The organism is Lachnoanaerobaculum sp. Marseille-Q4761 (genome assembly GCF_017565785.1).
Taxonomy (GTDB): domain Bacteria; phylum Bacillota; class Clostridia; order Lachnospirales; family Lachnospiraceae; genus Lachnoanaerobaculum.
This window is the reverse complement of record NZ_JAGEKB010000001.1, coordinates 1-57,671: the sequence shown is the minus strand read 5'-3', so window position 1 is coordinate 57,671 and position 57,671 is coordinate 1. Positions and strand designations below refer to the sequence as shown.

Annotated in this window: 56 protein-coding genes and 2 pseudogenes (1 of these 58 running past the window's edge); 45 read left to right on the top strand and 13 right to left on the bottom strand. The window is 34.7% G+C overall.

Features of this window, described 5'->3' with window-relative positions:
- The 16 genes from J4O15_RS00290 to J4O15_RS00215 all read left to right on the top strand — a co-directional run.
- On the top strand, positions 1 to 667 hold the 3' portion of the coding sequence (locus J4O15_RS00290) for a YdcF family protein (protein WP_009219542.1). The gene continues 140 nt to the left of window position 1, outside the view; only the last 667 of its 807 coding nucleotides appear in the window; its start codon lies off the left edge, out of view; it ends in the stop codon at positions 665 to 667.
- Positions 668 to 735: 68 nt separating this feature from the next.
- Positions 736 to 3,711 carry an insulinase family protein gene (locus tag J4O15_RS00285; RefSeq protein WP_208099283.1) on the top strand — a complete coding sequence of 992 codons (2,976 nt, stop codon included), beginning with the start codon at positions 736 to 738 and terminating at the stop codon, positions 3,709 to 3,711.
- Between the two features lie 11 nt (positions 3,712 to 3,722).
- Positions 3,723 to 4,619, top strand: coding sequence for a GTPase Era (gene era / locus J4O15_RS00280; protein ID WP_208099282.1), 897 nt, complete (start codon positions 3,723 to 3,725; stop codon positions 4,617 to 4,619).
- 1 nt (position 4,620) lies between these two features.
- Positions 4,621 to 5,265 carry a DNA repair protein RecO gene (recO, locus tag J4O15_RS00275; protein ID WP_208099281.1) on the top strand — a complete coding sequence of 215 codons (645 nt, stop codon included), beginning with the start codon at positions 4,621 to 4,623 and terminating at the stop codon, positions 5,263 to 5,265.
- A gap of 194 nt (positions 5,266 to 5,459) precedes the next feature.
- On the top strand, positions 5,460 to 6,794 hold the full coding sequence (gdhA, locus tag J4O15_RS00270) for an NADP-specific glutamate dehydrogenase (protein WP_208099280.1): 1,335 nt from the start codon (positions 5,460 to 5,462) through the stop codon (positions 6,792 to 6,794).
- 181 nt (positions 6,795 to 6,975) lie between these two features.
- A complete protein-coding gene (gene sufC, locus J4O15_RS00265; protein WP_208099279.1) occupies positions 6,976 to 7,734 on the top strand; it encodes a Fe-S cluster assembly ATPase SufC in 759 nt (252 codons plus the stop codon).
- Positions 7,734 to 9,140 carry a Fe-S cluster assembly protein SufB gene (gene sufB / locus J4O15_RS00260; RefSeq protein ID WP_009219548.1) on the top strand — a complete coding sequence of 469 codons (1,407 nt, stop codon included), beginning with the start codon at positions 7,734 to 7,736 and terminating at the stop codon, positions 9,138 to 9,140. Before sufC ends, sufB begins: the two co-directional genes overlap by 1 nt.
- The gene (locus tag J4O15_RS00255) at positions 9,140 to 10,195 is read left to right on the top strand and encodes a SufB/SufD family protein (RefSeq protein WP_208099278.1); all 1,056 of its coding nucleotides are present in this window, start codon (positions 9,140 to 9,142) and stop codon (positions 10,193 to 10,195) included. Before sufB ends, J4O15_RS00255 begins: the two co-directional genes overlap by 1 nt.
- The gene (locus J4O15_RS00250; RefSeq protein ID WP_208099277.1) at positions 10,188 to 11,405 is read left to right on the top strand and encodes an aminotransferase class V-fold PLP-dependent enzyme; all 1,218 of its coding nucleotides are present in this window, start codon (positions 10,188 to 10,190) and stop codon (positions 11,403 to 11,405) included. Before J4O15_RS00255 ends, J4O15_RS00250 begins: the two co-directional genes overlap by 8 nt.
- A complete protein-coding gene (gene sufU, locus J4O15_RS00245) occupies positions 11,398 to 11,820 on the top strand; it encodes a Fe-S cluster assembly sulfur transfer protein SufU (protein ID WP_208099276.1) in 423 nt (140 codons plus the stop codon). Before J4O15_RS00250 ends, sufU begins: the two co-directional genes overlap by 8 nt.
- Before the next feature lie 342 nt (positions 11,821 to 12,162).
- Positions 12,163 to 12,720, top strand: coding sequence for a hypothetical protein (locus J4O15_RS00240; protein WP_208099275.1), 558 nt, complete (start codon positions 12,163 to 12,165; stop codon positions 12,718 to 12,720).
- 12 nt (positions 12,721 to 12,732) lie between these two features.
- Positions 12,733 to 14,121, top strand: a complete 1,389-nt coding sequence (locus J4O15_RS00235) for a glycine--tRNA ligase (RefSeq protein WP_208099274.1) — start codon at positions 12,733 to 12,735, stop codon at positions 14,119 to 14,121.
- Positions 14,122 to 14,217: 96 nt separating this feature from the next.
- Positions 14,218 to 16,632, top strand: a complete 2,415-nt coding sequence (gene leuS / locus J4O15_RS00230) for a leucine--tRNA ligase (protein ID WP_208099273.1) — start codon at positions 14,218 to 14,220, stop codon at positions 16,630 to 16,632.
- Positions 16,633 to 16,761: 129 nt separating this feature from the next.
- Complete coding sequence (locus J4O15_RS00225; protein WP_208099272.1) at positions 16,762 to 17,361, top strand: MptD family putative ECF transporter S component; 600 nt, start codon at positions 16,762 to 16,764, stop codon at positions 17,359 to 17,361.
- Between the two features lie 4 nt (positions 17,362 to 17,365).
- Positions 17,366 to 18,046 (top strand): energy-coupling factor transporter transmembrane component T family protein, encoded by a 681-nt coding sequence (locus J4O15_RS00220; RefSeq protein ID WP_208099271.1) that lies wholly within the window; start codon positions 17,366 to 17,368, stop codon positions 18,044 to 18,046.
- Positions 18,031 to 19,473, top strand: a complete 1,443-nt coding sequence (locus J4O15_RS00215; protein WP_208099270.1) for an ABC transporter ATP-binding protein — start codon at positions 18,031 to 18,033, stop codon at positions 19,471 to 19,473. The genes J4O15_RS00220 and J4O15_RS00215 overlap by 16 nt, the downstream gene beginning before the upstream one ends.
- 292 nt (positions 19,474 to 19,765) lie before the next feature.
- Here J4O15_RS00215 and J4O15_RS00210 read toward each other — a convergent pair whose 3' ends face one another.
- From J4O15_RS00210 to ychF, 3 genes are all read right to left on the bottom strand, one after another.
- Complete coding sequence (locus tag J4O15_RS00210) at positions 19,766 to 21,109, bottom strand: RNA-binding domain-containing protein (protein WP_009219558.1); 1,344 nt, start codon at positions 21,107 to 21,109, stop codon at positions 19,766 to 19,768.
- 450 nt (positions 21,110 to 21,559) lie between these two features.
- Complete coding sequence (locus tag J4O15_RS00205; RefSeq protein ID WP_208099269.1) at positions 21,560 to 22,042, bottom strand: methyltransferase family protein; 483 nt, start codon at positions 22,040 to 22,042, stop codon at positions 21,560 to 21,562.
- 151 nt (positions 22,043 to 22,193) lie between these two features.
- Positions 22,194 to 23,291 carry a redox-regulated ATPase YchF gene (gene ychF, locus J4O15_RS00200; protein WP_208099268.1) on the bottom strand — a complete coding sequence of 366 codons (1,098 nt, stop codon included), beginning with the start codon at positions 23,289 to 23,291 and terminating at the stop codon, positions 22,194 to 22,196.
- Positions 23,292 to 23,624: 333 nt separating this feature from the next.
- Here ychF and J4O15_RS00195 point away from each other — a divergent pair, with 333 nt between their 5' ends.
- The 9 genes from J4O15_RS00195 to J4O15_RS00155 all read left to right on the top strand — a co-directional run bounded on the left by J4O15_RS00195 (position 23,625) and on the right by J4O15_RS00155 (position 32,975).
- Positions 23,625 to 23,825: a type II toxin-antitoxin system RelB/DinJ family antitoxin gene (locus tag J4O15_RS00195; protein WP_208099267.1), complete on the top strand. Its 201-nt coding sequence runs from the start codon at positions 23,625 to 23,627 to the stop codon at positions 23,823 to 23,825.
- A gap of 21 nt (positions 23,826 to 23,846) precedes the next feature.
- A complete protein-coding gene (gene lepB, locus J4O15_RS00190) occupies positions 23,847 to 24,389 on the top strand; it encodes a signal peptidase I (RefSeq protein WP_208099266.1) in 543 nt (180 codons plus the stop codon).
- Between the two features lie 334 nt (positions 24,390 to 24,723).
- On the top strand, positions 24,724 to 25,581 hold the full coding sequence (gene lgt / locus J4O15_RS00185) for a prolipoprotein diacylglyceryl transferase (protein ID WP_208100243.1): 858 nt from the start codon (positions 24,724 to 24,726) through the stop codon (positions 25,579 to 25,581).
- Positions 25,568 to 26,296 carry a pseudouridine synthase gene (locus J4O15_RS00180; protein ID WP_208099265.1) on the top strand — a complete coding sequence of 243 codons (729 nt, stop codon included), beginning with the start codon at positions 25,568 to 25,570 and terminating at the stop codon, positions 26,294 to 26,296. The genes lgt and J4O15_RS00180 overlap by 14 nt, the downstream gene beginning before the upstream one ends.
- A complete protein-coding gene (ligA, locus tag J4O15_RS00175) occupies positions 26,289 to 28,241 on the top strand; it encodes an NAD-dependent DNA ligase LigA (RefSeq protein WP_208099264.1) in 1,953 nt (650 codons plus the stop codon). Before J4O15_RS00180 ends, ligA begins: the two co-directional genes overlap by 8 nt.
- A gap of 51 nt (positions 28,242 to 28,292) precedes the next feature.
- The gene (metA, locus tag J4O15_RS00170; protein ID WP_009219569.1) at positions 28,293 to 29,228 is read left to right on the top strand and encodes a homoserine O-acetyltransferase MetA; all 936 of its coding nucleotides are present in this window, start codon (positions 28,293 to 28,295) and stop codon (positions 29,226 to 29,228) included.
- 120 nt (positions 29,229 to 29,348) lie between these two features.
- Positions 29,349 to 30,407 (top strand): lactonase family protein, encoded by a 1,059-nt coding sequence (locus J4O15_RS00165; RefSeq protein WP_208099263.1) that lies wholly within the window; start codon positions 29,349 to 29,351, stop codon positions 30,405 to 30,407.
- Positions 30,407 to 31,513, top strand: a complete 1,107-nt coding sequence (gene aroC / locus J4O15_RS00160; RefSeq protein WP_208099262.1) for a chorismate synthase — start codon at positions 30,407 to 30,409, stop codon at positions 31,511 to 31,513. The genes J4O15_RS00165 and aroC overlap by 1 nt, the downstream gene beginning before the upstream one ends.
- 121 nt (positions 31,514 to 31,634) lie before the next feature.
- On the top strand, positions 31,635 to 32,975 hold the full coding sequence (locus tag J4O15_RS00155) for an alpha-amylase family glycosyl hydrolase (RefSeq protein WP_243761906.1): 1,341 nt from the start codon (positions 31,635 to 31,637) through the stop codon (positions 32,973 to 32,975).
- A gap of 89 nt (positions 32,976 to 33,064) precedes the next feature.
- Here the strand turns inward: J4O15_RS00155 and J4O15_RS00150 are convergent, their stop codons facing one another.
- Positions 33,065 to 33,319: a hypothetical protein gene (locus tag J4O15_RS00150; protein WP_009219573.1), complete on the bottom strand. Its 255-nt coding sequence runs from the start codon at positions 33,317 to 33,319 to the stop codon at positions 33,065 to 33,067.
- 212 nt (positions 33,320 to 33,531) lie between these two features.
- Here J4O15_RS00150 and J4O15_RS00145 point away from each other — a divergent pair, with 212 nt between their 5' ends.
- A complete protein-coding gene (locus J4O15_RS00145; RefSeq protein ID WP_208099261.1) occupies positions 33,532 to 34,449 on the top strand; it encodes an alpha/beta hydrolase in 918 nt (305 codons plus the stop codon).
- Positions 34,450 to 34,537: 88 nt separating this feature from the next.
- Here J4O15_RS00145 and J4O15_RS00140 read toward each other — a convergent pair whose 3' ends face one another.
- Both J4O15_RS00140 and J4O15_RS00135 read right to left on the bottom strand, forming a co-directional pair.
- Positions 34,538 to 34,864 carry a hypothetical protein gene (locus J4O15_RS00140; protein WP_243761905.1) on the bottom strand — a complete coding sequence of 109 codons (327 nt, stop codon included), beginning with the start codon at positions 34,862 to 34,864 and terminating at the stop codon, positions 34,538 to 34,540.
- A 122-nt stretch (positions 34,865 to 34,986) separates the two neighbouring features.
- Positions 34,987 to 35,403, bottom strand: a complete 417-nt coding sequence (locus J4O15_RS00135) for a hypothetical protein (protein ID WP_009219576.1) — start codon at positions 35,401 to 35,403, stop codon at positions 34,987 to 34,989.
- Between the two features lie 492 nt (positions 35,404 to 35,895).
- Here J4O15_RS00135 and J4O15_RS00130 point away from each other — a divergent pair, with 492 nt between their 5' ends.
- The 5 genes from J4O15_RS00130 to J4O15_RS00110 are packed head-to-tail and all read left to right on the top strand — an operon-like array spanning position 35,896 to position 40,220.
- Positions 35,896 to 36,429, top strand: a complete 534-nt coding sequence (locus J4O15_RS00130; RefSeq protein ID WP_009219577.1) for a helix-turn-helix domain-containing protein — start codon at positions 35,896 to 35,898, stop codon at positions 36,427 to 36,429.
- Between the two features lie 21 nt (positions 36,430 to 36,450).
- Positions 36,451 to 37,527 (top strand): ABC transporter ATP-binding protein, encoded by a 1,077-nt coding sequence (locus J4O15_RS00125; protein WP_208099260.1) that lies wholly within the window; start codon positions 36,451 to 36,453, stop codon positions 37,525 to 37,527.
- Entirely contained in the window at positions 37,520 to 38,341 is an 822-nt protein-coding gene (locus J4O15_RS00120; RefSeq protein ID WP_208099259.1) for an ABC transporter permease, read from the top strand. The genes J4O15_RS00125 and J4O15_RS00120 overlap by 8 nt, the downstream gene beginning before the upstream one ends.
- The gene (locus tag J4O15_RS00115) at positions 38,338 to 39,126 is read left to right on the top strand and encodes an ABC transporter permease (protein WP_009219580.1); all 789 of its coding nucleotides are present in this window, start codon (positions 38,338 to 38,340) and stop codon (positions 39,124 to 39,126) included. The genes J4O15_RS00120 and J4O15_RS00115 overlap by 4 nt, the downstream gene beginning before the upstream one ends.
- An 8-nt stretch (positions 39,127 to 39,134) precedes the next feature.
- Positions 39,135 to 40,220, top strand: coding sequence for an ABC transporter substrate-binding protein (locus tag J4O15_RS00110; protein ID WP_208099258.1), 1,086 nt, complete (start codon positions 39,135 to 39,137; stop codon positions 40,218 to 40,220).
- Positions 40,221 to 40,359: 139 nt separating this feature from the next.
- Here the strand turns inward: J4O15_RS00110 and J4O15_RS00105 are convergent, their stop codons facing one another.
- Positions 40,360 to 40,707: a VOC family protein gene (locus tag J4O15_RS00105; protein WP_208099257.1), complete on the bottom strand. Its 348-nt coding sequence runs from the start codon at positions 40,705 to 40,707 to the stop codon at positions 40,360 to 40,362.
- A gap of 566 nt (positions 40,708 to 41,273) precedes the next feature.
- On the opposite strand from J4O15_RS00105, the gene J4O15_RS00100 reads away from it, so the two are divergent.
- The 5 genes from J4O15_RS00100 (at position 41,274) to J4O15_RS00080 (ending at position 45,368) form a co-directional block, all read left to right on the top strand.
- The gene (locus J4O15_RS00100) at positions 41,274 to 41,630 is read left to right on the top strand and encodes a DUF3796 domain-containing protein (RefSeq protein WP_208099256.1); all 357 of its coding nucleotides are present in this window, start codon (positions 41,274 to 41,276) and stop codon (positions 41,628 to 41,630) included.
- A 1,055-nt stretch (positions 41,631 to 42,685) separates the two neighbouring features.
- Positions 42,686 to 43,102 carry a hypothetical protein gene (locus tag J4O15_RS00095; RefSeq protein WP_009219586.1) on the top strand — a complete coding sequence of 139 codons (417 nt, stop codon included), beginning with the start codon at positions 42,686 to 42,688 and terminating at the stop codon, positions 43,100 to 43,102.
- Positions 43,103 to 43,132: 30 nt separating this feature from the next.
- Positions 43,133 to 44,632: a leucine-rich repeat domain-containing protein gene (locus tag J4O15_RS00090; protein ID WP_111525208.1), complete on the top strand. Its 1,500-nt coding sequence runs from the start codon at positions 43,133 to 43,135 to the stop codon at positions 44,630 to 44,632.
- Positions 44,633 to 44,698: 66 nt separating this feature from the next.
- Positions 44,699 to 44,914: a hypothetical protein gene (locus tag J4O15_RS00085; protein ID WP_208099255.1), complete on the top strand. Its 216-nt coding sequence runs from the start codon at positions 44,699 to 44,701 to the stop codon at positions 44,912 to 44,914.
- The gene (locus J4O15_RS00080) at positions 44,898 to 45,368 is read left to right on the top strand and encodes a DUF5071 domain-containing protein (RefSeq protein ID WP_008752351.1); all 471 of its coding nucleotides are present in this window, start codon (positions 44,898 to 44,900) and stop codon (positions 45,366 to 45,368) included. Before J4O15_RS00085 ends, J4O15_RS00080 begins: the two co-directional genes overlap by 17 nt.
- Positions 45,369 to 45,561: 193 nt before the next feature.
- Here the strand turns inward: J4O15_RS00080 and tnpC are convergent, their stop codons facing one another.
- The 3 genes from tnpC to tnpA all read right to left on the bottom strand — a co-directional run bounded on the left by tnpC (position 45,562) and on the right by tnpA (position 47,893).
- Positions 45,562 to 47,094 (bottom strand): IS66 family transposase, encoded by a 1,533-nt coding sequence (gene tnpC / locus J4O15_RS00075; RefSeq protein WP_208099254.1) that lies wholly within the window; start codon positions 47,092 to 47,094, stop codon positions 45,562 to 45,564.
- 89 nt (positions 47,095 to 47,183) lie between these two features.
- On the bottom strand, positions 47,184 to 47,540 hold the full coding sequence (tnpB, locus tag J4O15_RS00070; protein ID WP_208099253.1) for an IS66 family insertion sequence element accessory protein TnpB: 357 nt from the start codon (positions 47,538 to 47,540) through the stop codon (positions 47,184 to 47,186).
- Entirely contained in the window at positions 47,534 to 47,893 is a 360-nt protein-coding gene (gene tnpA, locus J4O15_RS00065) for an IS66 family insertion sequence element accessory protein TnpA (RefSeq protein WP_009219591.1), read from the bottom strand. The genes tnpB and tnpA overlap by 7 nt, the downstream gene beginning before the upstream one ends.
- Positions 47,894 to 48,316: 423 nt before the next feature.
- Between tnpA and J4O15_RS00060 the strand changes: the two genes are divergently transcribed.
- Positions 48,317 to 48,460 (top strand): cyclic lactone autoinducer peptide, encoded by a 144-nt coding sequence (locus J4O15_RS00060; protein WP_008749952.1) that lies wholly within the window; start codon positions 48,317 to 48,319, stop codon positions 48,458 to 48,460.
- Positions 48,461 to 48,571: 111 nt separating this feature from the next.
- On the opposite strand, the pseudogene J4O15_RS00055 reads toward J4O15_RS00060, so the two are convergent.
- Positions 48,572 to 49,096: pseudogene (locus J4O15_RS00055) on the bottom strand (transposase); the annotation flags it as partial.
- Positions 49,097 to 49,247: 151 nt separating this feature from the next.
- On the opposite strand from J4O15_RS00055, the gene J4O15_RS00050 reads away from it, so the two are divergent.
- The gene (locus tag J4O15_RS00050; protein WP_008749950.1) at positions 49,248 to 49,700 is read left to right on the top strand and encodes a hypothetical protein; all 453 of its coding nucleotides are present in this window, start codon (positions 49,248 to 49,250) and stop codon (positions 49,698 to 49,700) included.
- A 254-nt stretch (positions 49,701 to 49,954) separates the two neighbouring features.
- Here J4O15_RS00050 and J4O15_RS00045 read toward each other — a convergent pair whose 3' ends face one another.
- Both J4O15_RS00045 and J4O15_RS00040 read right to left on the bottom strand, forming a co-directional pair.
- Positions 49,955 to 51,022 carry a relaxase/mobilization nuclease domain-containing protein gene (locus J4O15_RS00045; RefSeq protein WP_330638557.1) on the bottom strand — a complete coding sequence of 356 codons (1,068 nt, stop codon included), beginning with the start codon at positions 51,020 to 51,022 and terminating at the stop codon, positions 49,955 to 49,957.
- Entirely contained in the window at positions 51,022 to 51,390 is a 369-nt protein-coding gene (locus J4O15_RS00040) for a plasmid mobilization protein (protein WP_208099252.1), read from the bottom strand. The genes J4O15_RS00045 and J4O15_RS00040 overlap by 1 nt, the downstream gene beginning before the upstream one ends.
- A 557-nt stretch (positions 51,391 to 51,947) precedes the next feature.
- Here J4O15_RS00040 and J4O15_RS00035 point away from each other — a divergent pair.
- From J4O15_RS00035 to J4O15_RS00005, 7 genes and pseudogenes are all read left to right on the top strand, one after another.
- The gene (locus tag J4O15_RS00035; protein WP_243761903.1) at positions 51,948 to 52,328 is read left to right on the top strand and encodes a BlaI/MecI/CopY family transcriptional regulator; all 381 of its coding nucleotides are present in this window, start codon (positions 51,948 to 51,950) and stop codon (positions 52,326 to 52,328) included.
- Between the two features lie 7 nt (positions 52,329 to 52,335).
- Positions 52,336 to 53,706 carry a M56 family metallopeptidase gene (locus J4O15_RS00030; protein WP_208099251.1) on the top strand — a complete coding sequence of 457 codons (1,371 nt, stop codon included), beginning with the start codon at positions 52,336 to 52,338 and terminating at the stop codon, positions 53,704 to 53,706.
- A gap of 160 nt (positions 53,707 to 53,866) precedes the next feature.
- The gene (locus J4O15_RS00025) at positions 53,867 to 54,277 is read left to right on the top strand and encodes a hypothetical protein (RefSeq protein ID WP_208099250.1); all 411 of its coding nucleotides are present in this window, start codon (positions 53,867 to 53,869) and stop codon (positions 54,275 to 54,277) included.
- A 389-nt stretch (positions 54,278 to 54,666) separates the two neighbouring features.
- A complete protein-coding gene (locus J4O15_RS00020; RefSeq protein WP_208099249.1) occupies positions 54,667 to 55,488 on the top strand; it encodes a hypothetical protein in 822 nt (273 codons plus the stop codon).
- A gap of 190 nt (positions 55,489 to 55,678) precedes the next feature.
- The gene (locus tag J4O15_RS00015; RefSeq protein WP_208099248.1) at positions 55,679 to 56,149 is read left to right on the top strand and encodes a hypothetical protein; all 471 of its coding nucleotides are present in this window, start codon (positions 55,679 to 55,681) and stop codon (positions 56,147 to 56,149) included.
- Positions 56,124 to 57,092, top strand: a complete 969-nt coding sequence (locus J4O15_RS00010; RefSeq protein WP_208099247.1) for a hypothetical protein — start codon at positions 56,124 to 56,126, stop codon at positions 57,090 to 57,092. Before J4O15_RS00015 ends, J4O15_RS00010 begins: the two co-directional genes overlap by 26 nt.
- 66 nt (positions 57,093 to 57,158) lie before the next feature.
- Positions 57,159 to 57,671: pseudogene (locus J4O15_RS00005) on the top strand (hypothetical protein); the annotation flags it as partial.

Below are 57,671 nucleotides of genomic sequence, written 5' to 3'. Positions count from 1 at the left end.
TTATCTAAATAAGAGAATTCCATTGTGGTCTGTGGTATCTGTCTATACTTTGGCGACTCTTGGAGTTCTTATTTTTATTATAACATCAATAGTAATAGCTCTGTCATTGCCAAAGGAGGATGAGAGCGGACTGGACTTTTTGATTGTGCTGGGCTCAAAGCCGGATATGGAAAATGAGGGAAGCCAGGCAAAATACCGACTGGATAAGGCTATAGATTATATTGATAAAAACCCCGATACAACTATTATAATAAGTGGGGGACTTAGAAAAGAAGAAATAATTGAATCATTGGAAATGGCGGATTATCTAATAGAAAGAGGTGTAGATGCGAACAATATCCTGGTGGAAACGGAGTCGCATAATACCAGAGAAAATCTGATATATTCCAAGGCTTTGATAGATAAATATAATGTGGATATGAAAAGGAATGCCGATATTACAATTGTAAATGATGTAAGGTCGGTTCTTGAGGTGGAGGACAGACCTCAGACAATAGGTATTTTGACAAATGATTTTCATATTTTCAGAGCAATGCATGTAGCAAAGAAACTGGGTTATACACAGGTTTTCCCTATCAGGGCAGGTTCCAATAATATTTTATACTTACATATGTTGGTCAGAGAAACATTTGCGATTTTAAAGTACAAGTTTTTAGGTTATATGTAGCATTTATAGGATTCTCACAAAGGAGGTCCTATATAAAGGTGGATATAATCATATTTAGGAGGAAAATATTGAAAAATTACAATATGGATGAGCAGGTAAAAAATATAAAAGAATTATCTGCATATGAGATAAAAACGGTATCGGATATAGAGGAATTAAGTGCAAGAGCGGTTATTCTTGAACATAAAAAGACAAAGGCAAGAGTATTTTGTATGTTGGCGGATGATGATAATAAGGTCTTTACCATAGGCTTTAGAACGCCTTCAAAGGATTCCACCGGAGTGGCGCATATTCTCGAACATTCGGTGCTTTGCGGTTCAAAGAAGTTTCCGGCAAAAGATCCTTTTGTAGAGCTTGTAAAGGGCTCACTTAATACATTTTTGAATGCGATAACATATCCGGATAAAACAGTCTACCCTGTGGCATCCTGTAATGATAAGGATTTTGACAATCTGGTGGATGTTTATCTGGATGCGGTATTGTATCCGAATGTATATACTGAGGAGAAAATATTCAGACAGGAGGGTTGGCATTATGAATTGGTGGATGAAAAGGGCAATCCTGATGAAAACGGAGATATTATACTGAACGGTGTAGTATATAATGAAATGAAGGGTGCTTTTTCCTCAGCCGACAGTGTGCTTGAAAGGGCTATAACAAAGACCTTGTTTAAGGGACATTCCTATGGAGAAGAATCGGGAGGAGATCCTGATTATATTCCTTCATTGACATATGAAAAGTTTTTGGATATGCATTCGAAATACTACCATCCTTCAAATTCATATATCTATCTGTATGGAGATATGGATATGGCAAAGAAGCTTGAGCGTATAGACAGGGAATACCTTGATAAGTTCGAGTATAGATTTGTGGACTCAAAGATAGAAAATGTAAAAGAACTTGAAAATATCAGAGAAGAAAACTTTGAGTATCCTATTACAGAAGCACAGAGTGAGGAGGATGCAACATATCTTTCATGGAGTACTTTGGTTGGAGGTGAGCTTGATCCTATCCTTTATATGGGCTTTCAGATACTTGAATATGTACTCTTAGATGTACCGGGAGCGGCACTCAGACAGGCGCTTATAGATGCCGGTATAGGAGAGGATGTATATGGAGGCTATGCAAACGGTATATTGGAGCCGTATTTCGGAGTAATTGCAAAGAATACAAATCTTGACAGAAAGGCTGAGTTCCTTGCTGTTATAGAGGGAACTCTAAGAAAGCTTGCGGATGAGGGACTTGATAGGGAAGCTATAAAGGCTGCCATGAATATATTTGAGTTTAAGGCAAGAGAAGCCGATTACGGCTCATATCCTAAGGGACTTATGTACGGTCTTTCAAGTTTTGACACCTGGCTGTATGATGATGATCCTACAAAGCATCTGAGATTTGAAGGTATCTTTAAAACTTTGAGAGAAGAAACAGATAATAATTATTTTGAAAACTTAATAAAGAAATATCTGCTGGATAATAAGAACACCGCAATAGTTACCATGGTACCTAAAAAAGGACTTACCACAAAGAAAGATCAGGAGCTTAAGGAAAAGCTGAAAGAATTAAAAGCCACTTTATCAAAGGAAGAGCTTAAAAAGATATATGATGATACAATAGCATTAAAAAAATATCAGTCGGAGCCGTCAAGCGAGGAGGCATTACTTAAGATACCTATGCTTAGCAGGGACGATATAAGCAGGGAAGTAAAAATGCCTGTATATAAAGAGACGGAGGTAGAAGCTGCGGGTAAGAAGATACCTGTAATATATTCAAATGTATCCACAACAGGTATCAATTATTTAAAATTTGTTTTTAATATTGATTTTGCAAATGAAGAGGAAATAAAACATATCGCACTCTTAAGGGAAATACTTGGATATATTGATACAAAAAAGCAGAGCTACTCATCACTGTCAACAAGTGTAAACTTAAATTCAGGCGGAATAGCGTATTCAATAGAAACAGTTACCACCAATTCAAATCCTATAGAACATTCATTTCTTTTCTGTGTAAATGCAAAAATTTTGTACGGAAAAGAGAGTTGGCTTTATTCCACTGTCAGTGAGGTGCTTACAATGTCAAAGCTGGATGATAAAAAGAGGATTAAGGATATAATTGCGGAGGTAAAATCAGGACTTAAGGACAGGCTGGTATCATCAGGACATATGACCGCACTGAACAGAGCAGGTTCCTATATTTCAAAGGAGCTTTTATTTGGAGATTTGACAAAGGGTATTTCATATCTTAACTTCCTTGAGTCGATAGATTTGGAAAAAGATTTTGAAAAGATTTATGAGAACCTTTTAAAATTATCAAAAAAGATCTTTAATATAAATAATCTTTTATTACATACAATATGTGATGAAGAAGGATATAAAACCGCATTTGACGGAATAGAGGTTTTGGCGGAGAGTCTTGAAAAAGAAAAGGATAATCGTGAAAAATATGTTTTGCAAACCGAGGTAAAAAATGAAGGTTTCGGTACAGCTTCAAGAGTAAACTATGTTGCCAGATTTGGAAACTTTGTAAATCACGGCTTTAAGTATACCGGTGTACTCAGGGTATTTAAGGTGTTGCTAAGCTATGACTATCTGTGGAATAATATCAGAGTAAAGGGTGGCGCTTACGGTTGCAGTGCAATCTTTGGAAAAAGCGGAAATTCGGGCTTTGTTTCATACAGAGATCCGAATATGGCAAATACCAATAAAATATATGAGGGCATAATTGAATATGCAAAAAACTTTACCGCCAATGAAAGAGAAATGACAAAGTCCGTTATAGGCGCCATAAGTGAGCTTGATACTCCTTTGACACCTGCCAGAGAGGGTATGAAGGGACTTAGTGCATACTATTCAAAGGTAAGATATGAGGATATGGTACAGGAAAGGGAAGAAGTGCTGAATACCTGTGAAGAGGATATAAGGGCGTTGGTGCCGCTTCTTGAGTCTGTACTTTCAGATAAACTTATCTGTGCCATAGGAAATGAAGATATGATAGAAAAGGACAGGGAACTTTTCAAAGAGGTAAAGCATCTTTATAAGGATTGATAGGAGAAAATATGAAATCAGGTTTTGTCGCTCTTATCGGGAGACCGAATGTAGGAAAATCAACATTGATGAATACGCTTATAGGACAGAAGATAGCTATAACATCAAATAAGCCGCAGACCACAAGAAACAGGATACAGACAGTATTTACGGATGAAAGAGGTCAGATAGTATTTCTTGATACTCCGGGTATACATAAGGCAAAAAATAAGCTTGGAGAGTATATGGTAAAGGTATCTACAAGAACTCTAAGAGATGTGGATATGGTACTCTGGCTTATAGAACCGAATACCTTTATAGGAGAGGGAGATGAGCATATATTTGAAATCCTGTCAAATGTGGAGGTGCCTGTAATACTTGCCATCAATAAGATGGATTCCCTAAAGCAAAAGGAGGATATGTTGGCTGTAATCGCCAAATATTCTTCTAAAATGAAATTTGCCGAGGTAGTGCCGGTGTCTGCACTGAAAGGAACAAATACGGATAAACTTCTTGAAATTATTTTTAAATATCTTTCGGAAGGCCCTATGTATTATGATGAAGATACTGTTACAGATCAGCCTATAAAGCAGATAGCTGCGGAGCTTATTAGAGAAAAAGCACTCAGATTTTTGCAGGAGGAGATACCTCATGGTATAGCTGTGGAAATAGATACATTTTCCTACAGAGATTCGGGAGATATGGTCGATATAGAGGCAGCCATTGTATGCGAGAAGGATTCTCATAAGGGGATAATTATAGGAAAAGCAGGCAGTATGCTTAAAAGAATCGGGACTGCCGCAAGAAAGGATATAGAGGGGCTTTTGGAAGCAAGGGTGAATCTGAAACTGTGGGTAAAGGTAAGACCTAAGTGGAGAGATTCGGATGTGCAAATGAAGAATTTCGGCTATAATCCAAAGGATTTATAATTTGAGAGATTTTGTTGAATTGACGGGCATTGTGATAAAATCAATGCCCATTGGAGATTTTGACAGGAGAGTTACCATCTTTACAAAGGAGAGGGGCAAGGTATATGCCTTTGCAAGAGGCGCAAGACGAATCAATAACCAAATGATGGGATTTGCAAGGATATTTGCCTATGGCAAGTTTAAGCTGTTTGAGGGCAGAGATTCCTATAATATCGTAAATGCGGATATAGCCAATTATTTTGAAGAGGTAAGTTCCGATATTGAAAGCACCTGCTACGGCACATATTTTCTTGAGATGCTTGACTATTATACAAAGGAAGCCTTGGTTGATATAGAAAGCTTAAAGCTTATCTATTACACACTTTCGGCCTTAACAAAAAAGTCTATACCGAACAGACTGGTAAGGCGCATTTTTGAACTGAAGCTGATGACAATAAACGGTGAATATGATTTGCATTCGGGGATGAAGGATAAGACCGCCCTATATACTTGGGAATATATTATATATTCAAAGCCTGAAAAGCTTTTTAACTTTGTAATAACGGAGGAAGCTTTGACTGAGATCGAAAAGACTGTGGATATTATGATAAAAAAATATATCGACAGGCATTTTCATTCGCTTGATATCTTACAGGATATTTTATGATGCTCAGACATTTTTTTGATTCACTATTGACATTTAAAATAATTTTGATAAAATATTTTGTATTCGGCAAAGACGCCTATATAGCTATATAGGGAGTCTTTGCCTTTTTTATTTTCGCCGATGCAGTGTAAGCTATTGTGTAAAAACACTGCTATACCGGCGTGTAGGGACGATAGAGCCTGGAGGTTAAAATTATGTCATATGTTGAAGAAATTTTAGAAAAAGTTGTAGCCGCAAATCCTAATGAGCCTGAGTTTCATCAAGCTGTTAAGGAAGTTTTGGAGTCTTTAAAGCTTGTGGTTGATGCTAATGAGGAACTTTACAGAAAAAACGGTATTTTAGAAAGACTTGTAGAGCCTGAGAGAATAATCTCTTTCAGAGTGCCATGGGTGGATGATAATGGCAATGTGCAGGTAAATAAGGGATACCGTGTACAGTTTAATAATGCAATCGGTGCTTACAAGGGAGGACTTCGTTTCCATCCGACAGTAAATCAGTCAATACTTAAATTCCTCGGATTTGAGCAGGTGCTTAAAAACTCACTTACAGGTCTTCCGATGGGTGGAGGAAAAGGCGGTTCAAACTTTGATCCTAAGGGAAAATCGGACAGAGAAGTAATGGCATTTTGTCAGAGCTTTATGAATGAGCTTTATAAGCATATCGGAAAAGATACGGATGTACCGGCAGGTGATATCGGTGTCGGTGCAAGAGAGGTAGGATATCTTTTCGGACAATATAAGAGACTTACAACATTATTTGAGGGTGTTCTTACAGGAAAGGGAATTCCTTTTGGCGGTTCTCTTGCAAGAAAAGAGGCTACAGGCTACGGTCTTGTATATATTTTGGATGAAATGCTTAAGGCAAATAATAAGGAACTTTCCGGTAAGACGGTAATTGTTACAGGCTCCGGAAATGTTGCAATCTATGCTATAGAAAAAGCACAGCAGCTGGGTGCAAAGGTTGTAGCACTTTGTGATTCAAACGGATATATATATGATGAGAACGGAATACAGCTTGATATTGTTAAGGATATCAAGGAAGTAAAAAGACAGAGAATTTCAGAGTATGCAAATAGAGTACCTTCTGCCAAATATACACAGGGTAAGGGAATCTGGAATATCAAATGCGATATCTATCTTCCATGTGCTACTCAAAACGAGCTTGACCTTGAGGGTGTAAAGGCACTTGTAGCCAATGGTTGCTTTGCTGTGGCGGAGGGCGCAAATATGCCTACAACACTTGAAGCAACAAAATATCTTCAGGACAACGATGTTTTATTTATGCCGGGTAAGGCTTCAAATGCAGGCGGTGTGTCTGTATCGGGACTTGAGCAGAGCCAGAATGCAATGAGAATTTCATGGAGCTTTGAAGAGGTGGATGATAAGTTAAAGACTATTATGAAGGATATTTTTGCCAAGGTGGATGATGCCGCCAAGAGATACAATCAGGAAGGCAATTATGTGGCAGGTGCAAATATTGCAGGTTTTGAGAAGGTTGCAAATGCAATGATCGCTCAGGGTATCGTATAATAATATTGTACAAAATTAAATACATAAGCATTTAAAAGCCCTTTTTTGAGGGCTTTTTTTTAAATCCTATTGACTTACTAGGAATTAAGCTTTAAAATCCAATTATGCAAATAATAGAACATTATAATACTATTATTATATTACCCCTAAAGCTCAAGGGGATTGGTGAAAGGAAAAATCAATGTCATTATTAAATGTAAATAATTTAACAGTTTCCATAGAAGATGATGAGAATTTAAAAGAAATTCTTCATGGAGTAAATATAGAGATTAAAAAAGGTGAAACACATGTCCTTATGGGACCGAACGGAGCAGGTAAGTCAACTCTCGGCTATGCTCTTATGGGAAACCCGAGATATGTTGCAAATAGCGGAGAAATTATATTTGACGGAAAGAATATAGTTGATGAATCGGCTGATAAACGTGCAAAGGCGGGAATGTTTTTATCATTCCAAAATCCGCTTGAGGTGCCGGGACTTCCACTTGGCAGTTTTATCAGAAATGCAGTGGAGTCTGTGAGCGGCAAGAGGGTTAAAATGATGCAGTTTAAAAAGGATCTGGCAAAGGATATGGAAGTCTTAAATATGGACAGCGAGTATGCCAACAGAGCCTTGAATGTAGGATTTTCAGGCGGTGAGAAGAAAAAGGCTGAGATATTACAGCTTCTTATGCTTTCACCGAAGCTGGCAATACTTGATGAGACAGACTCCGGACTTGATGTCGATGCTGTAAGAACGGTTTCGGCAGGTATCAAGGAGTATCAAAAGAAAAAAGACGGTGCTCTCCTTATAATCACTCACAGTACAAGAATACTTGAGTCATTAAAGGTTGACTATACACATATTATGGTAGAAGGAAAAATCATAAAGACAGGAGATGCTTCTTTGGTTGAGGAAATCAATAAGCATGGATTTGAAAAGTATATTCAGGAGAGCAGATAATGAAGGAAAAGACATATGTAGAAGACATTAACAGGAGTATGTATGACTTTAGAAATGAAGACAAGGACAGCTTCAAGATAGCTGCAGGTCTTACACCTGAGTTAGTGTCTCAGATTTCAAAAGAAAAAAACGATCCTGCCTGGATGCAGAATTTCAGATTGCAGGCATTACAGATATATAATCAGATGGAAGTTCCGCCATGGGGTCCTTCTATAGACGGTCTTGATATTGACAATATTGTTACTTATGTAAGACCTAATACACATATGAAGACAAAGTGGTCAGAGGTTCCTGAGGATATCAAGGATACCTTTGAAAAACTCGGTATACCACAGGCTGAAAGAAAATCTTTGGCAGGTGTAGGTGCACAGTATGATTCGGAACTTGTATACCACAATGTAAGAGATGAAGTTTCACAGATGGGAGTTGTATATACAGACCTTGAAAGTGCAATGCATAGTGAATATGCGGATATGATTCAAAAGCATTTTATGAAGCTGGTAAAGCCGAATGACCATAAGTTTGCTGCATTACATGGTGCGGTGTGGTCAGGAGGATCATTTGTATATGTACCGAAGGGTGTACATCTGGATATTCCATTGCAATCATATTTCAGACTTAATGCAAAAGGTGCTGGACAGTTTGAGCATACACTTATTATAGTGGATGAGGGTGCGGACCTTCACTTTATAGAAGGATGTTCGGCGCCTAAGTACAATGTGGCAAATCTTCATGCAGGATGTGTGGAGCTCTTTGTCGGAAAGAATGCAAGACTAAGATATTCAACTATTGAGAACTGGTCCAAAAATATGTACAACCTCAATACAAAGAGAGCTGTTGTGGAAGAGGGCGGAAGAATCGAATGGGTTTCAGGATCATTCGGTTCACATGTATCATATCTTTATCCTATGAGTATTTTAAAGGGTAAGGGCTCAAGAATGGAGTTCACAGGAATTACATTTGCAGGTGCAGGACAAAATCTTGATACAGGTGCAAAGGTAGTACATTCAGCACCTGATACATCTTCATTTATAAATACTAAGTCGATTTCAAAAGGTGGAGGTACATCCACCTTTAGAAGTGCCGTAGTGGTATCTGAAAAGGCAAAACATTCAAAGGCAGCCGTATCTTGTGAGTCTTTGATGCTGGATGATATATCACGTTCGGATACAGTACCGGCTATGGATATCAGATGTGCCGATGCCGATATAGGGCATGAGGCAAGAATCGGAAGAATCAGTGATGATGCCGTATTCTATCTGATGAACAGAGGTATAAGTGAAGAGGATGCAAAGGCAATGATTGTAAGCGGATTTGCCGATAATGTATCTAAGGAGTTGCCGCTTGAATATGCGGTAGAGATGAACAATCTCATTCAATTAGAGATGAAAGGAAGTATTGGTTAATGAGAGATATTACTTTAAACAAAATACCGGTTCTTACCTGGAGATGGCTAAAGATGAATGAGTCTGCTGTTTCTATACCGAGCGAAACAGGCAGTGCAAATATAAAAGTTTTAAATGAAAATGCAAATAATGAGCTTTCAAAAGAGAACATTGAAAAGTTAAAGGCTCTTTCTACAGGAATGGGTGCAAATATGACAGAGCTTTGTGACTCTGAAAGTGAAGAGATTATTATAAATACCCTTGCAGGTGAAAGCTCAAAAAACCATATAAATATATGCAGAGATAAGGAAGGTCTTGCAAAGGTGAGAGTATATATCTATGCACAGGAAGGCAGTGAGGTCAATGTGTGGATGGATTACTCTTCAAATGAGGAAAATGTAGGTGCTCTGGCAGTACAGACCTTTGTATATGCGGAGAAAAATGCAAAAGTGAAACTTTATCAGGTAGGTTTACAGGCGGATAATGATATTTCACTCAATGATATAGGTGCAAATGTCGATAAGGATGCTTCATTTGAGTTGACACAGCTCTTACTTGGCGGAGAGAAGATATTTGCGGGCGCAAGAGCAAGCCTTGTAGGAAAAAGAAGTGAGTTTATATCTGAGCTTGGTTACTATGGTAAGTCTGAGGATCAGATAGATTTAAACTATGTGGCGGATCATATAGGAAAATCAAGTAATTGCAAGATGATTGCATCAGGAGTACTTAATGATAATTCAAAGAAGCTTCTAAGAGGCACTATTGACTTTAAGAGAGGTGCCAAGGATGCTACAGGAGAAGAATCAGAGGATGTACTTTTGCTTGGTGAGCATATACATAATCAGAGCATACCGGTAATACTTTGTGCCGAAGAAGATGTAGTTGGAACACATGGTGCATCTATAGGAAATCTTGATAAGGAAATGCTTTTCTATCTTACATCCAGAGGTATGGACAAAGAAAGCGTTACAAAGATGGTGGCCAGAGCAAGAATAGATGCTGTCAGCAAAAAGCTTGAAAACGAAGCACTTGAGGAGAAGATTAATCTTTATCTTGGAGGCAGTGAAGATGAGTAAGAGTATATACAGAGATGATTTTCCGCTTTTGGCATCAGATAATGTTATATATATGGATAATGCCGCTACCTCACAAAGACCTCAGGCGGTACTTGATGCAATAAATGATTTTTATAAGCATCACAATGCCAATCCTCTAAGAGGTGTATATAAACTTAGTGTGGAAGCCACGCAGGATTATGAGAATGCCAGAAAAAAAGTTGCAGATTTTATCAATGCAGCGGGTAGTGAAGAGATAATCTTTACCAGAAATGCCTCGGAGAGTTTAAACCTTGTGGCATACAGCTATGGCTTAAGCAATGTGAAAGCAGGTGATGAGATAGTGGTAAGTGTACTTGAGCATCACTCAAATATGCTTCCATGGCAGATGGTGGCAAGAGCTACAGGAGCAAAACTTGTATTCCTTGACTGTGAGGAAGACGGCGAAATTACAAAGGCTGAGATAGATTCTAAAATCAATGAAAACACAAAACTGGTAGCCTGCACACAGATTTCAAATGTACTTGGCATACCTACGCCAATAGAGTATATAATAAAAAAAGCTCACAGTGTGGGGGCTGTGGTAGTTATTGACGGGGCACAGAGTATACCTCATAAGAAAATAGATGTAAAAGAACTGGATGCGGATTTTTTTGCTTTCTCAGGGCATAAGCTTTGCGGACCTATGGGTATCGGTGTACTCTATGGAAAGAAGGCTTTGCTTGATGCCATGCCTCCGTTCCTTAGCGGTGGGGAGATGATAGAATATGTTACCAAAGAAAAAGCTACATTTGCGCCATTACCTCATAAGTTTGAGGCGGGTACAGTAAATGCGGAAGGTGCAGTAGGTCTTGCGGCGGCTATCGACTATATCGAGAGCATAGGCTATGAGAAGATAGAGAGTATCGAAAGAGAGCTTAGTGAGTATGCTATGGAGGTACTTTCAAAGAATAAGTATATAAGAATACTGGGTTCAAAGGATCCTGCTAAGCATAACGGTATAATCAATTTTATACTGGAGGGAGTGCATCCGCATGATGTATCAACGATACTTGATTCAAAGGGCATTGCGGTAAGAGCCGGACATCACTGTGCACAGCCGCTTTTACAACATTTAAAATTAAATTCAACTACAAGGGCAAGTCTTTCTTTTTATAATACCAAAGAAGAGATAGATGCACTCTCAGCTGCTCTTTTAGATATAAGAAAGGAGATGGGATACGATGAGTAACAGAGCCTTTTATAATGAAATTCTGACAGAGCATAATTTAAGACCATATCATAAACATGACCTTGAAGATGCCAATCTTATACTTGACGGTATAAATCCAAGCTGTGGAGATCATATCACTTTAAAGCTGAAAGTGAGTGATGAAGGCATCATAGAAGACGGTGCTTTCGTAGGAGACGGATGTGCCATATCACAGGCTTCAGCAGATATAATGCTTGATATGGTAATAGGTCTTGAAAAGGATGAAGCTATCAGACTCTCAGATATGTTTTTCCGTATGATAAAGGGAGAAGCAACTGAAGAAGAGATAGAGGAACTTGATGAGGCCGGAGCCCTTAGAGATATCTCCCATATGCCTGCACGAGTAAAATGTGCGGTACTTGGCTGGCATACAATGGGAGAGTTATTAAAATAATAAATAAATGAAAAACAGGGATGAAAAGTCCCTGTTTTTTGTGTGTAAAAAGATACAGGTAAAGGGGAAATCTATAGTTATAAAAAGAGTAAAATAAAATTATAATAAGTATTTTATGAAAAAAGAAATATTATACTATAGATGTATTGAAATCAAAGATATTTTTTTACTATAATAGGTAATAAAAAATCTCTCTTACCTTGAAAATGAGCAGTATTTGTGGCATACTTGTTGTCAGTGTCTTAATGTAAAAGACGGATACAGGTTTTATATATTTTGACATAGTTTACTTGTTACATGCCTCGGTTTGAGGTTTTAAATTTATATAGAAGAGGAGTGCTCATGAAAAAGGGATATCTGATAGCTATTGTGATGCTATTGCTTTTGTCCGGTTGTAGTGGAAAAGCATATTCGTATAATCCTGATCATAGTTCTATATTTTTAGCTAAGGACGGCACTATAAAGTCGGCTTTGGTGGAAGAGATAGACATAAAGGCAAAGAGTGAGGAACTTGAGAGTTTCGCAAATACCGAGGTTGAAGACTTCAATATGCTTAATGCCCAAAATCAGGTAAAACTGGAAAATGCCGGAATAAAAAAGAATATAGCAAAGCTGATATTTTCATATAGTTCATTCGAGTGTATGGAAGAGTTTGCAAAATTTACACAGGATAACAGTTTCGATTTAAAATCCGTAGAAGTATATAAGCTTAGTGATATTGATATATCAAGAATGGATTCTATAGAAATACCTGATGGAATAAAGGGTGATTATATTGCTATAATAGATGGCAAGGCTGATGTATATACAGAGGGAAAAATCACTTTTGTATCAAACAATATGGAATTTAATGATAATACTGCCAAGGTAGATGGCTTTAATTATATTATATTTAAGTAAAAGGAGAAATTCATGGAATATAGTATGGAGAAAATCATAGCTCTCGCAAAATCAAGAGGTTTTGTATATCCGGGCTCCGAGATATACGGAGGTCTTGCAAATACATGGGACTATGGTAACTTAGGTGTTGAATTAAAGAATAATGTTAAAGCGGCTTGGTGGCAGAAGTTTATTAAGGAATCACCATATAATGTAGGTGTGGATTGTGCTATCCTGATGAATCCGCAGACTTGGATTGCTTCAGGGCATTTGGGAAGCTTTTCAGATCCTTTAATGGATTGTAAGGAATGTCATGAAAGATTCAGAGCGGATAAGATAATAGAAGATTATATGCATGAAAACGGCATTATAACAGAGGGCAGTGTGGATGCATGGTCAAATGAAGAGATGAAAAAATATATTGAAGAACACAATATAGAATGTCCGACATGCGGTAAGCACAATTTTACAGATATCCGCCAGTTCAATCTTATGTTTAAGACTTTCCAGGGTGTAACAGAGGATGCTAAAAATGTGGTTTATTTAAGACCTGAGACGGCACAGGGTATATTTGTAAACTTTAAAAATGTACAAAGAACTTCAAGAAAGAAAGTACCGTTTGGTATAGGTCAGGTGGGTAAATCATTTAGAAATGAGATTACTCCCGGTAACTTTACTTTCAGAACCAGAGAATTTGAGCAGATGGAGCTTGAGTTTTTCTGCAAGCCGGGTACAGACCTTGAGTGGTTCGACTACTGGAGAAGCTATTGTATAAATTGGCTTACATCTTTGGGTATAAGAGAAGACCAAATGAGACTTAGAGATCATGATAAGGAAGAACTCAGTTTTTATTCAAATGCTACAACAGATATAGAGTTCTTATTCCCGTTTGGCTGGGGAGAACTTTGGGGAATTGCAGACAGAACAGATTATGACTTAAATCGTCATCAGGAGGTTTCAGGACAGGATCTTACATATTTTGATGATGAAACAAGTGAGAGATATATACCATATGTTATAGAGCCTTCACTTGGTGCGGACAGAGTTACACTTGCATTCCTATGTGCTGCATATGATGAGGAGATCTTAGAGGGCGGAGAGTCAAGAACCGTTCTTCGTTTCCATCCGGCACTTGCACCTGTAAAAATCGGTATCTTGCCTCTTTCAAAGAAGCTTAATGAGGGTGCATTAAAGATATCAGAGGAATTATCAAAGTATTATAATGTAGAGTTTGATGACAGAGGTAATATCGGAAAGAGATATCGTAGACAGGATGAAATAGGTACACCATTCTGTATTACCTATGATTTTGATTCGGAGAATGACAATGCAGTAACTGTAAGAGACAGGGACAGTATGGAGCAGGTAAGAATACCTATAGCGGAGCTTAAAAATTACTTTGAGGACAAATTCAGATTTTAATTTATAAAATTTAACTTATTTTGAGTAGAGCTTTAACTTCATATTTGTGGAGGGAAGCTCTAATCAACTTTAAACCGGTAGCGAAAGGAAGATATTATGGCACAGTATAATCATAGTGCAATAGAGAAGAAATGGAAGAAAAATTGGGAAGCAAATCCAATTAATGTAGATGATGGAAAAAAGCCAAAGTACTATTGCTTGGATATGTTTCCATATCCTTCAGGTTCCGGACTTCATGTGGGACATTGGAGAGGATATGTAATATCTGATGTATGGAGCAGATATCAAGTGCTAAAAGGTAATTATGTGATCCACCCTATGGGATGGGATGCATTCGGTCTTCCGGCAGAAAATTATGCAATAAAGATGGGTGTTCATCCTGCAAAGTCCACAGCGGAAAATGTGGCAAATATTAAAAGGCAGATAAATGAGATTGCCGCAATATATGATTGGGACAGAGAGGTAAATACCACGGATCCCGCATTCTATAAATGGACACAGTGGATATTTGTGCAGATGTTTAAAAAAGGTCTTGCCTATGAGAAGGAGTTTCCGATTAACTGGTGTCCTTCATGTAAGACAGGTCTTGCCAATGAAGAGGTAGTAGACGGCAAATGTGAGAGATGTGGAACTGCCGTTACAAAGAAGAATCTTCGTCAGTGGATGTTAAAGATAACTGCTTATGCGGACAGGCTTCTTAATGATCTTGATAAACTTGATTGGCCTGAGAAAGTTAAAAAGATGCAATCCGACTGGATAGGCAAGAGCTATGGTGCAGAGGTAAACTTTAAGGTGGACGGAAGAGATGATACTATAGTCGTTTATACCACAAGACCTGATACACTTTACGGTGCGACATTTATGGTACTCTCACCTGAACATGAATTAGCAAAGTCTCTTGCTACTGATGAACGAAGAGAATCTGTGGAGAAGTATATCTTTGACAGTTCTATGAAATCAAATGTAGACAGAATGCAGTCAAAGAAGAAGACAGGTGTATTTACAGGTTCTTATGCAATCAATCCTTTAAACGGCGCAAAGACTCCTATCTGGCTTTCCGACTATGTTTTGGCTGACTATGGTACAGGTGCTATTATGTGTGTGCCTGCACATGATGACAGAGATTTTGAGTTTGCAAAGAAATTTGATCTTCCTATAGTTCAAGTTATTGCAAAAGACGGTAAAGAAATCGAAAATATGACTGAAGCCTATACCGATGCTGTAGGCACTATGATAAATTCAGGTGATTGGAGCGGTATGGAGAGTGCTAAGTTAAAGCTTGAAGCACCACAGATGATAGAAGAGAAGGGCTATGGCAAGAAGACTGCCAACTATAAGCTTCGTGACTGGGTGTTCTCCAGACAGCGTTATTGGGGTGAGCCTATTCCGATAATACATTGTCCGCATTGCGGTAATGTGCCTGTACCGGAGGAGGAGCTTCCGTTAAAACTTCCCGAGGTGGAGAGCTATCAGCCTACAGGAACAGGTGAGTCACCACTTGCAGCTATTGATGAGTGGGTTAACACCACTTGTCCTGTATGCGGTGCTGCTGCAAAGCGTGAGACCAATACAATGCCGCAGTGGGCAGGCTCAAGTTGGTATTTCCTAAGATATGTGGATCCTCATAATGATAATGAGCTTGTAAGTAAGGAAATGGCAAATAAATACCTCCCTGTAGATATGTATATCGGCGGTGTTGAGCATGCCGTACTTCATCTTCTTTATTCAAGATTCTACACCAAGTTCTTAAATGATATAGGTGTGGTTGAATTTGACGAGCCGTTTACCAAGCTTTTTAATCAGGGAATGATAAACGGTAGTGACGGACAGAAGATGAGCAAGAGTAAGGGAAATGTGGTTTCACCTGATGATCTTGTTCGTGATTATGGCTGTGATGCTCTTAGAATGTATGAGCTTTTCGTAGGTCCGCCTGAGCTTGATGCCGACTGGGATGACAGAGGTATTGAGGGTGTTGCCAGATTCTTAAATAAATTCTATAAGCTTGTAATGGATAATAAGGATAAGAATGTAGAGGCAGACAGAGAACTTTTAAGAGTTCGTGCAAATCTTATTTCGGATATTGAGCAAAGATTTAATGCATTCAGCTTAAACACTGTTATAGCAGGCTTTATGGAGTACAATAATAAGCTTATCGAGCTTGCTAAGAAAACCGGTGTGGATAAAGAAACATTAAAAGCATTCACTATTTTGCTTGCTCCATTTGCTCCGCATATCGGAGAGGAACTTTGGGAAGAGCTTGGAGGACAAGGATCGGTATTCCATGCAGAGTGGCCTACATTTGATGAGAGTCATAAGGAAGTGGATACCATAGAGGTTCCCGTGCAGATAAACGGTAAGACAAAGCTGGTTATTGAGCTTGATGTCAATGTAAGCAAGGAAGATGCTATAGAGGCAGGCAAGAAAGCACTTGCCGAAGCCGGAAAGCTTGAAGGAACAATAAGAAAAGAAATCTATGTTCCAAAGAAGATTATAAATATAGTGGTTGGATAAAATTAAAAGAAGCCGTCGGGGAAATGACGGCTTCTTTTTGTATTGTAAAAATCATTTCTTGACAGTATAGTTAGGCAGTGCTAACATTAATTTATAAAATATATCTTTTAGAAGAAGGGGGAGAAATAAATGAAATTAAAAGATATTATTGTAGTAAGTTTGCTTGGAGTGGTGGGTTTTGTTGTAAGCTTGTTATCAGGAATGATAACACAGGTCTTTGGTACTTATGGAATTTTTGTACATGTTTCAATAGGAAGTTTACTATGTGCTCCGGTTTATTTTGTTATGTGTCATAAAATTGCTAAAAGAGGTACAATATTCATTTATTATCTGTTATCAGGTATTATTTATGCTGTTATGGGATTTATTCCTATGCTTCCGATTATGCTTGTAGCCGGTATTTTGGGAGAGGCATGTATAGGGGGTAAAGATAATTATATAAATAATGGCAGAATCGCTATATCATATGTAGTTTCACAGGTAATTTATGCACTGCACGGTTTCTTTTTTATACTTTTCTTAGGTGTGGAAGGACTGGTAAAAACTTTCCCGAATCTGTTTACTGTTGAAAAGGCTCAAATGGTTAAAGGGATTTTCTTTAATCCTAAAAATATGGTAATCATATTGTTTATAGAGCTTTTAGCTTCAATTTTAGGTACATTGCTTGGCAAATATATCTATAATAAGTTTTTTAATAAGAGTATTACCAGAGCGGGAATACTATCTTAATATTATGAAGACGGAAATACAAATCAAACCGATATCTGTGGGTATCCTTATGATAATCTATACAAGCATTGTGTTTTTTTGTACAATGCCTGTGTATTGGCTAATGCTGATTTTCAGCTTCTTTTTGGCAGCTGTTGTAAAAAAAAGAAAATCAATTCAGCTGTTTGCTTTTTATATTATTTTATTCGGTTTAATAAATATAGTTCCAAGTGAATACTTTTTGTATGGATGGTTTGGAGCAATCTATACAATGGTATTGATTGTCCTTAAGCTGTTTCCTTTATGGACGCTCTCAGGCATAATGTCTGATTTTAGCACATCCACAATGATATACTCTTTAAGGAATGTACATTTACCGAATTCTTTATGTATCGGAGTGGCTATCTTTTTTCGCTTTATTCCGGAATATCGAGAATATTTATCAGAAATAAGGGAGGGATTAAAAGCCAGGAATATTGAAATAACTGTTTTCAGACCGATTCATAGTTTGGAAGTCTATCTTGTTCCTATGATTTACAAAGCCTTTGAAACAGGTGAAACTTTATCATGTGCTTTAATTACAAAGGGAATTGAATATGATTGTAAAAAGACTTCTTATCAGGATCTCTCTTTCACATGGAGAGATTATACTGTTATTTTAGTCGGACTTATATTACTTGGTATTACGATATGTCAAAAATTATAAATGTTGATATAAAAAAGTTTTCATATAGTAAGGAAACTATTCTAAAGGATATCACTTTTTCTGTAAATAAAGGTGAATTTATTGTTATTACAGGATTGTCAGGATGCGGTAAGACAAGTTTATTAAGACTGTTAAACGGATTGATTCCGGCATTATATGATGGGAATATAATAGGACAAATAAGTATTTTGGATAAGAGTATTTCAGACTACAAAGCCGGAGAAATCGCAAAGTATGTAGGGAATGTATTTCAAAATCCGAATGATCAGTTTTTTTCAAAGGATGTTGAAAATGAAGTGGCTCTTATCGGCGAGAATATGGGAATGGAACGAAATTTGCTACGGAGACAGGTTCAAAATTCTCTACAGGAAATAGGAATTTCTGATTTAAAAACAAGAAAAGTAAGAGAACTTTCCGGAGGACAAAAGCAAAAAGTAGCCATAGCTTCCACATTGGTATTTGACAGCGAGATCATTTTATTGGATGAGCCTTCGGCAAATTTGGATTATACATCTACAAATGAGCTTGGAAGAATTTTAAAACATTTGAAGGATTGCGGTAAAACTATAATTATAGTGGAGCATAGACTGTCATATTTATTTCAGTTAATTGACAGAATGATACTGCTTAAAGAAGGAAAGATTGAGGGGATTTACTCATCAGAAGATTTAACATCAGATTTGGAACAAAAAAATGAACTCAGGTCTTTTAACAATAATAATTTAAAATCCGTCATGGAATATCCTGGTGATAATCAAATGATAAGGATTGAAGATGTATATATAAGTAATAAAGGATACAGTCTAAAGGAGCCGGTTAACTTTACTCTGAACAGTGGAGAATGTATGGCTTTAATAGGTGATAACGGGATAGGAAAGACAACACTTGCAAAACAGCTTTCAGGTATTATCCCATTAAAAAAAGGAAATACTTCATACAGCCGTTCCATAAAGGAGAGGCTATCCGATGTAGCAATCAGTCTGCAAAATTGCAGTAATATGTTTTTTTGTGAAACTGTGGAAAAAGAATTGATTCCTAAAGATAAAATAAAAGACAGAAAATATTTGGAGGAGGTTAAAAGATACCTGGTTGAAATGGATTTATGGAATAAAAGAATGTTAAATCCACATGATTTATCAGGAGGAGAAAAACAAAGGCTGGCAGTTATTATAGCATTGCTTAAAAATTCTAAACTTGTTATTTTGGATGAACCTACAGCAGGGCTTGATTACAGAAGAATGAAACTTGTTGCTGATGCTATTAGAGAAAAAATAAAGAGCATCCCGGTTATTCTTATAACACATGATATTGAGCTGATATTTAAAGTTTGTAATACAGCATATTTACTCTCAAAAAATGGGAATAAGAAGATGATAATTCGTGGAAATGAAGATAAGATATTGGATTTTTTTAAAAAAGAGAAGTGAGAGTGATACAAGGTTTACGGTGATATTTTTGTTAAAGGGGCTGTCGGGAAATGACAGCTACAAAAAAAGATGGTTAACGATAACCACCTTTCTCCGTTACATGTTATAATGTAACTATTATTACAGTTAATTATTATAACGACTTTTTTGAAATAGGTCAACAGAGCCGGAACTTTAGCTTCTATGAAGCTTATATAAATATGATTCTGATAAAGAGATTGATAAAAATAAAGTAATGAAGAACAATGGAGTATGGGAAGTAAAATTACTTATTTCCCAACGCCCCTTTGAATTATTTAATCACAATCCAGTTTCCATCACGCTTTGATCCAATTCTTTCGATTATATTTTTTTCCTGTAAGGATTTTAATGCCCTTTCTATGGTTCTTTTTGTTACACCAATTTTTTCTGCAAGTTCAATTGATGTTAGACTTGGAAGCTCTATTAAGAGTTGTATCACTTTCTTCTCAGTTTTATTTAAACCGACATTCAAACCGACATTCAAACCGACATTCAAACCGACATTTTTAATGACGATTTCATCAAGTACATGTTTTTCAAAATAAATTGTACATCGTATGTAATTATCTTCGATTTCAAAAGCTTCCTCTCCATATCTATTTACAATTGTTGGAATGCCATGTCCTGTATGTTCAGTGAGTCCCATATTTAAAAAAATTCTCATCAATGTAGTATTCCTGGGCTTACTGATTCCATCAAAAAATTGCTTTTTTGTCATTCCTCTAGGCAATCCACCATGAGATAATATTTCGATTCTATCTTCAAACATGGAAATTTGAGGTTCTGTTATAGTCCAATCATTATGAACAAGGGCATTTAAAACAGCTTCATTAACACAATCATAATCAAATAAAAAGATATCTCTTCTAGGTCTAACTGTAGTATCCGATATAGATATATTCTCTGCTTGAAGTCGGTTTTTAATTTTATCATAAGTGGTTAAAATACAACCATATCCATAGTCACTTCTTTGAGATATTGAAGCTTTATTTGTGCCTTTAAATTTTACAAATATAAAAGGTATATTATTATTATCTGCCAATAATTCTGCTAATAGATTATATTCTCCATGTTCATTTTTTAAGTTTAAATTTGTCTCAAAAGATTTATCTTCTAAATGATAGCCTTTTTCAGAGTAATATATTTTAAGCTCTTTAAAGGACAAATCAGATGAATTCGATCTTTTCTTAAGCATGTATTCAGTATCTATAAATCTTTTCTCATATCTTATTTTAATTTGCTCAGGAGTCATCTCTTTACAGGTTGTACCTATTCTTATAGTACAGCCGGAAGAAGAAAATCCGTATTTTTTATTACAATAAACATGGCTTTGTCCCTTATTTATATTAATCACAATAATTGTTTTGCCATCATCAAACTTAAGTTCAGATGTAATCTCATCTTGTGGATTTGGTTCTATTTGACTTGTTATAATATCAGATATTTTTCTAAGTACTTCATCTATATTTTCTACACCTACTACAATACCATTATCTTTTACACCAATAATAATGGTTCCACCGGAACTATTAAGGAATGACACTATTTCTTTTGTAATTGTATCTGAGTATTTCTCTTTTAATTCCAATGTCTCTGATTCAATATACTTACTCATTGTAATCCTCCTTCGACATAACCATAATAACACATTTGCGACATTTATATAATATAAACCGACATTATATTGTCGCTTTTTAAAATGATAATGTGAAATAAGTAAATATTGTAAAAATAAGTATAAAAAATCTTGGAATCGGAAAATATCGAATCCCGAATTTTTTATTAGATAATTACCAATTAAACATTTAATCGCCTTTTTAATATCAGTAGATGTAGAAGAGCTTTCTTTAATGCAGCGATTATATCATCTTTATTCATACATATTACATTTATAAATTATTATAATCCTTTTTTAAAGAAATTTTTAAATTTGGAAAATTTAGCAGATGATTGAGTGATTGAAACTCGATTGTTCTCATCAGTGACTCACAAAGAAGCCTTTATAAGTAAATTCATAAATGCAATAATATTCGCTTTCCGTCACTTTTGGTGACATAAATATATTCTAATGTCTAAACCAAGGTATAACCCTGTTTACATGCTTACAATACTCGATATAGTCGGCTCCGAATTTATCAAGCAACCATTTTTCTTCAGTATTTTTTATAAGTATTGTAAGTAAGATATAAAATACTATCGGTAGCAGGAGGAGATAAAAATTATGTTCACTCACAATTACACCTGTAAAAACACATAGTATTGCAAGATAAATAGGATTTCTGACAATGGAATATATGCCTGAAGTCACCAGATTTCCACTGTTTATTTCATCTTTGATTCTTTGGATAATAACTGCATGTACCCATACTGAAATTCCAATCAAAATAAATACTGTCCCTATAACCATTCCTATAAGCTCTAAGCCCGAAATATTTCCATTATTCAACAGTCCCTTCTTTTTTAGAAAAAGCCCAAAGACAGTTAAAAGCAAACAGCTAAAGGCATAAACAGGACCGACTCCAAAAACAGGCAATGTTTCTTTTTTCAATGCAAGCCTCCCTTTATATAAATTTTACAAAAAAAGAGAGAGGCAAAAACCTCTCTGCTTACGTTAATGCTTCACCTTTTATAGGCAGCGAGACACCTTCTTCTTATATAAATTGTATCAATATTATTTATATAAGTCAATTTGCATAAATTTACACATTAAATCTAAATAGTATAACATCTCCATCCTGTACGACATACTCCTTGCCCTCTATGCGGACAAGTCCCTTATCCTTGGCGGCGGTAGTGGAACCGCAGTCAAGCAGATCCTGATAGTTTATGACCTCGGCTTTGATAAAACCACGCTCAAAGTCTGAATGAATCTTTCCCGCCGCTCCCGGAGCCTTGGTACCCTTCTTTATAGTCCAAGCTCTGCACTCATCCTCACCGGCTGTAAGATAGCTTAAAAGCCCAAGAAGGTCATAGCTGGCTGATATAAGTTTGTCAAGTCCTGATACAGATATGCCGAGTGCATCAAGATATTCAGCTTTTTCATCATCATCAAGCTGTGAAATCTCTTCCTCAATAGCTGCACATACAACAAATACCTTTGCATTTGACTTTGCGGCATATTCCTTTACTTTAGCCACATATTCGTTTGAAGCACCGTCATCAGCCAAATCATCCTCTGCTACATTTGCGGCAAAGATAACCGGCATATATGTGATAAGTCCAAGTGATTTTACAAATGCTACATCCTCTTCATCAGAAGATGTGTAACTGCTTGCCATATTGTCATTTTCAAGTATATCTTTAAGTTCCATAAGTATATCAAGCTCATGCTTTAAAGATTTATCATTCATTGCGGATTTTTTAGTCTTTGCAATTCTTCTCTCCAAAATCTCAATATCGGAGAAGATAAGCTCCAAGTTTATCGTTTCGATATCCCTTATAGGATCAACACTTCCCTCTACATGAATAATATTTGAATCATCAAAGCATCTTACCACATGAATGATGGCATCACATTCACGGATATTTGATAAAAACTGATTTCCCAGTCCTTCACCCTTGCTGGCACCCTTTACAAGACCTGCAATATCAACAAAGTCTATAATTGCCGGTGTCACTTTTTTTGTATTATATAATTTACCAAGTTCCTTCAATCTGTCATCCGGAACGGCAACAACACCTACATTCGGATCAATAGTAGCAAAGGGATAGTTTGCGGCAGTAGCACCTGCCTTTGTCAATGAGTTAAATAATGTACTCTTGCCCACATTCGGCAAGCCAACGATTCCTAGTTTCATATAAACCTTCTTTAAAATATTTTAGTATTGAATAAATATATTCACAATAAAACCTGAATAAATATCACGGTTAATGTGTTATATTTTAACATATAGGTATATAATTTAAAAGAGTAAAGCAGTGAGCTTTTGCAGAAAGGATGATCGGATGAAATTGCCATATGGAGCAAATGAAGATGATTTGGTAACTTTTTTAAGAGCACAAAAATATTTTATGTTAAAATGGTTTTGCTATATTGAAGTATAATGCATCACATTGAAGAATATATGATTTACAATGTATTGACATATGTAAAAATTCATAATACTATACTATATAAAGAGGTAATGAATATGGCTACAACAAATATTAATATAAGAGTAGATTCAGAATTGAAGCAATCAGCTGAAGAGTTGTTTAATGATTTAGGTTTAAATATGTCCTCAGCTATTACGATGTTTTTAAAAAGTGCTGTCAGTTATGACGGAATACCGTTTGAGATAAAGAGAAATGCTCCAAATACAAAAACCAAAATTGACCTTAGCAAATATTAGAAACTTATATTGGGGGAAAATATGATAAATAAAAAATTAAAATTTGATGTAATAAAAGAAATTTTCAGTTGGGCATCTGTACTGGTTGCGGCTGCTGTAATAGCAACTGTCTTAAATCTTTTTATTATAGCAAATTCAAGAGTGCCGACTCCTTCTATGGAGAATACTATAATGACAGGTGACAGAATTATCGGATCCAGACTCACTTATCTTTTTGATGAGCCAAAGCGTGGAGATATTATAATCTTTAAGTTTCCTGATAATGAGAAGAAGTACTTTGTAAAAAGAATTATCGGTGAGCCGGGAGATATTGTGGATATTAAGAACGGAGAAGTGTATTTGAACAATTCCGAAACTCCTCTTCACGAAAATTATATAAAAGAGCCTATGATTCCGGAAGCAGATATGCATTTTGAAGTTCCTGAGGGAGCCTATTTTTGTTTAGGTGATAACCGGAACTCATCCGAAGATTCCAGAAGATGGGTTCATTCATATGTATACAAAGAAAAAATAATTGCAAAAGTAATATTCAGATATTTTCCGGGATTTAAGATGTTAAAATAATTATACTGAAGTTTTTTGATATACTGAACCGGTAAAGGTGCTTCATATATAAAAGGAATTGTCAAAAAGAACAGGGATAAATCAAGATTATTGTTTTTTTAATCTTAAAAAGAACATCGGATAAAAACAAGAATGATTTATAAGTATATCAGCATTACCACATAAAATTGAATAGTAAATTTAAAAGCAGGCACTCTATGTAAAAGCATAGGGTGTTTTTTCAAAGCTTTAAATCGTACCGCTTTCTTTAGTATATTTTTATACTAATTTTCGCAGTGCCATATCCCCTCTAATATGCTATACTATGAAAATAAAAAACACTTTGGAGGTTATGATGGATGCTTCATTTCCACATTTAGGGATTTATATAAAAAATTTGGTGAATCATATTGATGTATTCGGCTTTAGTATTGCCTTTTACGGGATAATAATAGGGCTTGGTATGCTTGCCGGAATAAATATTTCATGTTCGGATGCAAAAAGAAGAGGACAAAATCCTGATCTTTATCTTGACTTTGCCATGTATGCGATAGTGCTGTCAATAATAGGAGCAAGAATCTACTATGTAGTATTTGAATGGGATATGTATAAGGATGATTTGTTGCAGATATTTAATTTGCGAGGCGGCGGACTGGCAATATATGGAGGAGTGATAGCTGCTGTAATTACATTGACAGTATATTGTAAAGTGAAAAAACAGTCATTTTTTTCAATGGCTGATACAGGAGTTCTTGGACTTATACTTGGGCAGGCTATAGGCAGATGGGGGAATTTTTTTAATGCCGAGGCATTCGGAGGATATACCGATTCTCTTTTTGCATTGAGATATAAGCTTGATATAGTGGGAGCCGGAATGTTAAATGATGATGTGCTAAGTCATGCTATGGAGATTGACGGGGTAAGATACATTCAAGTTCATCCTACATTCCTCTATGAGAGCTGTTGGAACCTGGCAGTACTTGCCTTTATGTTATGGTACAGAAAGAGAAAGAAATTTGACGGAGAGGTATTTTTTATATACCTTGGCGGATACGGGCTTGGAAGAATGATAATAGAAAGTCTTAGAACGGACAGTCTGCTTTTGCCGGGCACTGATATTGCGGTATCACAACTACTGGCGGGACTTTGTTTTATAGTTTCTACAGTATGTATAATAGTTGGAAGAAAGAGAGTAAAAAATGCGATTAAATAAATTCCTGGCAAGTATCGGAGTATGCTCCAGAAGAGAGGCTGACAAAGCTATAGAGGCAGGCAGGGTAATGATAAACGGTGAGGTGGCAGAGCTTGGAGCCATGGTAGGTGAAGAAGATTTGGTAAGCCTTGACGGTAGATATATTGCAACCGGCAAGGATGTAGAAAAGGTAAAGCCTATAATAATAGCTTTTAATAAGCCGGAAGGAATAGTATGCACCACTTCCGATAATGACGGTGCCACAAATGTAGTGGACTATATAGGAATGAAGGAGAGGATATATCCCGTAGGCAGGCTTGATAAGGATTCAAGCGGATTATTGCTTTTGACCAATCAGGGAAGTCTTACCAACTCACTTCTAAGAGCTGCAAACTATCATGAAAAAGAATATATTATAAAGGTAAATAAAGATATAGATGATGATTTTATAAATAAAATGTCAAACGGTATATATCTTTATGAATTAAAGACAAAGACAAGAAAATGTAAAGTAAAAAAACTGAATAAAAATACCTTCAGTATAGTTTTGACGCAGGGGCTTAACAGGCAGATAAGACGAATGTGTCTTGCCTGCGGAATGAAGGTTCAAAAGCTTAACAGGGTAAGGATAGTAAATATAAAACTTGACGGACTTGCCCTAGGTGCTTATCGAAATCTGAGTGATGAAGAAATAAAGAAATTATACAAGGAACTTGGGATAAGGGAAAATGGATAAAAAGCAAAGAATCAGGGAGCTGGTGGATATATTAAATAAGGCTGCAAAAAGCTATTATGTAGATGCAGTGGAGATAATGCCGAATATAGAATATGATAAACTCTATGACGAACTTTTGGCTTTGGAAAAAGAGACAAATGTTGTATTATCAAATTCTCCCACGCAAAATGTCGGTTATGAGATAGCCGGAGAACTGCCCAAAAAAGCCCATGAAAGTCCTATGCTTTCACTGGATAAAACAAAGAGCGTGGCAGATCTTAAAAGCTGGCTCAGTGACAATAAGGCATTGCTTTCATGGAAAATGGACGGACTTACCATAGTGCTTACCTACAGAAATGGTGAACTGGCGGAAGCGGTTACCAGAGGAAACGGTACTATAGGAGAGGTTATTACAAATAATGCAAAGAATTTCAAAAATATACCTCTAAAAATAGAGTTTAAGGGGGAATTGATACTCAGAGGAGAGGCTTTTATAAAGTACTCGGATTTTAAGAGGATAAATGATGCTATAGAAGACGCCGATGCCAAGTATAAAAATCCCAGAAATCTTTGTTCAGGTTCCGTAAGACAGCTCAATCCCGCTATTACAAAGGCAAGGATGGTTTACTGCAATATTTTTAATGTGGTAAGAGCCGAGGATGTAGATTTTGAAAACTCCAAGGCAAAACAGTTTGAATGGGTAAAAAATGAAGGCTTTGATGTAGTAGAATATAAGATTACAGACAGCAAAAATATCGAAAGTGATATAGCTGAGTTTGAATCCAAGATAGTAGATAATGATATTCCATCCGACGGGCTGGTGCTTTTACTCGATGATATTGCACTTGGTGAAAGACTTGGCAGCACTTCAAAATTCCCAAGAAATGCCATGGCATTTAAATGGAGTGATGAAAGACAAAATACAAAACTTAAATATATCGAGTGGAGCCCTTCAAGAACGGGGCTTATAAATCCGATAGCCGTATTTGAGCCGGTGGAACTTGAGGGTACCACTGTGTCAAGAGCAAGTCTTCACAATGTAAGTATTTTTGAGGATTTGATGCTTGGTGTCGGGGATGAAATATCTGTGTATAAGGCAAATATGATAATTCCTCAGGTATATGAGAATTTTACAAAGTCAAATACCGAAAAGATTCCTGATGTATGTCCGGCATGCGGCAGTCAGACCACTGTTAAAAAGGATAATGATTCAAAGGTACTTTTATGTACCAATCCCGACTGTCAGATAAAGCATATAAAGCAGTATGCACTTATGGCATCCAGAGATGCTTTGAATATAGACGGTCTTTCAGAGTCCACACTTGAAAAGTTCCTTTCAAAGGGATTTATAAAAAGTGACAGTGATTTATTCAATCTTTCAAGATATAAGGATGAGATAATAAATATGGAAGGCTTTGGCAAAAGAAGCTATGAAAAGCTTATAGCCGCAATTGATGAAGCCAGACATACAAATATGGCAAGATTTTTATATTCTCTTGGCATAACAGGTATCGGAAGTGCCAATGCAAAGATGATTGCGAGGTATTTTGATAATGATCTTGACAGGATTATAAATGCAAGTAAGGATGATTTGCTTGAAATAGAGGGAATAGGCGAGGTTTTGGCAAATTCCATTGTAGAATTTTTCGGTAATGAAAAGAATATAGTAAATATAAAGAGCCTTAGAGAACTGTTGATATTTGAGACAGAAGAATCCGAAACAAAGGATATATTTGCCGGAAAAGTATTTGTAATAACAGGCTCTGTAGAACATTTCTCCAATAGAAATGAATTGAAAGAAGTTATAGAAAAGAATGGAGGAAAGGTATCGGGAAGTGTATCAAGTAAGACAAACTTTTTGATAAACAATGATACCACATCAAATTCTTCCAAAAACAAAAAGGCGAAGGAACTTGGGGTTGAAATAATATCTGAAGAAGATTTCCTGAAACTTTTGGAAGAGTAAAATTTAATTTCTGACAAAGATTCCTCCTTTGTCAGGTGAAAGAGAGGTATTATGCCGATAAAAATACAAAAAGAATTACCTGCAAAGGCAATTCTTGAATCTGAGAATATATTTGTGATGGATGAGGATAGGGCTATTTCACAGGATATCCGTCCGTTACAGATTTTGATATTAAATCTGATGCCGATAAAGGAGGATACAGAGACACAAATCCTTAGGGCATTGTCAAATACACCGCTGCAGGTGGATTGCTCTTTTTTGATGATGAAAACCCATCATTCAAAGAATACAAGTCAGAGTCATTTAAACAAGTTTTATACATTTTTTGACGATATAAAAGAAGATAAATATGACGGAATGATTATAACAGGTGCACCGGTGGAACTTATGGAATATGATGAAGTAAACTACTGGAGTGAACTCTGTGAAATAATGGAATGGTCAAAATCTCATGTAACCTCAACACTGCATATTTGTTGGGCTGCACAGGCGGGACTTTATTATCATTTTGGGATACAAAAGTATGAAAGAAATGAAAAACTCTCAGGTGTGTTTAATCATGAGATTCTAAAGAAAAAAGTGCCTTTAGTAAGAAGTATGGATGATTTTATAAATTGTCCTCATTCAAGAAATACTGAAATAAGACTTGAAGATGTGCTAAAACATCCTGAGCTGCAGGTTTTGGCAAAGTCCGATGAAGCCGGAGTGCTGCTTGTTTTAAATGAGTATGGGAACGGCTCACAGGTATTTATACAGGGGCATCCGGAGTATGACAGGATGACTCTTAGCGGTGAATATCATAGAGATGTGGCAAAGGGATTAAATCCTGCATTACCGAAAAATTACTTTATGGATAATGATCCTTTCTCAAGGCCGATACTCAGCTGGAGAAATTTTTCAAATACATTGTATGGTAATTGGCTCAACTTCTATGTATATCAAAATACACCATATGAGCTGTCCAATAATTTTGACTGGGTTATATAATATTCAGGGTATTCAAGAGTCAAAAACTTTTGAATACGGCATCAATTTGCATAATTAAGTTCAAAATTGACTGATTTTATGATAGAATTGATGTATATATCAGTTTAAAGGAGTATGTTTATGAGCGGAAAATATGTTGCCTATGTAGGATCTTATTCATATACCGGAAAAGCAAAAGGAATCACCATATATGATGTGGATACAGACAGGGGATACTTTATAAAAAAGGATGAAGTGGATGTGGACAATTCCTCCTATGTTATAAAATCAAGAAATCAAAAGACCTTGTATTCCATAGCGGATGAGGGGATAGTTTCCTTTAGAATATTGCCTGATGGAGGCCTGGAAAGATTGAATTCCGTAAAAATAAACGGTATGAGAGGCTGCCATCTTTCAACAGATATAAATGACAGATTTATATTTGTATCAGGGTACCATGACGGTAAGGTTACTGTTTTGAAATTGTATAAGGACGGCAGAGTGGGAGAGATAGTAGATGAAGTCTATCATAAGGGACTTGGTTCCGTAGCGGAGAGAAACTTCAGACCGCATGCAAGCTGTACAAGGACAACTCCTGACGGGCATTTTGTTATGGCGGCTGACCTTGGAATAGACCAGGTAAAAATCTATCATTTTGATAATAAGGATGAAAGACTCTCACTTGTGGATATGATTCCATGTGTTATAAATTCCGCTCCGAGATTTTTTAAGTTTTCACAGGATGGAAAGTTCTTATACCTGATGTATGAAATGAAAAATGTGGTGGATGTTTTCTCCTATGAGGCAAAGCCGGGTTGCAGAGTGCCTGAGATAGAAAAGATTCAGACAGTACCGACAACAGGAAGCAATAAGCTGTCAGAACTTACGGCAGCAACTGCAATGACATTTACCGCTGATGATAAATTCATTTTTATATCAAATGCCGGTGATGACTCCGTGTGTTTGTATGAAAGAAATGCGGAGACAGGACTTTTAAAGGAAAAAATGTGTCTTCCTATAAGCGGTGAATATCCTAAGGATATAGCTATTTTCCCGGATAATCAGCATATAGCATCTATAAATCATGAGAGTGGAACTATTACTTTCTTTAAGATAGATTATGAAACAGGTTTGATTGTGATGTGTGCAAACAGAGTAAGAGTTAATCAGCCAAATTGCTGCGTAATAGTGGAGGTATAATGGCAGGTTCAAGTTTTGGTAAGACTTTTAGGGTTACAACTTTTGGAGAATCGCATGGTGTGGCTGTGGGTGCAATAGTTGACGGAGTGCCTGCAGGTATAAATCTAAGTGAAGAGGATATTCAAAGTTTCCTTGACAGAAGAAGACCGGGACAAAGTAAGGTAACCACTTCAAGAGATGAAAGCGACAAATGTCATATTTACTCCGGAGTATTTGGAGGTAAAACAACAGGCTCACCCATTATGGTGATGATTGAAAATACTTCACAAAGATCACAGGATTATGATGAACTGGCTATTACTTACAGACCGGGACATGCCGATTTTTCCTTTGATTCAAAGTACGGCTTTAGAGATTATAGAGGTGGTGGAAGAAGCTCGGGAAGAGAAACCATAGGAAGAGTAATAGCAGGTGCTGTTGCCATAAAAGCACTTGATATGCTTGGCATCAGTATACAGGCATTTACTCAAAGTATCGGAAATATATATGCCGGCAAGTTTAATCTTGAGGAATGCAGTGAGAATGACGTATATATGCCTGATAATGAAGCTGCACTAAAGGCGATAGAGCTGATAAATGAAGCAAGGGCTGATAAGGATTCTCTTGGAGGCATTATAGGATGTATAGCTACAGGTGTGATGCCGGGGCTTGGAGAGCCGGTATTTGACAAGCTGGATGCCAGACTCTCGGCTGCCATTATGAGTATAGGCGCTGTAAAGGGAGTGGAGTTTGGAGCAGGATTTCATGTAAGTACAATGTCCGGCTCTGTAAACAATGATCCTTTTTATATAGATGAGGATGATGAAGGTATACATATCAGGAAAAAGACAAATATGTCAGGCGGTATTTTGGGCGGAATCAGTGACGGTTCTCCAATTATTATAAATGCCGCTATCAAGCCTACCCCATCCATAGCAAAGGAACAGGATACTGTAAATGCTATTAATGAGGAAGTAAAGCTTGAGATAAAGGGCAGACATGATCCGACAATAGTACCCAGAGCCGTGGTGGTGGTAGAGAGTATGGTGGCAATTACCCTTTTTGATATGGTACTTGAAAATATGAAATCAAAGATGGACAATGTGTTAAAGGTATATAAAAAATAAGATGTTATTAAGGGGCTTTTATTTCACAAATTTTGTTGCTTTACTTACAAAGCTTGTGATTTAGAAGCCTTAAATTATAGTTGCCATGGCAGTGGTAGGAGTACTAACTGAGTGTGGCGGAATGGAGATAATTATGAAATGGTATTATAATGCAGTATTTTATCATATATATCCTATCGGAATGACAGGATCCAAAAGAACGAATTCATTTGAAATAGGGGAGCATAGATTAAACAGGCTTTTACCATGGGTGGAGCATATAAAAAGGATTGGATGTAATGCAATTTATATAGGTCCTCTTTTTGAGTCTGTGGCTCATGGATATGAAACCGTGGATTATAAAAAGCTTGATTCCAGACTTGGAGATAATGAGGATTTAAAAAACTTTGTAGCCTTTTGTCATGAAAATGGGATAAAGATTGTATTGGACGGAGTCTTTAATCATGTGGGCAGAGAGTTTTTTGCCTTTAAGGATTTGAGAGCCAACAGAGAAAACAGTGCATACAAAGACTGGTTTAAAAATGTGCATTTTGGTGGAAATACAGACTATAATGACGGATTTTATTATGAGAGCTGGGATAAGCATGGCACACTTGCAAATGTAAATCATCAAAATTCGGCAGTAAGAGAGTATATGCTTGATGCGGTCAGATACTGGATAAATGAATTTGATATAGACGGTATAAGACTTGATGCGGCCGATGTACTGGATTTTACTTTTATGAGTGAGCTTAGGGGACTGACAGATACCTTAAAGCCTGATTTCTGGCTTATGGGTGAGGTCATCCATGGTGATTATACAAGATGGATTGGTGATAATATGCTGCATTCGGTCACTAATTACTGGCTTCATAAAGCACTTTATTCGGGGCATAATGACCATAATTATTTTGAAATTGCACATACGGTAAAACGCTGTGTGGACATGGGGCAAAATATCAGCAATGCCTTTTATAATTTTGTAGATAATCATGATGTGGCAAGAATTTATAATAAGCTTAATAATAAGGCACATTTTGCGCCGGTACATGTACTTTTATACACTTTACCGGGCAAACCGTCCATATACTATGGCTCGGAGTTTGCAATTGAGGGAGAGAAAATGTCCTATAGTGATGACAATTTAAGACCTGAGCTTAAGTTTGAAGATTATAAGGATGCTGATAAAAACAATGATTATACAAAGCTTATTAAAGCTTTAGGAAATATGAGACTCTCAAATCCATGGCTTGGCGAGGCGACTTACAGGGAGCTTTTACTTACCAACAGACAGTATGCCTTTTTGAGAGAATACGGAGACAGAAGGCTGATTACTATAGTAAATAATGATGATAATAATGCAGATATCCACTTAAATATAAGCGGAGAATTTAAAGAGCTGTTCTCAGGAGAAGTAAGAAACTTTGACGGAAATATGAATATAAATATTGCAGGAAATTCAGGACAGGCGTGGATCGGATAGAAGATTATGACCGACATTTGCCGGTCATAATCTTTTAAAAATAAAATGTATTATAAATATAGAAATAATAAGACTTGAAACTTTTATGGTTAGCTATTTTTAGATAAATTTAAATAATCAACAACTATCAATCCTATATCTAAAACAGATAAGAGGGAGAATAATATCTGTGCGGTAATATATGATGTTATAATTGTAAAATCACCGTATTCAATCTCAGAATAATGTGGAAGAAAGATAATACGGGATATTGCTGAGGCATTAAATATACATATCAACAGTATAAGCAATATCATAACTTTGTAGGCTATATATGTGATAGTATTATCATCTTTCTTATTCATAATCTACCTCCTGAAAATTCAAGTTAAATAGGTTTTACTAACTTAAATATATCTTATTTTAAATTATAATACAATAGTTAATAGTACATAAGTATATTGTGCAAAAATATAGTAATATGTAAAGAAAAACTTGCCGTATGGAGCTTAATTATTTATACTGTTATCTATAAAAATTTTGATTTATTTTTAGAATACGGAAAGGTAAGGTTTTTATGAAAAAAATAATAATCGGTATTGTGATTGTACTGATATTGCTTGCAATCGGATTTTATTGCAGTTTTATACTGGGAAAGGCATCACAAATAGCATATCCAAATATATCCACATTGGAAAAGGAGATAGAGTGGGAAAAAGAGCATGATCTTTGGGGGAATTTTGATTCCTATGAAAAGGGAGAGTATGTAGTAAGGGGATACAATGACTATGAACTGCATGTTACTCTGGTTAAGAATCCGGTGGAGAGCGATAAATATGTGATAATAAGCCATGGCTTTAAATCAAACAGATATGGTGCGGTAAAATATGTAGACAGCTATATAAACTTAGGGTTTAACTGTATAATATATGATATGAGAGGTCATGGAGAAAATGAAAAGGCTATAGTGAGCTTAGGTCAGTATGAATCCTTGGATCTTGAAAAGATCATAGAAAATACATATATCAAATATGGTGAAAACATAAAACTCGGTCTGCATGGTGAGTCAATGGGTGCAGCCACGTCAATGATGGCAATGGATAAGGCAAAAAATGTTGATGTGGATTTTGTTGTGGCAGACTGCGGATTTGCAAATCTGTATGATTTATTATATAAAGCCTATGATGTTGCAAAGGTGGGAGGAGTGCTTCCGAGTATAAATATTGCAATGAAGCTAAGATACGGTTATGATTTGAAAAAAACATCACCTAAGGATGCTCTGATAGGCAATGAAACTCCTATATGTTTTATACATGGAGAGGCGGACAACTATATTCTGCCGGAAAATTCAGAAATCAATAAAGCGGCTACAGCAGGATATTCTGAATTAAACCTTGTACCGGAGGCGGCACATGGAAAATCCAGAGAAGTATTGGGTGAAGAAGCATATAGAAATATAATCGGAAACTTTTTAAACAATATTAATTTTAAATAAAGAGTTTTGAGATTATAAAAAATATCCTGACAAGTACAAGGCATTGGCTTTGTGGCTTGTCAGGATACATAAACAATATAATGCCTCTCTAATAATGGAACTTTACATTATTACGCTTTAATATATTTGTAATCAAATCAAATTTCTCTTTTTTATAAATCAATAATTCTCCACAATATTGGTCCGCTATAATGCCATCGTCTATATTTATAAAGAAAAATGGAAACAAGCTACCTTCTTTAGAACTCATGATTTTTCTCAAATCAAGCATCTTTGTAGTCCCTTTCAATCTAATTAAAGACGGTTTTATCTCTATTAATCTAAATCCCAAATCAAATGCCAGATTTATAGCATCAATTTCATTATTTAAGCAACCCAGTTCTATTTCCTTTTCTTCATATAAAAATAGTTTCAATACCTCAACCAGCCAATTTCTATCTTGCCGGTCATCAATTAGCAAGCAACTAACTGTTTTTCAGCAATACTATCTGATAAATCACTATTCATACATATATATGTCCTTCTTACGATACCAAATTAGTGGAATTCCACGTTATGACGATTCAATATATCTACAGCCAAATCAAACTTTGCTTTTTTATACACATAATTTTCCTTGGCATAGTGTTCAATGAATATTTCATCTTTAATACATAGGGAGAAAAATGGTAACAAATTTTCTTCTTCGTCTTCTTCTGTAGTATGAACAAAACTTTTTAGACTCACAATTTTATTTAAATCCAGCATACCTGTAGTACCACTCAGCCTGATTAAGAATTGTTGTATTTCTATTACTCTAAATCCCAAATCAATTGCCAGATTTATAGCATCAATTTCATCGTTCCAGCAATTCAGTTCCACTTCTCTTTCTTCATCTAAAAACAGCTTCAATACCTCAACTAGCCAATCATTGTCTTGCCAGTCATCAAGCTCAAAACTATAGTATTCTAGCAATAGTTTAATCTCCTCTATAAAATTTTCTATTATCAAACTATAGGGGCAAGATATAACAATATACCTACATATTACTTTTTGCTATATCTCAATTCTTGTACATCTGTGGATTTGATTTCATAGAAATACTCCTTTATATTAATAATTAATACAAAAATACACTCAATTAAATATATGCTATGTATACTACATATATTTAATTTTGTAAATATTTTTTTGGTTTAATAATCTACAGTTTTCAGTAAGGTATAAATAGAATACTTAAGATAACCTGTACAGATATATGCTTTTATTACTTCAAATCTACAAATTTACTGATCTTTTTCAGCATTTAAATAATAAATGAAGTAAGATATCTTGGCTATAAGATTTAAAATAATATACACTAAAATAAAGTTCTTGACAGCAGTTTCAGATGATGTATAATGTTCTTTGTTTAATAACACTAAACTTTTTGCTTAGAAATAGTGTGCAACACAAAGAAAGGTTTTTATGGAGATCGGTTCAAAACTGAAAAGACTTAGAGTGCTTGCAGGACTTACACAAGAAGAGTTGGCAGATAGAGCGGAATTGTCAAAGGGATTTATTTCGCAGCTGGAGAATGATATTACGTCACCGTCTATTGCCACTCTTCTTGATATTTTGCAATGCCTTGGAGTGGAAATAAAGGACTTCTTTGATGAAGAAACCGAAACTCAGGTGGTTTTTACCGAAGAAGATTACTTTATTAAAGAGGATAAAGAACTTAATAATACCATCAAATGGATAATACCGAATGCACAAAAAAATATGATGGAACCTATACTCCAAATTATTGAACCGGGGGGACTGACATACCCCGATAATCCTCATGATGGTGAGGAGTTCGGATATGTTCTTTCCGGGACTGTAGAGATACATAGGGGAAGCGATGTGTATTTGGCAAAAAAAGGAGAAGCTTTTTATTTTACATCTGATAAAAAGCATTATATCAGCTCAAAGCGAGGTGCAAAGCTTATTTGGGTAAGCACTCCGCCAAATTTTTAAACAGAGAAAAATGGAGGAAGTATGAGGGAATCCCTTATTGATTTGGAACATATCTCAAAGAGTTTTGATGGGGAGATTGTTTTAGATGATTTGAATTTATCAATTAAAGAGAACTCTTTTGTAACTTTACTGGGACCGTCAGGTTGCGGTAAGACTACTACCCTTAGAATAATAGGGGGATTTGTACAGGCGGATAGCGGAAAGGTTATTTTTGACGGCAAGGACATATCAAATTTACAGCCAAATAAAAGAAATTTAAACACAGTATTCCAAAAATATGCATTATTCCCTCATATGAGCATTGCAGAAAATATCGCCTTCGGTTTAAAGATAAAAAACAAGCCGAAAGCATATATAGATGACAAAATAAAATATGCCCTAAAGCTCGTAAACTTGGAAGGCTTTGAAAACAGAAATATAAATCTGCTCTCGGGAGGACAACAGCAAAGAATTGCAATAGCAAGAGCCATAGTAAATGAGCCGAAAGTTTTACTACTTGATGAACCTCTTGGAGCACTTGACCTTAAGCTTCGTCAGGATATGCAATATGAGCTTATCAGACTTAAAAATGAGCTTGGAATTACATTTATTTATGTTACACATGACCAGGAAGAGGCACTTACAATGTCGGATACCATCGTAGTTATGAATCAGGGATATATACAGCAGATGGGTACACCTGAGCAAATCTATAATGAGCCTGAGAATGCCTTTGTTGCGGATTTTATAGGCGAATCAAATATAATAGCCGCTACCATGGTACAGGACAGACTTGTAGATATATTCGGGGCAAAATTTGCCTGTGTGGATGAGGGCTTTGGAAATAATAAACCTGTGGATGTGGTTATAAGACCTGAGGATATTGATCTTGTAGAGCCTGATAAGGGTACTTTGGTAGGCACAGTTACACATCTGATATTTAAGGGCGTACATTATGAGATGGAAGTAACCACACCAAACGGATATGAGTGGCTGGTACATTCGACAGATATGTTCCCTGTGGGCAAAGAAGTAGGAATAAGTGTAGATCCTTTTGATATACAGATAATGAATAAGCCTGAGTCTGAGGATGAGGAGGCTGTGGGTGTAAATGAATAAGGATTTAAGAAAGATATTGGCATTTCCGTATATTATATGGATGATCGGTTTTACAATAATACCGCTGTCACTTATCTTTATATATGGACTGACAACAAGAGACGGAAGCTTTACCTTTGCAAATGTGCTTTCAATATTTACAAGGGATCATTTTAAAGCATTGATGCTGTCAATAGTATTATCAATTATCAGTACAATTATATGCCTGATAATGGCATTTCCTCTGGCGCTTACTCTAAAGGGTAAAAAGCTTGATAAGGGAAGCCTGATAGTATTTATATTTATCCTGCCGATGTGGATGAACTTTTTGCTGAGAACCCTTGCTTGGCTTTCACTGCTTGAGAAAAACGGAATTATAAATACTGTTTTAAAGTTTATGCATTTGCCGGGGCTTAATATTATAAATACACCGGCTGCCATTATACTCGGTATGGTATATAATTATCTGCCTTTTATGGTATTGCCCATATATAATGTGCTTGAAAAAATAGATGATAATACAATAAATGCAGCCAGAGATTTGGGAGCAAATACCCTGCAAACGATTATAAAGGTAATAATACCTCTAAGTATACCGGGTATTGTCAGCGGAATTACAATGGTATTTGTACCGGCGCTTACAACCTTTGTTATCAGCAATATTCTTGGTGGAAGCAAGGTGCTTTTGATAGGAAATGTAATAGAGCAGGAGTTCACCAAGGGAAGCAACTGGAATCTCGGTTCCGGACTCTCACTTATCATGATGATTTTTATACTTATAAGTATGGCGTTTATTGCCAAGTATGATAAAGACGGGGAGGGTATGAGCGTTTGATTTACTCAAAAATAAGGAAAGTACTGGGTAATATTTACCTGGTATTTATATTGATTTTTTTATATGCTCCGATAGCTACACTTGTGATTTTGAGCTTTAACTCTTCCAAATCAAGGAATAGATGGGGAGGATTCACTTTTGACTGGTATGGTGAGCTGTTTAAAAGCGCAACAATAATGGCGGCATTCAGGAACACTCTGGTAATAGCATTTTTGTCGGCACTTATTGCTACCATTATAGGAACTGTAGCGGCACTTGGTATCAACAATATGAGAAAGTTGCCAAAGACTGCAGTGATGGCGGTCAATAATATACCAATGTTAAATGCGGATATTGTAACCGGTATTTCTTTGATGCTTGGATTTATAGCTTTTGGAATAAGTCTTGGATTTAAGACTATTCTTATAAGCCATATAACTTTTAATATTCCATATGTGATATTGTCTGTAATGCCGAAGCTAAAGCAGACTGAGAGAGTAACCTATGAGGCGGCACTGGATCTTGGGGCGACACCTGCTATGGCATTTTTTAAGGTGGTGTTCCCTGATATATTCCCCGGTGTTATATCGGGATTTTTGCTTGCCTTTACTATGTCACTGGATGATTTTATAATAACACATTTTACAAAGGGAGCAGGTATAAACACCATATCCACTTTGGTATATTCGGAGGTCAGAAGAGGTATAAAGCCGAGCCTGTATGCCCTTTCCACCATTATTTTCGGTACTGTTTTGATTTTACTGATAGTATCAAATATTGCACAAAATAAAATAAAGAAAAAATAAGAGGAAATATGAAAAGAAGATTTTTAAGTATAATGACAATTGCGGGACTTCTCTCAGTCACAGCTTTAAGTGGATGTGGAAACAAGGGCGGTGCAACAGGCAATGCCGGAGAACTGTATGTATATAACTGGGGTGAATATATTGATGAAAGCGTTATAGAGGACTTTCAGAAGGAAACCGGTATCAAAGTGGTCTATGATATGTTTGAGACCAATGAGGAGATGTATCCGATACTGGAAGCAGGCGGTGTGGTATATGATGTGGTATGCCCGTCAGATTATATGATTGAAAAGATGATTCAAAATGATATGCTTGCAGAAATAGATTTTAATAATGTGCCGAATATAAAGAATATCGATCCTAAGTATATGGAAGTGGCTAAGTCGTTTGATCCTGAAAATAAATATGCCGCACCATATACATGGGGAACTGTCGGAATACTTTATAACACCTCAATGATAGATGATGAAATCACAAGCTGGGGAGACCTTTGGAATCCTAAATATCAGGGAAATATTCTTATGCAGGATTCTGTAAGAGATGCATTTATGGTGGGAGAGAAATTACTCGGATATTCTATAAATACCACAGATAAAGCGGAACTTGAGAAGGTAAAGGAAAAACTTATAGAGCAAAAGCCTTTGGTACAGGCATATGTGGTAGACCAGGTAAGAGATAAGATGATTGGCGGTGAAGCTGCCATAGGCGTTATCTATTCAGGTGAGATGCTCTATGTTCAAAATGAAGTGGCAAAATCAGGCGAAGACTTTGAATTAAAATATGTTATACCGAAGGAAGGTACAAATGTATGGATGGATGCCTGGGTTATTCCAAAGAATGCCAAGAATAAGGAAAATGCCGAGAAATGGATAGACTTCCTAAACAGACCTGAGATTGCAAAGAAAAACTTTGAATATATCACATATCCTACTCCGAATAAGGCTGCATACGACCTTTTGGATAAGGAATTACAGGAAAATACCGCACTCTTCCCTACAGATGATATGTTAAAAAACAGCGAAGTATTCAAATACCTTGGCGATGAGGGCGACGGTATTTATAATGATCTTTGGAAAGAAGTGAAGGGAAAATAATCGTATTATTTGTGTTTTTAGCAGCTGAGATATTGAATTTTTAAGGCTAAATACATCTTATTTCTGTGAGAAATTTAAGCAAATAAGTAAAAAAATTGGAGTGGGGTATAGCCTAGCTATGCCCCACGATTTTTATATTCTATACTTCCTCGGCAAATGTTATCTTATTGCCGTCAATATCAAATACATCAAATACCAAAACAACTTCATAATCTATAATTTCACTTGTTTTAATGCCGCACTCATCTAAGGTTTTCTTTGCCTGATTTATATCTTCGACTCCTACTACAATAGAGCTTGTTTCTATGCTGTCTTTTTCCTCACAGGATAATTGCAGCCATGAATTTGAGGACAATTGATATTCCGCCACTCCATTCATCAGAATAACATCAGGCTCTCCAAGCCATTTTTTATACCGGGCAACGGATTGCTCTATATTTGATACCTTGAATACACTTACTAAACTTTTTATTTCTATTTTTCTCATTACTTTCACCTTTTATTTTATAATAAATTGCAGATGATTGCATCATAAAACGGGATTTTTGACTATGGTATATTTTTAAGGTTGGTATTATAAAAATGGGATTAATCGGTATAAATGCCCGGTAAATGTAGAGTACTGTAGTAAGGTGATTGGTTTTATAAAAATGGAGTCAATCGGTATGTTAGACTGTATAAATTTAACGGATTAAGATGTAGAGGGCAAGCTCACCTGTGTACAGCAAGTTAAAAAATAATGGAGATTATTGATAAAGCGGGAGATATTTATATCTGAAGTGATTTGATGTATAATATAGGTAAATATACAGGTAAAAAATGACTATAGTAGGATAGGGAGGTAATATGGAGTTTGTAAAAAGACATAGACAATTTTTTATAAATGTATAACAAGCTAACATGCGTAAAATTGACAAGATCATTTATCTAAACATATAAATCTTATATTAAATACTCGGCAATGTAGTTTGTTATGTGGAACAATTTAGATGGGAATATTTTGATACTATATTAAAAATTAGAAAATATGTAATTTAATGAGGGAGAACTTTGATGGAAAATTTGGAGAATAAAAAAATATACAGATTTAAAAAATTCTTAGGATTCTTAGGACTCTTAGGATTTTTAGGATTTTTAGGATTTGTATTTGATAATATAGTATTTTTTCATTTTTTTAGTTTTTATTGTTTTTTTTCATTTTTTTTTGTGAATGATACGCAGAGTATTAAGAATAAAGATGACAAAAGACATACTTTATACAGAGGTATTTTGGCCGCTATATTTACAGCCAATATAGTTATAACTCAAAGTGGATATATCCATGATAAATACTCGGCTATGATTATTTTGATCAATGTAGCTTTTGCTATAGCCGTCATAGTGGATAATATTATTATTGGAAAAAGTTAAATGTGGTTGAAGTTGAGTTAGTGTTTATTGTGTTTGTACTTGTCCTATTTTTATATAAAACTAGTATAGAAAGGACGGCGTTGTTATTAGATTAATAAGAAATTAGATTGGTATAGTGTGGGTAAAAGTGCAGTTTATGTTTTTGGAATATGGTTCGGTACATCAGCAGTAGTTACGATTAGCAAATATTTTGTAAGTAAAGATGATAATAAATGATTTCTGCCATAACCACTTTTGAGTGGTTATGGTGTTTTTTGTCAGGTCAATGAAGTTTATAAAAACTATATAAGCAATTATAATTACAAATATATTTGTCAAAATTATTTTACGATTTGATTTATTATAAAATAAATAAGCTACTAAACTAATAATAGTTGATATGAGTGGAATAAAAATATTTGATGTGATACTATTTATAATAATGAAGTAATAGATATATGCTTTAAGAAGGAGGTTGCATTGCTAGTGTTTGATTTGATGGTATTTTTGCTAATTGTATTTGCTATTGCAGAGGGTGTATGTTTGATTCTTTTATATCATAGAATATTTTATCAGAAGAAGCGGAGTATAGATATTTTTTTTATTTGTGTATTTTTTATTGGGTTTGTATGCGCCTTGCAGTTTCTTTCTCTCTTATACATTTATGAGAGTATTAAAGTCAATCCTAAACATGAACTTGCACCTTTGTTTACTACTTTTTCAACAGTAATTTCTGTTCTGTACACATTGCCTTTTGCAATTGTTGCAAATAACTATAGAAAGAGGTGAGTCCATTAAAAGATTAAATTGATGTTGCAATCAAATTATGCCTTTATTGTATGAAGACTCAAATTTTCCTTGATTGGAGTTTGGTTTTTTTAATGATACTATGAAAAAAAGGAACCATATTTATATGCACATGAAAGGTCTAAAAGGCAAAAAGCAGGGAAAAAGGGAATGCCAACTGTAATAATGTATTTACCTCCAGAATACGATAATGCATTTAATTTGTTTATTGGTAATAGAATAGCTAATAAAAAAATATATGGGAGGATGTATCTAATGCTTTAAGTGCATTGTCAGTTGGACTTGGAAGCAATGAGAAAATAATAGCTGATTTGTCAGCTATTATAGGAAAATTGGCAGGATCAAGTAGCTTAGCACTATCGGTAATATCATTATTTTTAGCAACTTTACCTAAACCTTTTTTAGAAAGATTGCGATTTGAACTAGATAAAAATCAGTATTCATTTATAAAAATTACATTGTTTGATGTAAATCCAGGTACAGAAGAAATTGTTGGAGGTTATAATATAGATGATTTTAAAATTGAAAAGATTTCAGATTATGAGAACAAAGTTATGGATATATATGGAGAAAAATATTGGATAGGAGAGTTTGGAATGATTAGCAAGATTAAACCAAATCCTAATAGTAATAAAAGTATTGATGAACAAATAAGAGATAATATAAAAAAATATTCAATGAGATAGAAAAGTACTTGGATAATAAGGTGAATAGTAATGGTAAAAAATAAAATATTAACGAAATATGTGATTCTAACATTATTGATTTGTAGTTTGATAGTTTTATATTTAATTATTACAAACTTAGAATATAAGATAGTTGTAAGGGATAATACATTTATTGGAATAAAAGATGGTATTTTTAAAAAGAAATCTGATATTGTAGATTTTGATATTCCTTATGGAGTAGTTAGTATAGGAGCATTTGCCTTTTCTAGTTGTGATAATTTGCAATCGGTTAATCTGCCAGAAACAGTTAATAGTGTAGATAATTATGCATTCTTTGAATGTAAAAAATTACAAGAAATTAAATTATCTTCAAATTTAGAAAGTATAGGGGATATGTCATTCTATAACTGTGAAACACTAAAATATATAGAACTGCCTAATACCTTAAATGAAATAGGAAGTTCAAGTTTTGCCGAGTGTAAAAATTTAAAAAAAATAATTCTGCCAGACAGTCTTGAAAGTATTGGCGAGTTTGCATTTGAAAACTGTACTAATTTGAGAGAAGTTAAGATGTCAGATAGTGTAAGTAAGGTTGGTGAAAATATATTTGAGGGGACAGAATTTATAAATAGTCTTAAACCAGATGAGTATGGTTGCATTTATTTAGGGAACTTACTCTTAAAAGCAAATGATACTAAAGAATATGTCAAGATAAAAGATTCTACAAAAGCTATTGCAGCAAAGGCATTTATTAATAACATAAGAATAAAAAATGTTGATTTACCACTTGGACTTATAGAAATAGAAGATAGTACCTTTGAAGGTTGTAGAACTTTGGAGTCAGTAATTATACCACAAGGTGTTAAATATTTAGGAGAATATGCTTTCCTAAATTCAGGGCTAAAAAGAGTAGTATTACCAGCCGGATTGGAAGAAATATCTTATGGAGCATTTAAAGATTGTTATAATTTAGTAGAAATTAATTTACCCTCTAGTATTATAGATATTAAAGGAGGGAGTTTTTATGGAACTAAGTATTTAGATAGTATAAAAGAGGATGAATATGGCTGTAAGTACAAAGAAAATATTTTACTTGAATATACAGGTAAAAGTGCTGAGAAAATAGAGATAAAAGCCGGAACAAGATTAATAGCAGGAAGTGCATTTAATAATGCAGAGAGTATAAAAGAGGTATATATACCTAAGAGTGTAGATCATATAGGAAGATATACATTTACTAAATGTCATAATTTAGAAAAAGTTGAGTTTGAAGAAGATGGTAAATTAACAACTGTAAACGGACATTCATTTGATTTATGCAGCAATTTGAAGGAAATAAAATTACCAAAAAATATTAAAACAATATCAGAATATGCCTTTTTTGCTTGTGGTATTGAAACTTTAAGAATACCGGAGAAAGTGGAGGATATGGATTTATGGGCTATTGCACAATGTCTTTCATTAAAGAGAATAGAACTTCCTAAGAGTTTAAAGGGGAAATATTATTATCCTGATTATAGACCAAAAATAGATTTAGTATTTTATTGAATTTATTTTTTAGATAACAAGTATTTAATTAAGATTAGTAAGGGTGATATTGCAGATAAGTACACTATGATAACTATGGAAGCAGTCAACGCAACAGGGGTACTAGAGGCAGTTATAGATAGACCAAATCATGTTTCTGTAAGACCTGTAAATCCTTTGGAGATGATGGAATGGATTAATAGCAGGCCAACAGCAAAAGAGAATCCATACTACTTAACAAAAATATTAGCATCAATATCTATAAGAGATAATGGAGGACCATGTAATGTCAGCAGTGATTGATAATTTAATTAGTAAAGAAGAGTATAATATTTATGTAAATGAGTATATAAGAGATGAGAAATTATGTGAATTAGCCTCTTTATTAGAAAAGGAGGATGATAATTTAGAAACTTATTTTAACACAAGGAGATATAAATCTAAATTTTTATGGGTTAATATTTTATATATTATAGAAAGAATGAGCTATGTTAAAAGAATAGAATACATACCATTTTTAATAGAGTTTTTGCAAGATGTAAACTGGCCAGTATTTAGATATACTATTTCATCACTTATGTCCTATAAGAAAACTGATTTAGTACCATTTGTAGAGCAAGCACTATGGACTGCATATAGAGATGATGATGAAATGTGGATAGCAGGAATAGCTAGACTTATGGAAAAAGATAATATAAAACAACAGGATTTTAAAAATCCAGAAACTTATGATTTATTAAAGTATAGAGATTTTTAGAGTTCTTAGTATTATAAAATAATACATAGGATTAATTTGAAGAACAAAAAGGAGTATATCCTAATAGAAAATATAGTTATGATAAAAGAGGGGTAAGCGCCCAATAACATGATGCCTTATATTTTATTAAACTAAATGAGATAATAAATCAAATAAAAAAGTGCTCCAATAAAGGGCACCATAGTTTATTTGTTTATTGCTTACATTCTTCCTTTACATCCGGTGACCAGGGCATTAAATCTTCTAAAAGTTCAGGTTCGGACTGCCACTGTGTATCCGGCATATACATGAGAAGATATTGTAAGTAGGTATAGACATTCAAGCCGTTTCCCTTTGCTGTCTCTACAATACTATAGACAGCTGCACTTGCAGATGCTCCTTTGGGAGTGTCTGCAAAAAGCCAATTCTTGCGACCTACTGTAAACGGACGAATTGCATTCTCGGCAGCATTATTAGAAATAGAACATCTTCCATCAAGCAGATAATTCTCCATATATGGACGCTGGTTATTAGCATAAACAAGAGCTTTTCCAAGTGCAGAGCCTTTTAATGCCGTTATGGAATCAATCCAACACCAAAAAGCCTCAAGAACAGGTTTTTCCAACTCCAGGCGCTTACTATATCGTTCTTCAGTTAAGGCTGTCTTCAATGTGAAACAGCTGATCACAGTATAATTCCTTCCGATTTCAGCAAGGGTGAGTGATGCATCCTGTGAACTCTTAGATGGAATCGCTTCTATAAACTTTCTCCTAAGGTGGGCCCAGCACCCACATCTGATCATATCAGAAAGTTTATTATAACCGGAGTATCCATCAGAGTGAAAGTATCCTTTGAAACCTTTCAGGAATTCCACTGCATGATCACCATTTCTTGAAGGCTGATAATCATAAAGAATTATGGATGGCTTGTCGTCATTTCCGGTTCTATATAGCCACATATAAGACTTTGTCTGTGGTGCCTTGTCTTTTTCTTTAAGCACCTGAACAACTGTCTCATCGCAATGCACTATATCACGCTCAAGGAGCTTTTTGTGCAGATGAGATACTAGGGGCTTTAGATAATCCTTACTGCAACGGATTATCCAGTTTGCCATAGTGGAACGGCTGAGGGCGATTCCCAGTTGTTCCCAGTCTTTCTCCTGCCTATAAAGAGGAATACCGTTCACATACTTTTGATACATGACATTGGCCACTGAGCTTGGGGAGGCCAACGAATGGTTCATCAGTGATGAAGGTGTGGGTGCCTTCATTATATAAGGATAAGCTGTATGCTTACATTTGGGACACTCATATACAGTTTGAACATAGCGAACAATTCGAAGTTTTGCAGGAATGTACTCTAATTCTTCCCTGACAAATTTTGTGCCAAGGACTTTAAGCTTTGTATTGCAATTACCACAGTATTGGTCTTCTTCAACAAGGGTACATACTACTTCACGAACAGGGAGGTCTTTTAAAATCTCATCTCTTTTTGTTTTAGATGCTCTGCGCTTATACCCCTTTACATCTTCTTCAATGGGATCAGATACATCGGCATTTGCCTCTACCTCAGCCTCATTAAACAAAGAAAGTTGACCTTCAAACTGCTTTTTAGAAGTCTTCTCACTTGAAGACGCAAATTTACCTTTACGAATTATTGAAAGCATTTCAGTAAGATTTTTTACTGGATTTTGAAGGTCCTTTATTGTGTTTTCAAGGTGTGCTATATAAGCATCTTTGTTTTGCATTTTATACATCCCTTATTGTTTTATTGAAACAATTATACCATAAAAAGTGACAAAATTCCAATATTTTTAAGGTTTTATATATATTTTATCTAACAAAAAGCCCCCTTCCCGGCAGGAAGAATTACTGATTTTTGCTCTATTGAAAGTCCCTCCATCAGCCACCGAAACTGTTGCCGGGAAATAGATTTCAAATCATTTTCATGGCGTGGCCATCGAAAACTACCATTCTCTAAACGCTTATACAAAAGCACAAAACCATCTTTTTCCCAAAGTAATGCCTTAATACGATCGCACCGCTTTCCGCAAAAAAGAAACAGTGCTGAATTAAAGGGGTCCATTTGAAACTGTTGCTGAACCATAGCTGTAAGACCATCAATGGACTTTCGCATGTCTGTGTAGCCACAAGCTATGTAAATGTTCTCCGCAACACTAATGTCGCCTAGCATATGCTATTCAGTGCAGACAGTACTGCCTGAATGGTTTGCTGACATGTTCCTTCGCAAATCTCAACAGTTGCATTTGATAAGTGAACAATAATCTTGGCATTTGTAGATGGTAAAGATGACATAATATCTATCTTTTTAAAAATAGCCGGTTTCTCCAAGGATTCTGAAGAAATGGGAAGTGTTGCACACAGTTGTTCACGAAGGCGCTTTAAGTTTCTGTAATAGGTTTGTTCACATATGCCATTTGCCTTGCACCAAGAGGAGACAGTCATTTTGCTGGACTGACATTCTTTAATAAGTGCTTTCCATTGCTCTTGTTTTAAACGCTTTTTAACTTTTGTTATTTGATCCATAAGTACCTCCAACTTGCATTACTATACACTGCTATAACTAAACAGTACTATACAGTTGTTGGTACATATTATCTCATTATTATTGGTTGGATATAAGGCATTATCTTATAAGGCGCTTACTTTTGAACTTTGAATTTTTATGAATTTACTTCCCTTTAATATTTATATCAACATACAGCCCAACTATTTCATAGAAAGACATTTTATTCACATTGATGCATTATTTGGATGGAGATATTTGCGGTATATTAATGCTTTTTGTGTAAATAAAAATATTTATAGTATGGGGATTATTATTTTTATAAAAAATGCATTTCATTACAAATAACCATACAGTTCATTACATTTTTCGCACAGTACATCATTATTTAGTATAATCCAAAGCGTAACTTATTAAAAGAATATTGAAAGGAGGATTTAACTATGAAAAAGTATTTATTGCTAATAAGTAAAGGCATTGCTCTATGCTCATTTGTATTTGCACTTTTTAATGCAAATTCAGCGTGTGCTTTTATTTATCATCAGCCTGAGTTACCTGACAAAGTGAAAAAGTTGCGTAAATTTTAAGTTATGGAAAGGCTATCAAAAAAATCATACAATATGTGATCGAAAATAATATTTTTCTGGAAGATGATAAGGAAATTTATGCATTTGGATTAACACAAATGATAAGAGCTGTAGTGGATGATAACCGTGAGCCTGATAATGAAAGTTAAAACCTTCGCCTTCCTGCTTGCCGTAGGTGTTAAGCAGTGTAGAATCAAGGTCAAACAACATGTGCTCCGGAGCCTTAATAGAATAGACAATATCACGCATTTTTGCATTTATAGAATCAAGTTGTGTAAGAGTGTCGTTGTCCATTCTATTCCAAAAACGAGATAGTGTAGGTTGAGAAGCCAAGGCTTCTTTTTCCAAAATAGATGTTAATACCGGGTCATTAGTCAGTTCATCTGCACAATCATCCTCAAAATAGGCTGCTATAATTTGGTAGAGCATCTGCATAAGGTTATCAGAATCTGTATGAATACGGCTGTTTGTATGGTCATTGGTTTTGAAGAGCTTTTTCACAAGCTTTATAAGACCTACCTTTGCAGCAAATTCTTTGATGAGGAGCAGCCCTCCATCAGAAGAGAGATTTCCACCGTTAAAATTTATTTTAATTTTCTTGTTGCTTTCAAGTGAAATAGTGTTTAAAATTGACATAAGAGGACTTCCTTTCCTTGGCATTGTTTTGATTTGACACCTTAATTTTACCAAGAAAGAGATCCTTTTTCTATTCACTTTTTAGGTGAAAGTAAGAAAGTTTTGTAAATGCAGTAATTATGTGGCTTTCAGCCGCAGACATAGCTATGCTATGAATAATTTAGGATTAGTGGGTGTAATTATGATATTCTATAAGAATAGTTTATTTTTAATTTTGTTATTAAGTGCTTTATATTTATCAGGTTGTGAAAAAACACAAAATAATGGTTCTATTTTGTATTATGAACAAAATAAATTTGAAGTAGATATTAAGCAACTTATTGATAATAGGTATTATATTATAAATAATAGTGATAATTACAATTTTTATTATCGAACTTATGGAGATATTATCTTTTATTCAAAGCTCAAAGTAAATGTGATAACATATGAGAACAGTATATTAAAAATTAATTTAAAGGCTATTCCAGTTTACAGCGATGATGAAGTATCTTCAGAGATATTTGTTAATATCCCTAATTTTAAGGAGAATGTTGATAAAGTAATAGTTGATGTCAATAGTGATACTGCAGAAGAAGTATATCATGGAGAAAGTAGATTATAGACAAAGCAAATTTTATCTATGATAAATATTTTGTTAGATAATAATTTTAAAATTAATATTGAAAGGAATAATGATTATATGAAAAATATCAGCAAAATTATGGTAACGGCTTTAAGTTGTTTTATGATTGCAATCCCAATAACTAATAATATTTATGCTGATGAAGAAAACACAAGTACAGAGTACCAATCATTACAAGTTGGCGATTCATATTCAGTTATTGAAGATATTGATGCACTTGACTTTCCAGCAGATTATGATGACTTTGTTGATAAAATAAAGGAAATAAAAGCTTGCTTTATCCAATCTAATAATTGTTGTCTGTCTGAAGCTGCCTTCTTTAATTTTAATTCCAGTTCTTCATAGGTGTTTATGCCATATCTTCTCATTTCGTTTAAGGATGAAGCCATTGTTTTCATGTTATGTTTACCTGCCCACACTTCATAACCTTTTGAGGATTTTACCTTTTCATTGTTCTTTATATTTACAATAGTATCCGGCTTTTTATAAGAGAGTTTGTTATAAAGCTGTTCTTTATTATAAATCTGCTGTTTGGTCGGATCTTCAATTCTTTCTTTAATTCGCTCTTTGGTATAATCTTCTCCAAGTACATTTGCCTTTGTCCTTGTAAATCTTTCTGTATCTTTTTTGTCTTTATGGCGGAATGAAAGATACTTTCCAATCTTAATTTCATATCCTAAATCTTCCATTGCTTTTAAAAACTCTTCGTAAGTACCGGACTTTAGAATTGCTTTATCAATGGCAAGGTGAAGTCTGTTTTTCCAAGAACTGCCTTTCTTAAATTCCATATATTCAATATAGCTTTTACCGTTTGTGGAATATCTGTTCTTGAATTTTTTATAGTTTTCATCAATGACAGATAAAACATTTTCCTTACAAATCTCATCACTGACAGTTCTGATTTGATGATAACTTTTTTTGTTACTTTGATATGCCTTACCTGTTACAAAACTTACATTATTAAATATAACATGATTATGAAGATGCCCCTTATCTATGTGGGTAGTGAGTACATATTCATACTTTCCTTGAAAGACTTTTTCACATAGTTCAAGACCTATTTTGTGTGCCTGCTCAGGAGTGGTTTCTCCGGGAGCAAAAGATTGAATTAAATGCCTTGCCAATATTTTTGCTTTGGAATTACATCCTCTTTTCGTCTGCTCAAACTCAAGATGAGCCGTATTAGTATTGCAGTTAAAAGAAGAAATAAGAATTTTTTCATCGGTCTTATCAGCATTCATGATGTAGTTTAGGGCTAAGTGCAAAGTTTTTTCTATGGGATGAATCTTTGTAACAGCCATCAGATTTCCTCCATATTTATGGTTTCTAAATTTCCAAGGTCATATAGTTTTTTTCGCAGAGAGTAAATATCTTTCCCCTGCTTTTTTAGTAGCTCTTGTATATCAAGGATGTCATCTTTATAAATCACTGCGGTGGAATTTACCCGCTTTGCAATCTGATTTATGCTGCCGTTTATTCTACCGATACTTGCGGAAAGTTCCCTAAAAGCTGTCATATCCAATACAAAAATATCCTTGCCTATGATGCATTTCATAATAAACTGACGCAAAGTTTTGCAACCGGACAGCCTATATTTTTTCTCCAAAACCTTTAGTTCATCATCTGAAAGCATTAAATAAATGCCATGAGTTCTTACTCTGTTTGCCATGTCAAAACCTCCAAATCCTAAAAACAACAAAAGAAAAAACCTGTAGAATCAAGTACTAAGCTTGACTTACAGGTTTTGTTTTATAGTATATTTCTAAATCAGAAATCTCCTGTAGAGAGATAAAATAGTTATATAAGCTACAAGAAGATTATAACATTTTTGAAAGTAAGCTTCAATGAAAGAAGTGAAAACTTTTTCAAAAACTACTTAGGTGATGAAGTCAAAGAAGTTGTTTATGCAGGGGTTTGGGGATATTCCCCAACAAGCAAAAATTGACTGAAAGAGCCCGATGCGAAAGCGAGGATTAAGTCAAATTTTCGTAAGTGCATATGCACTTACTGTGCTTGCTAAAATTATCCGGAAATCCAGATAATATGACTTCTAAATGAAATCCCTAGAGAATTTTTACAAAGAAAATTAGGTATAACTATTAATATTATTGTATTTATCAAAATATAAAACTCAACATCTAAATATTTTTGATATTGAATTTTACTCAGAGATATTATATACTCATATTGAAAATAAAACGAAATATTAATAAGGAGAAAGTAAAAATGGAGCTTTCACATGGAGAACTAATGGTAATGGAGATGTTGTGGGAGGGGCAATGCTTAGATAAGAATGGAGAAATTCAAGCATTGGAACTATCGAAGTTGTTATATGAAAAGCATGGTATGGGGAAGACATCCTGTTATACTTTTTTTGGCAGGTTACTTGAGAAGGGTGCAATCACAAGACGATATCCCAAATATACCTTGAAACCTGTTGTCTCAAGGGAAGAAGCATTAAAAAAGCAAAGAAAAGAAGCAATCGAGATGTTATTTCAAGGTTCTATAATTAATGTTTGTCGTGCTTTTTTAAGTGAAAAAAAAGTGAGCGAAGAAGATATACAGGAGATGCGAGATTTTATAGATAACTTTGAAGTAGAGGAATAGTGACGGGATGGTGGAATTCGTAATAGTTTCGACTTTGGAAAGAAGTATTAAGAGCACTTTTATTATAATGTTGGTACTTTTAACAAGAAAGACATTAAATGTTAAGAGCATTAAATGGGCAGACATTATTTTATGGTCAATACTTTTTATTTATTTGCTTTTTCCATTTTCTATTTTAATTCAAATTGAAGGATTAGAGAAATATGTAATACTTCAATATTTACTGAAACCATTTGTGTTGATAAGTATTTATATAAAAATGTTTGTGCAAGAAGTTGGATATATCTTATCTAATTTAAATCAATTAATGGTTACAAGTATACTTTTGATATATACAGGAGTCCAAGTAACAAAGAGAAATAAAGCACTAAGGAACTCAGTACGGATAGAACTGGATAGTAGAATAGAGGAACTTGTTAATAGCTTCAGATTGAAAAGACGGGTGCAGATATACATAAATGATAGTATTAAAGTGCCTATTACCTATGGAGTGATTTGTCCTAAGATAATAATACAGAGTCAAGTATTAGAAGATAATAGTTTATTAAAATATGTGATAATACATGAAATGATTCATATTAAAAAATTTGACATAGTACTTACCCATATAAAAAATTTGATTGCTTGCCTACATTGGTATAATCCATTTATTCTTGTGGCATCAAGATATATGGAGGATGACTTAGAGCTGCTTTGTGATAAGCTGGTTATTCAAAGAGTGGGTGATACTATTAAAAATAGAAAAGAATACTGTTTATCTATGCTGCGGCTTGTAGAATTAAAAGAAATACAGGAAAAATCGGTTTTAAAATTACACCCGACAAAAGAAAGGATGATTATTATGAAAAAGTGGAAAAGAGGATTGTCAGGAATTTGTACTTTGATTTTAATGATTGCTTTATCTATGACGGTATTTGCTGATATAGGTGTGAATGAAAATAACCCAGTTATTGAAAAGGGAGATTTTTTTCAAGAAGAAGTATTAGAAGATGATATGGTAAGGGCAATAACAGAGGAGGAATATGAGCAATTAACTTTAGAAGAGATACCTCCTATTGAGTTAAACTCTGCTAATATAGATGACAATGCAACTTTAGAAGGTTTAGCACATAAATCTTATAAGTTTAATATGGCATCTTGGACACAACCGAATCACAATGGCTTTACAGTGAAGATAAGTAATGCATCGTCTTATGGTGGAGTGATGTACAACATTATAATAAATCAAAATGGGAATACTATTTATAATAGAGCGTGTTACGGAGATGCGACATTAACAGTTAACGCACAAAATAATAGCAGGTATGAGGTTGTTATACTCAATGCGTCAACAAATTCATTGAAATATAGAGCTAAAATAAATAGTTATATGAGGTAAAGTATATATAAAGGAGATGGAAAATATGATGAAAATCAATCCTATGAGGTATAAAAGCGGAGATTGATTATAAAGGGCTATACCAGCCACACTACATTCAACATAGCGTGTTTGATACATTGATAGATGTAAAAATTAATATAATGTTAAGGAGAAGTGTATGTTTAAGATATTAAAAGGTGTTGCTATATGCAGTGTACTTGCACTGTCATTATTCTGGGGGTTGAAGGCTGTTCAAGCTTCAACAAACAGTAAAGGAATAGAAGCAACTGATAATACTTTTGTAGTAAATGGAGAAGTTCTTACAGAAGATGAATACTGGGCAAAGATAGAAGCACTGGGAGTTGAAGTGTCTGATTCTTCACAACGTGATAAATTTATACCGGAAGATGAGGCTTGTGCAGACATGAATGCAGAAGAATTTTATAATTATATAAGTGCTTTGGCGGCAGAACCTGATGAAATATATGTACTGGGATTTACAGAGGTTTCGGAAGAAGAATTTAATAAAGCTTTGGATGAAGACAGTGACAAGTATTCAACCTTGGAAACAGATAACTTTGCTTATTAAACTGCATCTTCAAAAGCAAAGTTGTAGCCAGCAGGCGTGTTGGAAAAGGAAGAATTAGTTCAAGTATTAATTCTGATGTAGAGGATGAAAAGAATAGGTGTTATATATCTTTCGCTACGGCAAACACAGAAGAAAAAGTTTCTGACGGTTATGAATGGTCTGTTAATAGTCTAAATTGCACAATTAGTAATAACAAAAAAAATCTACAGCCAAAGCAGTAGAGTATTTATATAGAGTGGTACCAAGAAATAATAAAGATATATGAAAAAAATACATAGTAGTACTTAGTGGGTCAGTATATGCATAGAATACGTCAGAGAATAGATAAATATTAGTCCATTACTACTGCATAAGAAAGGATTTAAAATATAGGGAAGGAGATGGGAAATATGATGAAAATCAATCCTATGAAAAATTTTAATATAATATATTTGCTGTTTATTATTCCAATACTTTATGGCTGTACTTCCGCTGAAGCCTCCTCCGGAAATCTGCCTTCAGTTACTAATTCAAGTGCTATGGTTGAGAGTACTAAAGAAACAATAAGCGTTGAAGATGAAAGTAAAACTGAAAAAGAAATTCAGGATATATATTCAGAAACAAATTCTGAGGGCATTCGCTTGGAACTTGCAGATGTATCAGGCAGTGATCCAATATATAGCTTGGCTTTCAAAAAGCAAGATACAAATACCGGTAATTATTTAAATTATGCCGATTTAAATTCTGAAGCAAGTGATAACAGTGATGACCTTGAAAATATTGATATAAAGGTTGAACCTAACTGTTATTTTGGATATTGGCTTGATTCAGAAGACAGGTTGTGTTTAAGTATATGTAATATTGAAGGTAATGATTCGATAAAAGTTATGATAGATGGATTAGAATATACTTTTTCACCCAACAGAGAAAAACAAGAAGAAAGAGTTCTTAATAAGAGTATTGAAGTTAAGGACGAGTCTGTATTAATAGAAAAAGCTGTTTTCTATCCGGAATATATCGCACTATATTTATCAGAAGATACCGGTAATGTATATGAAAATATGTTTTTGGCAGTAGACAGTGAAGGGAAAAGGACAGGTCCGGGAGTTTACTGGCAGGAAGATAATAAAGTATTGATATATAAGAAAGAGAATATTATTAATAATGATACATTACATCTTCAAGTAGGTCAGCAGAATGAATTTGAAGACATCAATGTGGAATTAAAATAAAATTTAGTTAAAGTCAGTACATTTTCATAAGATAGTTGTCATACTTAATGTTATGTACTGACTTTATATAATTTCAGAATAAGTATAAACGGATATTTAGAAAATCTTGATGATAATAACCTAAGAAAAGTTTGTAAATTTTAGTTGTAGTAAGTACATTTTTGATCAATTTTAAAATGTGAGGTTCGATATGAAAAAACAAATTATAGCACTTGCGACTTGTATATTTATGGGATTTAGCAGCATTACCTCTTATGCATATAGTGCTGAGGTATGTCAAGGCAATACTGCTAATGCAGGCGATGTTGAAGCTTTTTATAGTAACTTAAGCTCTAAAGGATATGCTGTAACAGCTAAAGGCTATAGTGACAAAGGTATTACTATTGCCGATAAAAATGATTTTATCAATGCAAAAAATTATAATGTGCTTTATTGGAGTGGTCATGGCGGTAGTAACGGAAATAATGCAACTTTAAATATTACTCACAATAGTTCAAAATGGTTCAATACATTTGATGCTGCTGATAAGTGGAAAAATACATATGATCTAAAAGTTGCTATAATAGCTGCTTGTTATCAGTTTAATGGAAATGGATTGCGTGGTAAATGGGCAGAGATAATGAAAAAATTCAGGTTTGAAGGTATTAGCCGGTTATCATGAAAGTGCTCCTTCATCAAATGATACAAAAATAGCGAATGAATTTTTCAGGCTTGCCAATGAAACAAGAGGTTCATCACAAGGAAACTCTGTTAGGTATTCATGGCAGCAGGCAAATATAGCATATGAATCTAGTGGGAAATGGATTGTACTGGGATATAAAACAAACAGAATGGAATATTATCGCTTGCCGGGATTTCCAGGAAGCTTTGAGGCATCGCCTTCATCAAAAACTGTTTACCGATATACTTCAAAAAATATAAACGGTACAGGTGCTACATCCAGGGCAGCTTCATTTATTAATAGAGAAATTCCTTATGAAATCAAAGTGTCTGAAGATACTTTAGATTTAGATACCGCAGTATTAGGAGATAGTTGTCATGTAGCTTCCTTAGATGATGATGCACAGGCAAAGATAATTAATCTGAGGGAAAATAAGTTGGATTCGATAGCACTTGAAGATGCTCAAAATAATAATGCGGTTATTATTGAAAATCTTGGAATAGACAGTAATCTAAGCAATGCAATAATAAACAATTATGCTTTATTGGAAACCGAAATAAAAGAAGATGGTTCTGATGGAGAAGAAAATAATATAGGTGTTGTTTCTACATATCAGCAACAATATAGGGGTATTCCACTTGAGGACAACTTTTTTACAGTGTGTTCAGATTCAGATGGTGTATTTTCTGTAATAGACAGATGGTCAGAGATAAGTGAAATTGATAGCAGTCAGATTATTGAACCTATAACCATTCGTAAAGCAGAAGAAATTTTAGATAGTAAATTAAATTTTAAGGCACCTGAAATAGACAGTTGTGAGTATGTGTACAAAAAAACAGAAAATGGGACATACCGTTTGAGTGTAAAACTTGTTTCAGAAAATAATCAACAATATTATGTTGATGCAGTTTCAGGAGATTTAGAAACATTAGAAATAGAATAATTATATTAAATCTCTGAGGATAAATAGATATTTTTCTTCGGAGATTTTTACAGGAGGTACTATACGATGAAGTCATTTTTGCTTTATACCTTAATAATTATAGTTCTATTGACTGCATGTTCTAAACAGGAGATTTTAGAAAATACCCAAAGTTCTACCGTTATAAATGTTGATGAATCAAAAGCCTTAGTTTATGATTTTACGGATAATCAACTTACTGACACAGAAGTAAAGGAATTGGAAAGTCTTATATTCCCGATGGAGATGGAAACTCCTGAAATAAACTATACAGATATGGAACAGGATCTTTTATCAGTCTATACGGAACCTATAAAAAATGATTATAAGTTTTGGGGTCGCCTTTCAAATGACGGATATTGCTACATTCTCGGCATATCAAAACAGGAAGAACCTGTTTTAAAAGATTTAGATTATAGACTTGATAAAAGTACCGGATATATTCAGTTGGGACATTGGATCGTTGAAGGGGAAAGCTTTGAAAAAGTAGTGGATCTTTTAAAGGTGCGTTCTTTTTGGAAAAGCAAAGACGGAAGACTTTTATACTTAGGTATTAAGCAG

Excerpts from the sequence above, each read along its gene's own strand:
- J4O15_RS00105 (WP_208099257.1), bottom strand. The coding sequence starts at position 40,707 with ATGAGAAAAATAGAAATAAAAAGTTTAGTAAGTGTATTCAAGGTATCA.
- J4O15_RS00130 (WP_009219577.1), top strand. The coding sequence starts at position 35,896 with ATGGAGATCGGTTCAAAACTGAAAAGACTTAGAGTGCTTGCAGGACTT.
- lepB (WP_208099266.1), top strand. The coding sequence starts at position 23,847 with ATGATAAATAAAAAATTAAAATTTGATGTAATAAAAGAAATTTTCAGT.
- J4O15_RS00110 (WP_208099258.1), top strand. The coding sequence starts at position 39,135 with ATGAAAAGAAGATTTTTAAGTATAATGACAATTGCGGGACTTCTCTCA.
- J4O15_RS00120 (WP_208099259.1), top strand. The coding sequence starts at position 37,520 with ATGAATAAGGATTTAAGAAAGATATTGGCATTTCCGTATATTATATGG.
- J4O15_RS00235 (WP_208099274.1), top strand. The coding sequence starts at position 12,733 with ATGGAATATAGTATGGAGAAAATCATAGCTCTCGCAAAATCAAGAGGT.
- gdhA (WP_208099280.1), top strand. The coding sequence starts at position 5,460 with ATGTCATATGTTGAAGAAATTTTAGAAAAAGTTGTAGCCGCAAATCCT.
- J4O15_RS00250 (WP_208099277.1), top strand. The coding sequence starts at position 10,188 with ATGAGTAAGAGTATATACAGAGATGATTTTCCGCTTTTGGCATCAGAT.
- J4O15_RS00240 (WP_208099275.1), top strand. The coding sequence starts at position 12,163 with ATGAAAAAGGGATATCTGATAGCTATTGTGATGCTATTGCTTTTGTCC.
- J4O15_RS00195 (WP_208099267.1), top strand. The coding sequence starts at position 23,625 with ATGGCTACAACAAATATTAATATAAGAGTAGATTCAGAATTGAAGCAA.
- J4O15_RS00085 (WP_208099255.1), top strand. The coding sequence starts at position 44,699 with ATGATAACTATGGAAGCAGTCAACGCAACAGGGGTACTAGAGGCAGTT.
- J4O15_RS00215 (WP_208099270.1), top strand. The coding sequence starts at position 18,031 with ATGTCAAAAATTATAAATGTTGATATAAAAAAGTTTTCATATAGTAAG.
- J4O15_RS00180 (WP_208099265.1), top strand. The coding sequence starts at position 25,568 with ATGCGATTAAATAAATTCCTGGCAAGTATCGGAGTATGCTCCAGAAGA.
- J4O15_RS00225 (WP_208099272.1), top strand. The coding sequence starts at position 16,762 with ATGAAATTAAAAGATATTATTGTAGTAAGTTTGCTTGGAGTGGTGGGT.
- lgt (WP_208100243.1), top strand. The coding sequence starts at position 24,724 with ATGGATGCTTCATTTCCACATTTAGGGATTTATATAAAAAATTTGGTG.
- sufU (WP_208099276.1), top strand. The coding sequence starts at position 11,398 with ATGAGTAACAGAGCCTTTTATAATGAAATTCTGACAGAGCATAATTTA.
- J4O15_RS00060 (WP_008749952.1), top strand. The coding sequence starts at position 48,317 with ATGAAAAAGTATTTATTGCTAATAAGTAAAGGCATTGCTCTATGCTCA.
- J4O15_RS00020 (WP_208099249.1), top strand. The coding sequence starts at position 54,667 with ATGATGAAAATCAATCCTATGAAAAATTTTAATATAATATATTTGCTG.
- J4O15_RS00210 (WP_009219558.1), bottom strand. The coding sequence starts at position 21,109 with ATGAGTAAGTATATTGAATCAGAGACATTGGAATTAAAAGAGAAATAC.
- J4O15_RS00150 (WP_009219573.1), bottom strand. The coding sequence starts at position 33,319 with ATGAATAAGAAAGATGATAATACTATCACATATATAGCCTACAAAGTT.
- J4O15_RS00220 (WP_208099271.1), top strand. The coding sequence starts at position 17,366 with ATGAAGACGGAAATACAAATCAAACCGATATCTGTGGGTATCCTTATG.
- ligA (WP_208099264.1), top strand. The coding sequence starts at position 26,289 with ATGGATAAAAAGCAAAGAATCAGGGAGCTGGTGGATATATTAAATAAG.
- J4O15_RS00080 (WP_008752351.1), top strand. The coding sequence starts at position 44,898 with ATGTCAGCAGTGATTGATAATTTAATTAGTAAAGAAGAGTATAATATT.
- era (WP_208099282.1), top strand. The coding sequence starts at position 3,723 with ATGAAATCAGGTTTTGTCGCTCTTATCGGGAGACCGAATGTAGGAAAA.
- J4O15_RS00125 (WP_208099260.1), top strand. The coding sequence starts at position 36,451 with ATGAGGGAATCCCTTATTGATTTGGAACATATCTCAAAGAGTTTTGAT.
- J4O15_RS00050 (WP_008749950.1), top strand. The coding sequence starts at position 49,248 with ATGAATAATTTAGGATTAGTGGGTGTAATTATGATATTCTATAAGAAT.
- metA (WP_009219569.1), top strand. The coding sequence starts at position 28,293 with ATGCCGATAAAAATACAAAAAGAATTACCTGCAAAGGCAATTCTTGAA.
- J4O15_RS00165 (WP_208099263.1), top strand. The coding sequence starts at position 29,349 with ATGAGCGGAAAATATGTTGCCTATGTAGGATCTTATTCATATACCGGA.
- J4O15_RS00145 (WP_208099261.1), top strand. The coding sequence starts at position 33,532 with ATGAAAAAAATAATAATCGGTATTGTGATTGTACTGATATTGCTTGCA.
- J4O15_RS00030 (WP_208099251.1), top strand. The coding sequence starts at position 52,336 with ATGGTGGAATTCGTAATAGTTTCGACTTTGGAAAGAAGTATTAAGAGC.
- tnpB (WP_208099253.1), bottom strand. The coding sequence starts at position 47,540 with ATGCTAGGCGACATTAGTGTTGCGGAGAACATTTACATAGCTTGTGGC.
- J4O15_RS00255 (WP_208099278.1), top strand. The coding sequence starts at position 9,140 with ATGAGAGATATTACTTTAAACAAAATACCGGTTCTTACCTGGAGATGG.
- sufC (WP_208099279.1), top strand. The coding sequence starts at position 6,976 with ATGTCATTATTAAATGTAAATAATTTAACAGTTTCCATAGAAGATGAT.
- sufB (WP_009219548.1), top strand. The coding sequence starts at position 7,734 with ATGAAGGAAAAGACATATGTAGAAGACATTAACAGGAGTATGTATGAC.
- J4O15_RS00035 (WP_243761903.1), top strand. The coding sequence starts at position 51,948 with ATGGAGCTTTCACATGGAGAACTAATGGTAATGGAGATGTTGTGGGAG.
- ychF (WP_208099268.1), bottom strand. The coding sequence starts at position 23,291 with ATGAAACTAGGAATCGTTGGCTTGCCGAATGTGGGCAAGAGTACATTA.
- tnpA (WP_009219591.1), bottom strand. The coding sequence starts at position 47,893 with ATGGATCAAATAACAAAAGTTAAAAAGCGTTTAAAACAAGAGCAATGG.
- J4O15_RS00090 (WP_111525208.1), top strand. The coding sequence starts at position 43,133 with ATGGTAAAAAATAAAATATTAACGAAATATGTGATTCTAACATTATTG.
- J4O15_RS00015 (WP_208099248.1), top strand. The coding sequence starts at position 55,679 with ATGAAAAAACAAATTATAGCACTTGCGACTTGTATATTTATGGGATTT.
- tnpC (WP_208099254.1), bottom strand. The coding sequence starts at position 47,094 with ATGCAAAACAAAGATGCTTATATAGCACACCTTGAAAACACAATAAAG.
- J4O15_RS00100 (WP_208099256.1), top strand. The coding sequence starts at position 41,274 with ATGGAAAATTTGGAGAATAAAAAAATATACAGATTTAAAAAATTCTTA.
- J4O15_RS00040 (WP_208099252.1), bottom strand. The coding sequence starts at position 51,390 with ATGGCAAACAGAGTAAGAACTCATGGCATTTATTTAATGCTTTCAGAT.
- leuS (WP_208099273.1), top strand. The coding sequence starts at position 14,218 with ATGGCACAGTATAATCATAGTGCAATAGAGAAGAAATGGAAGAAAAAT.
- J4O15_RS00045 (WP_330638557.1), bottom strand. The coding sequence starts at position 51,022 with ATGGCTGTTACAAAGATTCATCCCATAGAAAAAACTTTGCACTTAGCC.
- J4O15_RS00155 (WP_243761906.1), top strand. The coding sequence starts at position 31,635 with ATGGAGATAATTATGAAATGGTATTATAATGCAGTATTTTATCATATA.
- aroC (WP_208099262.1), top strand. The coding sequence starts at position 30,407 with ATGGCAGGTTCAAGTTTTGGTAAGACTTTTAGGGTTACAACTTTTGGA.
- J4O15_RS00025 (WP_208099250.1), top strand. The coding sequence starts at position 53,867 with ATGTTTAAGATATTAAAAGGTGTTGCTATATGCAGTGTACTTGCACTG.